The sequence below is a fragment of the Phocaeicola sp. genome (assembly GCF_057861905.1).
On the sequence record NZ_DBMACV010000026.1, the window covers coordinates 1 to 42,741 of the forward strand.

General features: G+C 40.9%; 35 protein-coding genes. 21 read left to right on the top strand and 14 right to left on the bottom strand.

The genetic code is table 11. The annotated features are described in order from the left end of the window. A partial coding sequence (locus ACZM60_RS06865; RefSeq protein WP_489521140.1) for a hypothetical protein occupies positions 1-187 on the bottom strand: 187 nt, incomplete at its 3' end. 315 nt (positions 188-502) lie between these two features. Here ACZM60_RS06865 and ACZM60_RS06870 point away from each other — a divergent pair. The 3 genes from ACZM60_RS06870 to ACZM60_RS06880 are packed head-to-tail and all read left to right on the top strand — an operon-like array spanning position 503 to position 3,571. Further along, positions 503-1,027 carry a nitroreductase family protein gene (locus ACZM60_RS06870; RefSeq protein ID WP_021970229.1) on the top strand — a complete coding sequence of 175 codons (525 nt, stop codon included), beginning with the start codon at positions 503-505 and terminating at the stop codon, positions 1,025-1,027. An 18-nt stretch (positions 1,028-1,045) separates the two neighbouring features. Further along, positions 1,046-1,840 (top strand): patatin-like phospholipase family protein, encoded by a 795-nt coding sequence (locus ACZM60_RS06875; protein ID WP_489521122.1) that lies wholly within the window; start codon positions 1,046-1,048, stop codon positions 1,838-1,840. 33 nt (positions 1,841-1,873) lie between these two features. After that, complete coding sequence (locus tag ACZM60_RS06880; protein ID WP_489521123.1) at positions 1,874-3,571, top strand: alpha-amylase family protein; 1,698 nt, start codon at positions 1,874-1,876, stop codon at positions 3,569-3,571. Positions 3,572-3,667: 96 nt separating this feature from the next. Here ACZM60_RS06880 and ACZM60_RS06885 read toward each other — a convergent pair whose 3' ends face one another. Together ACZM60_RS06885 and ACZM60_RS06890 are read right to left on the bottom strand one after the other, a co-directional pair. Next, the gene (locus ACZM60_RS06885; RefSeq protein ID WP_489521124.1) at positions 3,668-5,851 is read right to left on the bottom strand and encodes a tetratricopeptide repeat protein; all 2,184 of its coding nucleotides are present in this window, start codon (positions 5,849-5,851) and stop codon (positions 3,668-3,670) included. A gap of 61 nt (positions 5,852-5,912) precedes the next feature. Beyond that, a complete protein-coding gene (locus ACZM60_RS06890; RefSeq protein WP_021970225.1) occupies positions 5,913-6,827 on the bottom strand; it encodes an NAD(P)-dependent oxidoreductase in 915 nt (304 codons plus the stop codon). A 237-nt stretch (positions 6,828-7,064) separates the two neighbouring features. Here ACZM60_RS06890 and mfd point away from each other — a divergent pair, with 237 nt between their 5' ends. Next, positions 7,065-10,430, top strand: coding sequence for a transcription-repair coupling factor (gene mfd, locus ACZM60_RS06895; RefSeq protein ID WP_021970224.1), 3,366 nt, complete (start codon positions 7,065-7,067; stop codon positions 10,428-10,430). Between the two features lie 151 nt (positions 10,431-10,581). Next, positions 10,582-12,222 (top strand): ABC-F family ATP-binding cassette domain-containing protein, encoded by a 1,641-nt coding sequence (locus tag ACZM60_RS06900; protein WP_489521125.1) that lies wholly within the window; start codon positions 10,582-10,584, stop codon positions 12,220-12,222. Positions 12,223-12,339: 117 nt separating this feature from the next. On the opposite strand, the gene ACZM60_RS06905 is transcribed toward ACZM60_RS06900, so the two are convergent. From ACZM60_RS06905 to ACZM60_RS06915, 3 genes are read right to left on the bottom strand one after another with little or no spacing between them, the layout of a single operon-like run. Further along, positions 12,340-13,611, bottom strand: coding sequence for an MFS transporter (locus tag ACZM60_RS06905; RefSeq protein ID WP_021970222.1), 1,272 nt, complete (start codon positions 13,609-13,611; stop codon positions 12,340-12,342). Positions 13,612-13,621: 10 nt separating this feature from the next. Beyond that, complete coding sequence (locus ACZM60_RS06910; RefSeq protein WP_489521126.1) at positions 13,622-14,935, bottom strand: SpoIID/LytB domain-containing protein; 1,314 nt, start codon at positions 14,933-14,935, stop codon at positions 13,622-13,624. Positions 14,936-14,948: 13 nt separating this feature from the next. Then, positions 14,949-17,360: a DUF4922 domain-containing protein gene (locus tag ACZM60_RS06915; protein WP_489521127.1), complete on the bottom strand. Its 2,412-nt coding sequence runs from the start codon at positions 17,358-17,360 to the stop codon at positions 14,949-14,951. A gap of 132 nt (positions 17,361-17,492) precedes the next feature. On the opposite strand from ACZM60_RS06915, the gene rlmN reads away from it, so the two are divergent. From rlmN to ACZM60_RS06960, 9 genes are read left to right on the top strand one after another with little or no spacing between them, the layout of a single operon-like run. Beyond that, a complete protein-coding gene (rlmN, locus tag ACZM60_RS06920; protein ID WP_489521128.1) occupies positions 17,493-18,542 on the top strand; it encodes a dual-specificity RNA methyltransferase RlmN in 1,050 nt (349 codons plus the stop codon). A gap of 11 nt (positions 18,543-18,553) precedes the next feature. Further along, positions 18,554-19,624, top strand: coding sequence for a DUF4837 family protein (locus tag ACZM60_RS06925; protein WP_021970218.1), 1,071 nt, complete (start codon positions 18,554-18,556; stop codon positions 19,622-19,624). A gap of 7 nt (positions 19,625-19,631) precedes the next feature. Further along, positions 19,632-20,726, top strand: a complete 1,095-nt coding sequence (pdxA, locus tag ACZM60_RS06930; RefSeq protein ID WP_489521129.1) for a 4-hydroxythreonine-4-phosphate dehydrogenase PdxA — start codon at positions 19,632-19,634, stop codon at positions 20,724-20,726. Between the two features lie 6 nt (positions 20,727-20,732). Then, positions 20,733-21,443: a nucleotidyltransferase family protein gene (locus tag ACZM60_RS06935; RefSeq protein WP_489521130.1), complete on the top strand. Its 711-nt coding sequence runs from the start codon at positions 20,733-20,735 to the stop codon at positions 21,441-21,443. 10 nt (positions 21,444-21,453) lie between these two features. Continuing rightward, positions 21,454-22,320, top strand: a complete 867-nt coding sequence (locus ACZM60_RS06940) for an ATP-grasp domain-containing protein (protein ID WP_489521131.1) — start codon at positions 21,454-21,456, stop codon at positions 22,318-22,320. A gap of 1 nt (position 22,321) precedes the next feature. Further along, a complete protein-coding gene (locus ACZM60_RS06945; protein WP_489521132.1) occupies positions 22,322-23,272 on the top strand; it encodes a CDP-alcohol phosphatidyltransferase family protein in 951 nt (316 codons plus the stop codon). Next, entirely contained in the window at positions 23,269-24,291 is a 1,023-nt protein-coding gene (locus tag ACZM60_RS06950) for a lysylphosphatidylglycerol synthase transmembrane domain-containing protein (RefSeq protein ID WP_489521133.1), read from the top strand. The genes ACZM60_RS06945 and ACZM60_RS06950 overlap by 4 nt, the downstream gene beginning before the upstream one ends. Continuing rightward, positions 24,269-24,985, top strand: coding sequence for an HAD family hydrolase (locus tag ACZM60_RS06955; protein ID WP_489521134.1), 717 nt, complete (start codon positions 24,269-24,271; stop codon positions 24,983-24,985). The genes ACZM60_RS06950 and ACZM60_RS06955 overlap by 23 nt, the downstream gene beginning before the upstream one ends. A gap of 10 nt (positions 24,986-24,995) precedes the next feature. After that, positions 24,996-26,216 (top strand): sugar MFS transporter, encoded by a 1,221-nt coding sequence (locus tag ACZM60_RS06960; RefSeq protein ID WP_489521135.1) that lies wholly within the window; start codon positions 24,996-24,998, stop codon positions 26,214-26,216. 51 nt (positions 26,217-26,267) lie between these two features. On the opposite strand, the gene ACZM60_RS06965 is transcribed toward ACZM60_RS06960, so the two are convergent. Next, positions 26,268-27,164 (bottom strand): PfkB family carbohydrate kinase, encoded by an 897-nt coding sequence (locus tag ACZM60_RS06965; protein ID WP_340320047.1) that lies wholly within the window; start codon positions 27,162-27,164, stop codon positions 26,268-26,270. 249 nt (positions 27,165-27,413) lie between these two features. Here ACZM60_RS06965 and ACZM60_RS06970 point away from each other — a divergent pair, with 249 nt between their 5' ends. Then, positions 27,414-28,721: an inositol-3-phosphate synthase gene (locus ACZM60_RS06970; RefSeq protein WP_021970209.1), complete on the top strand. Its 1,308-nt coding sequence runs from the start codon at positions 27,414-27,416 to the stop codon at positions 28,719-28,721. A gap of 188 nt (positions 28,722-28,909) precedes the next feature. Here the strand turns inward: ACZM60_RS06970 and ACZM60_RS06975 are convergent, their stop codons facing one another. The 4 genes from ACZM60_RS06975 to ACZM60_RS06990 are packed head-to-tail and all read right to left on the bottom strand — an operon-like array spanning position 28,910 to position 31,513. Beyond that, positions 28,910-29,845 carry a phosphoinositol dihydroceramide synthase gene (locus ACZM60_RS06975; RefSeq protein WP_021970208.1) on the bottom strand — a complete coding sequence of 312 codons (936 nt, stop codon included), beginning with the start codon at positions 29,843-29,845 and terminating at the stop codon, positions 28,910-28,912. Positions 29,846-29,857: 12 nt separating this feature from the next. Further along, the gene (locus ACZM60_RS06980) at positions 29,858-30,541 is read right to left on the bottom strand and encodes a CDP-alcohol phosphatidyltransferase family protein (RefSeq protein ID WP_021970207.1); all 684 of its coding nucleotides are present in this window, start codon (positions 30,539-30,541) and stop codon (positions 29,858-29,860) included. Beyond that, a complete protein-coding gene (locus ACZM60_RS06985; protein ID WP_021970206.1) occupies positions 30,519-30,992 on the bottom strand; it encodes a GtrA family protein in 474 nt (157 codons plus the stop codon). Before ACZM60_RS06985 ends, ACZM60_RS06980 begins: the two co-directional genes overlap by 23 nt. 41 nt (positions 30,993-31,033) lie before the next feature. Next, a complete protein-coding gene (locus ACZM60_RS06990; RefSeq protein ID WP_021970205.1) occupies positions 31,034-31,513 on the bottom strand; it encodes a phosphatidylglycerophosphatase A family protein in 480 nt (159 codons plus the stop codon). Between the two features lie 227 nt (positions 31,514-31,740). Between ACZM60_RS06990 and ACZM60_RS06995 the strand changes: the two genes are divergently transcribed. The 5 genes from ACZM60_RS06995 (at position 31,741) to secG (ending at position 37,536) form a co-directional block, all read left to right on the top strand. After that, positions 31,741-34,374 carry a DUF5686 and carboxypeptidase-like regulatory domain-containing protein gene (locus ACZM60_RS06995; RefSeq protein WP_489521136.1) on the top strand — a complete coding sequence of 878 codons (2,634 nt, stop codon included), beginning with the start codon at positions 31,741-31,743 and terminating at the stop codon, positions 34,372-34,374. 66 nt (positions 34,375-34,440) lie between these two features. Beyond that, a complete protein-coding gene (locus ACZM60_RS07000) occupies positions 34,441-35,733 on the top strand; it encodes a sigma-54 interaction domain-containing protein (protein ID WP_489521137.1) in 1,293 nt (430 codons plus the stop codon). Next, a complete protein-coding gene (locus ACZM60_RS07005; RefSeq protein ID WP_021970202.1) occupies positions 35,720-36,247 on the top strand; it encodes an LptE family protein in 528 nt (175 codons plus the stop codon). Before ACZM60_RS07000 ends, ACZM60_RS07005 begins: the two co-directional genes overlap by 14 nt. An 11-nt stretch (positions 36,248-36,258) precedes the next feature. Continuing rightward, entirely contained in the window at positions 36,259-37,152 is an 894-nt protein-coding gene (locus ACZM60_RS07010; RefSeq protein WP_489521138.1) for a DUF8458 domain-containing protein, read from the top strand. 6 nt (positions 37,153-37,158) lie between these two features. Beyond that, positions 37,159-37,536, top strand: a complete 378-nt coding sequence (gene secG / locus ACZM60_RS07015) for a preprotein translocase subunit SecG (protein ID WP_021970200.1) — start codon at positions 37,159-37,161, stop codon at positions 37,534-37,536. Between the two features lie 349 nt (positions 37,537-37,885). Here the strand turns inward: secG and ACZM60_RS07020 are convergent, their stop codons facing one another. Continuing rightward, entirely contained in the window at positions 37,886-38,440 is a 555-nt protein-coding gene (locus ACZM60_RS07020; RefSeq protein ID WP_021970198.1) for an NADH peroxidase, read from the bottom strand. Positions 38,441-38,494: 54 nt separating this feature from the next. After that, a complete protein-coding gene (locus tag ACZM60_RS07025; RefSeq protein ID WP_021970197.1) occupies positions 38,495-38,914 on the bottom strand; it encodes a Fur family transcriptional regulator in 420 nt (139 codons plus the stop codon). A 161-nt stretch (positions 38,915-39,075) separates the two neighbouring features. Between ACZM60_RS07025 and ACZM60_RS07030 the strand changes: the two genes are divergently transcribed. Next, the gene (locus ACZM60_RS07030) at positions 39,076-41,010 is read left to right on the top strand and encodes an NAD(+) synthase (RefSeq protein WP_021970196.1); all 1,935 of its coding nucleotides are present in this window, start codon (positions 39,076-39,078) and stop codon (positions 41,008-41,010) included. 628 nt (positions 41,011-41,638) lie between these two features. On the opposite strand, the gene ACZM60_RS07035 is transcribed toward ACZM60_RS07030, so the two are convergent. Further along, on the bottom strand, positions 41,639-42,052 hold the full coding sequence (locus ACZM60_RS07035) for a hypothetical protein (RefSeq protein WP_489521139.1): 414 nt from the start codon (positions 42,050-42,052) through the stop codon (positions 41,639-41,641). Positions 42,053-42,741 lie beyond the last annotated feature (689 nt).

A 42,741-nucleotide genomic window follows, 5' to 3' on the forward strand; every position in this document is an offset into this window, starting at 1 on the left:
AAAGATACAAAATCTTTAGGTAATAACAAAGCCCCAGCTTGTGAAAGTCGGGGCTTTGTGCTAAAAAAGAAGGTGTGCTTTTTGACACACCTTCTTTTTTCGTATCAGGGTGCAGGTATCTGCCGGACTCGGCATGATTTGCCATGACGCTGTACATGTAACTATCCTTTTCGGCTTCTGTATGCATTTTCTCCGGCATGTAGAGAATGAGTCGTCTGCGTCTTTGGGGGAAACCTCTGCATGTCTGGATAATTTTTTGTACAAAAAATAAAATCTTTTGTACAAATTTTCAGAAAACGTCTCGACGTTTTTCCGGAGAGCCGCCGGATTTCTTTTCCATACATCCGCATATTAGTGTCAAAGCTTGTAATATCCTGCGAAACGTAAACAGATTATGACAGGAAATTCACGTTAAAAAAGTAATTATTTATCCGTCAATCGGAATAAAATCGTTATTTTTGAGTTCAACTTAATTTATCTTTACAATACAAATTACTGAGTTATGAAAACAGACTTTTTACAGATTATCAAGACACGGCGCAGTTGCCGCAAATATAAAGCAGAACAAATTACCGATGAAGAGCTGAAGGCTGTACTCGAAGCCGGTACGTATGCACCTACTTCACGAGGCATGCAGTCACCTTACATCGTAGCTGTACAGAATGAAGCTCAGCGCAAGCAATTGGCCGAAATGAATGCCCGCGTTATGGGCGTGACCTCCAATCCGTATTACGATGCTCCCACTTATGTGCTGGTGCTTGTTCCGGGCGATGCCAATAATCCCATACAAGACGGCAGTTGCGTACTTGAAAATATGATGCTTGCAGCCCATGCGCTGGGACTGGGCAGTTGCTGGATTCACCGTGAGCGCGAAATGTTCTCCACTCCCGAAGGAAAGGAACTGATGAAAGCATGGGGACTTCCCGAGGGGCTGGTTGGTATCGGAGCATTGGCTTTGGGATATCCGGAAGGAGAACCGGCACAGCCCAAACCACGTAAGCCCGATTACTACCGGATTATCAAATAAAAAAATAAACCTGAACCTATGACAGAAGGAAAATATCATATCGGATTCGCTTTGAGCGGAGGATTTATCCGGGGAATTGCCCATCTGGGCATGTTGCAGGCACTGTTCGAGCATAATATCCGTCCCGATATCCTGTCGGGTACCAGTGCGGGAGCTATCGTCAGTGTCTTCATAGCCGATGGCAGGCAGCCCTTCGAAATCATGGAGATGTTTTCCGACCGTTCGTTTACAGAGCTGGCAAAGGTCCGTCCGGGCAGAGAAAGTCTGTTCCAGATGGATTATTTTATCGATTTCATGAGGAGCAATCTGCGGACACGCAATCTGGAGAATCTGGAAATACCTGTCGTTGTGACGGCTACCGATTTCGATCATGGTTGTTCCGTTCACTTCACGCGTGGAGAGATAGCCCGTCGTGTGGCAGCTTCATGTTGCATACCCGTGCTGTTCGCTCCGGTCAAGATTGGAGGAGTTTATTATGTCGACGGAGGAGTATTTATGAATATTCCCGTTACCCCGATACGTGATTTATGCGACAAAGTGCTGGCACTGAACGTTTACAAGCTCGTTGCCGATGCATATAGCAAGAATCTGGCAGCCATAGCTCTCAGGGCGTACCACTTCATGTTTCAGGCAAATACGTTTACCGAGCTTGAAAAAGCAGATTTGATTATTGCCCCCGATGGTCTGGGAGAATACTCGAACTACGAACTGGAAAAGGCTGAAGAAATTTTCAATACGGGATATTTCGCAGCTTCGCAGGTGCTGGAGCAACTGGAAGAGGATGAAAAAGAGCGGTATTTTTCGTTCAGGTAAAAAAGAAGAATGTCAAAAAATACAATAATGACTATGGAACAAAATGAAAAAATGATTATTTATCAGGTTTTTACCCGTTTGTTCGGCAACAACGAAGTGAATAATGTATACAATGGAAGCTTGCAGGAGAACGGATGCGGTAAAATGGATGATTTTACAAACAAAGCATTACATGAAATAAAGAAACTGGGTGCTACACATATCTGGTATACAGGTGTGATTGCTCATGCTTCCCAAACAGACTATTCTGCATATAATATTCCCCGAAATCACCCTTCAGTGGTAAAAGGAAAGGCCGGTTCGCCTTATGCTATCCGCGATTATTATGATATCGATCCCGATTTGGCTGTCAATGTGAACCATCGCATGAAAGAATTCGAAGCACTGGTCAAACGTACGCACAGCAACGGGTTGAAGGTGATTATTGATTTCGTGCCCAATCACGTTGCCCGTCAGTATCACTCTATTGCCAAGCCTGCGGGCGTAAAGGATCTGGGCGAAGATGATGACAATACAAAGGCTTTTGATGTAAACAATAACTTTTACTACATACCGGGTACGCGTCTGGAAGGTGAAATAGACTTTTATAATGAAGAGGCGGGCACCTACGAAGAAATGCCTGCCAAGGCTACCGGAAATAACCGCTTCGATGCTTATCCGAACAAAACCGACTGGTATGAAACGGTGAAGCTGAATTACGGGGTAGACTATATGGGAAATACGGGAAATCATTTCTCACCGATTCCCGATACCTGGAACAAGATGAAGGATATCCTGCTCTTCTGGGCTTCCAAAGGTATAGACGGTTTCCGTTGCGACATGGCGGAAATGGTACCGTGCGAGTTCTGGGGCTGGGTCATTCCTCAGGTGAAAAAGCTGCATCCGGAGCTGATTTTCATTGCCGAAGTCTATAATCCGAACGAATATCGTAATTATATCTTCAACGGACATTTCGATTACCTGTATGATAAGGTGGGGCTGTACGATACCCTTCGTGCCGTAGTATGCGGATATGGTTCGGCCACTTCTATTACGGGATGCTGGCAGAGCGTGAACGATATCCAGTCGCACATGCTGAATTTCCTGGAGAACCACGACGAACAGCGTATCGCTTCCGATTTCTTTGCAGGCGACGCCCGTAAGGCACTGCCGGCATTGCTGGTTTCGGCTTGCATGAATACCAATCCGATGATGATTTACTTCGGACAGGAACTGGGCGAGGAAGGTATGGACAGCGAAGGATTCAGCGGACGCGACGGACGTACTACTATCTTCGATTACTGGAGTGTTGACAGCATCCGAAGATGGAATAACCACGGACGCTACAATCTTCACCTGCTGAATGACAAGGAGAAAGAGCTTCGCCGGTTTTATTACCATGTTCTGAACTTGTGTAATGAGGAAAAGGCCATCTCGCAAGGTGAATTCTTCGACTTGATGTATGCCAATCAGGGAAACTGGCTGATGAATGAACATCGTCAGTTTGCGTTCCTCCGCAAGCATGCCAACGAGGTATTGCTGATACTTGTCAATTTCGATGAGATGCCGATGCCGGTTTCGGTCAATGTTCCGCGTCATGCGTTTGAGTATTTGCAGATGCCGGAAAGCGAAACCGTACAGACAGCGGACTTGCTGACGGGAGAAAAAGGAACCATTTCCTTTACAAGCGAGAAGCCGGTAGCCGTTGAACTGCCGGGCTGGGGCGGAAAGATCCTGAAAATGACAATCTGACCTTCGCGCAGATGTGACAGAAACTGAATATAAAAAGACACTCCTTCAAATGCTTTTGCCTTGTGATGCAGAGAAAATCGAAGGAGTGTCTTTTTTTTATAGCATGTCTGGAACCAGATAGATATTCTCTTCTGGGATGCCTTGCTCCAGCAGTGCATTCTTATCTGCGAGATAGAGCTTCATAAATTCATCGTGTGTCTGGCAGTTGCTTTCCACATGGCGATAACATTCGAGAGCCTGTCGGATATTGTTTTGTGCCAGATAAACGTGTCCGGCATTTAGCCAGTCGGACGATTGCGACTCGTCGGAGTGCAGTAACTTGTCGAAGAAGCGAACAGCTTCATCACATTTCCCAGTCATAAAGTAGCACCATCCTATTGCTCTTTGTGCATTAGCCGGAGCTTTATCCAGGTATTCTACTTTAAAGAAATAGGTCAGTGCCTTATCGTACATACGGAGGTTGGCCAGACATTGTCCGATTTGCAGAAGCAGATTTAAGTTCTCCGGCTGCATTGTTTCAATTTTGTACAAGCATTCCAACGCTTCCTGATATTGCTGCTGCCGTTTATAGCATTGTGCCATTTGTTTTAATGTCCATATATGATCTGGTTTCAGCAGGTCGGCCTGTATGTAGGCTTGTAAAGCCTTAGAATATTCTTTCATTTTCTGGTAGCAGAATCCTGTTTTCCTCCAGATATCGTCGTCCATGTTTTCTCCGCACTGCAAAAGGTCTTTGTAAATTTCGCATGCCTCTTGAAAATATTCTTTCGAGAACAAGTAGTCGGCTATATGCTTCAGTGCTTCCGGTGTATGTGTCAGTGGTTTCAGCGCCTCACATTTCCAAAGGGCAAGTTCGTCGGTAAAGATGTCGTGCATCTCGTTGCGGTACATCCACAACTTAAAGAAACGATACAAGTCGTGTATATATTGGCGGCTGACGTTCTCGGATTTCTTTTCAGCCTTTATATAGTTGGAAAGTAAGTCTTGCCCTTCACCGATCATTTCATTCTGCATGGAAAACTCTGTTGCCAAGATTTCCAACTGGTCGGAAGGAACGCTTTGCAGGGTAAGACAGAATGAATATTTGTCCGAATTGCAGAACATGGTCGACTCCATGAGTGTACCTATGATAGATTTCTCACCCTCTATATTTTTCTGCTTAAATACTTGAGCTACATCCGGCTGCTGGCGGTCGAACGGATAAAACCAGTGTGCTGCCTGACGGAAGAAAGGATACGACTTGAGCTGCGAGAAGGCACTCATGTAAGTATCGGCTCCTTCCGACTGCAAGGCACCCAGTTCGTGCAGATATTCCTCCACCCGTTTGATTTCTTTTTCCCATTCCGGATTCTTATCTTCCATATCCTCCAGGTCGAAGATCTTCTGTCCCGGATGCATCATCTCCGGTGAAATTTTCATGTTCGGAATAATTTCTTCGCGCATTTTCTTGTCTATTTTTTCTGTTTCGCGCGAGAGGAGTAAGATAATCTGGATTTTGTTCAGCTCCTGAGCTACGGGAGTAGAATCGTTTAAGAGCGATAGAGCTTTCTTCAGCTCGGGATACAGTTGAAGTCGCTTCTCCTGATAATAGGTTGCCAAGGCGATACCTGTTAATGCACGCTGGGTAACGATTGCCTCGCTATGAGTCTGATAGGCTTTTATAAGGAACTGAAACTTGCGGCTGTCGAACAGTTGCAGTAAGCTTAATGTTACGGCACTAATCATGACTGCCACGTCGTTTGCTGGGACGAGCAATGACTCCAATATTGCATTGGCGCCTGCCAGATCTTCGTCCGTCCAGTGTGTCGATATCCATATTTTGTCGAACAATTCGGTTACATCTTTTTCATGACGTGCGTAAATGTCGTCTATCGATTTGCTGCGGCTCTTGTCGTCCATTATTGAAATTTGTGCCATTCCCAAGTCTTCGCTGAATGCTTCAAGGCTGAGGCAATAATCGCGGAAACTTTTCGATTCAAACTGTTTCATGACGCGATACTTTCCCTGTTGGTAGCCGCTTCCGGTGTGGTACTTGCGTATAAGTTCGGCACTATCGGCAAGTTCGTATGCTCTACGCAGCAGTTTATGATACAGTTTGTTCCTTTCCGGATCTTCCATACCCTGCGAGGCATATTGCAACATGTAGTTATAAGTCGTTTGGAGATTCTCTATTTCTGATGAGAGTTTCCAGTCATCGGCTTCATGTGCCAAGGCCGAGAGTTGTACGAGTGCTTCTTTCACCCGCTTTTTGTCTAAGTATTCGATGACATCGTTATACATAACAGTTAAAGGGTCTGATTAGAGAAATAATATTAAGTGTATGTTTATCAGTATTTACTGGTTATTTGTTGGCTGATTCCTGAAAATAGTAATCGATATTAGCCAAAGCCTTTTGTGAAAGTCTTTCTATACTTTGGATTGATTTTCCTGAGATATAAGGAGTATATAGAAGGTTTTTACACGATTTCAGGTCTTCGTACACGTTCCCCATTCCGGTGGCATCGCACAGATAATAATTGCCGTCTGAAGCATTAAGCCAGTCTTTCATAGCTGCAACATCGAATGTTGGTCCTACCGAAGTGTTTACTATGATTTTATGATTACCCAGTATGGAAAACTCTCTTTTTCCAAGCAGGTAATTGTTTCGGGGAATACATGTGCAGATGATTTCGTTCTTTTCCAACAGCTCATCAAGCGGCATATAGGTATATCCGGCATCATCGGCTTCTGGCTTTCTGTTGCGGCTGAAGTAGCTGACCTCTGCTCCAAAAAACTTTAAAGCATCGGCAACCATTCGTCCTGTTTTTCCCATACCGATGATTCCTGTTTTACATTTAGTCAGTTCTGTACTATCTTTGTGCCAGCGTATGCCTCCGAATCCATGCAGCAGGCGTACCAGTTCGCTTATCACATATTCTACAACTCCTTCATCACCATAGTCTTTTACTCCCAATACGGTGATACCTCTTTTCCGTGCTTCTATAACATCTACGTTACAACTTTCTGGATTATAGAGTGTGCAGCACATACCAATGTAGCGTATGTTGCGGCAGGCATCGAGTACATTTCTTCTGATTGGTGTACGAAATGAAACTAACAGACAGTCTGCATCTGCGATGCGTTCTATTACAATATTCTCATCTTGTGGAAAATCGTGATAGATCACGACTTCGTCGCCTAAATTTTGCAGTTGCTGTAGAGCTCTTTCGTTGAGCAATGTTTCATCTACTGCTACTATTTTTTTGAATTTGGCCATTCTTTCTTCTCGTTTTTTACTATTCGGAGGTTTTGCTTTTTGCAAAGTTATTCATTCTTTCTGTTTTTTTGCGGGTAAAATTGTTTATTTTGGAGTTCTAAAACTTATTTGTCCTTCTTCAAGCCTTGTTTATTTTGTTCTGTACAGAAATAATTTTATAATTTTGCAATGTTTATTTTATTGAGAGATCTTCTGTCCGTGAGATAAGAAGATAAGACTTTACTATTGACGAAAACAATGGAAATAACTGAACTTCAATCGCGTTATACTCGTCATCCTGCAGTGGAAGGGCTGGCGAAAACTTTACGAAACAATGATATACGTACTGTGTTTTTGGAGGGAACGCATGCTTCGTGTGCTTCTTTGTTTGCTTCCTGCTTTATCAAGTCGGTGCCGGGAGTATATCTTTTCATTTTAAATGATCAGGAAGAGGCCGGATATTTCTATCACGATATGGTACAAGTGAATGGAGACGAACAGATATTGTTCTTTCCTTCCTCTTATCGGCGCGCCATCAAGTACGGACAAAAGGATGCTGCCAACGAGATACTTCGAACCGAAGTGCTGAGCCGTCTGGAGAAAAACGAGCCGGTTGCAGTGGTAACTTATCCCGATGCTCTGGCAGAGAAAGTCGTTTCTCAAAAAGTGTTGAGTGATAAAACTTTGAAACTGAATGTCGGACAGCATATTGATACTGAGGAAATAACCAAGACGCTATCCGATTATGGTTTTGAACATGTAGACTATGTATACGAGCCGGGGCAGTTTGCTACACGTGGAAGTATAATCGATGTTTATTCTTTCGCTTCTGAATATCCTTACCGAATAGACTTTTTCGGTGATGAAATAGATAGTATACGAACTTTTGAGGTCGAAAGCCAGCTGTCGCGCGAGAAGAAAGATTCCGTGAGCATTGTTCCGGAACTGGCACAGGCTGTAGATGGTGATATTAGTTTCCTGAGCTTTATCCCACGTGAAACCGTTTTATGGGTAAAAGATCTGTTGTGGGTTCGTGAGCGCATTCAGACAGTACACGATGAGGCGCTTTCTCCGCAGGCACTGACCGCTTACGAAGGCGAACAGACCGACTTGATGAATCTGGAACGTAAGCTGATAGACGGATCGGAATTTACGACGGAATCACTGGATTTCCGGCGAATTGATTTCGGACATAAGGCGGTCGGGACACCTCAGGCAACACTGAAGTTCGAAACATCCGTCCAGCCTATTTTCCATAAGAACTTTGATTTGGTGGCAAGTACCTTTACGGATTACCTGCAGCGGGGATATACTTTATACATTTGTTCTGACAGTGTAAAACAGACCGACCGTCTGGTCGATATTTTCCGTGAACGAGGCGATAAAATTGATTTTACGGCTGTAGACCGCACCTTGCACGAGGGATTCATTGACCATACGTTGCATTGCTGTATTTTTACCGATCATCAGATATTCGACCGTTTCCATAAATATAATTTGCGCAGTGATAAGGCGAGAAGTGGAAAGGTTGCACTTTCACTGAAAGAACTGAATATGTTCGAGCCGGGCGACTATGTAGTACATATCGACCACGGTATCGGAAAGTTTGCCGGACTGGTACGTATTCCGAATGGAAATACTACGCAGGAAGTCATCAAACTGGTGTATCAGAATGATGATGTCGTGTTTGTTTCCATTCATTCTCTGCATAAAATTTCCAAATACAAGGGTAAGGAAGGCGAGCAGCCTCGTATCAGTAAGCTGGGTACGGGAGCATGGGAGAAAATAAAGGAACGTACTAAGACCAAGATTAAGGATATCGCCCGCGACCTGATAAAACTCTATTCGCAGCGTAAGCAGGAAAAAGGCTTCAAGTATAGTCCCGACAGCTTTTTGCAGCATGAGCTGGAGGCAAGCTTTATTTATGAAGATACTCCCGACCAGTTGAAGGCTACTCAAGAGGTAAAGGCAGATATGGAAAGCGATCGTCCGATGGACCGTCTGGTGTGTGGTGATGTCGGCTTTGGAAAGACGGAGGTTGCCATACGTGCTGCCTTCAAGGCTGTAGCCGACAATAAGCAGGTTGCTGTGCTTGTACCGACTACGGTACTGGCTTATCAGCACTATCAGACTTTCTGCAAGCGTCTGGAAGGAATGCCTTGCAAAGTGGAATATCTGAGTCGTGCCCGTACGGCGAAAGATACGTCCCGCATCCTGAAGGAACTGGAAGCAGGTACGATCAATATATTGATAGGCACACATAAGATTATCGGTAAGAGTGTGAAGTTTCACGACTTGGGCTTGCTGATTGTGGATGAGGAGCAGAAGTTCGGAGTGAGTGTGAAGGAGAAACTGCGTCAGATTAAGGTGAATGTAGATACCCTTACCATGACGGCTACACCGATTCCGCGTACACTTCAGTTCTCGTTGATGGGAGCTCGTGACTTATCGGTTATCCAGACTCCGCCACCCAACCGTTATCCGATTCAGACCGAGGTGCATACGTTTAACGAAGAAATCATTACCGAAGCGATTAACTTTGAAATGAGCCGTAACGGTCAGGTGTTCTTTGTGAATAACCGTATACAGAACTTGGCGGAACTGAAAGCAATGATCGTGCGTAACATTCCGGATTGCCGTGTTTGTATCGGTCATGGACAGATGCAACCCGAAGAGCTGGAAAAGATAATCTTCGGTTTCGTGAATTATGATTACGATGTGCTGCTTGCCACTACCATTATCGAGAGTGGAATTGATATCCCGAATGCCAATACGATTATTATCAATCAGGCACAGAATTTCGGTCTGAGTGATTTGCATCAGATGCGCGGACGTGTGGGACGAAGTAACAAAAAGGCTTTCTGTTATTTGCTGGCTCCTCCTTTATCGTCTTTGACTCCCGAAGCCAAGCGCCGTCTTCAGGCTATCGAAAATTTCAGCGATCTGGGAAGTGGTATACATATTGCCATGCAGGACCTGGATATTCGTGGTGCCGGTAATATGCTGGGAGCCGAACAGAGTGGCTTTATTGCCGACCTGGGTTATGAAACTTATCAGAAGATTCTGTCGGAAGCTGTGACGGAACTGAAGAATGATGAGTTTGCCGACCTTTATGCCGATGAGATTAAGGCTGGAGAGGAAAAGATCAGCGGCGAAGATTTCGTTGACGAATGTACCGTGGAAAGTGATCTGGAATTGTTGTTCCCCAACGAATATATTCCGAGCAGCAGTGAACGAATGTTGCTTTATCGTGAATTGGATAAATTGGAACTCGACCGGGATGTGGAGGCTTTCAAGGCTCGTTTGGTAGACCGCTTTGGCAAGATTCCGCCCGAAGGCGAAGAACTGATCCGTATTGTACCTCTCCGTCGTCTGGCAAAACGCCTTGGCGTAGAAAAGGCTGTGCTGAAGGGGGGTAAGATGATTCTTTATTTTGTGAGCAATCCGGATAGTCCGTATTATCAGAGTGCAGCTTTCGGTAAGATTATCGATTACATGGCAAAGTATCCGCGGGTATGCAACTTGCGTGAACAGAACGGACGACGCAGCATGACCGTAAAGGACATAAACGATGTGGATTCGGCAGTCCGTATCTTGCAGGAAATTGTGAGTCTGGGTTCTTGATAGGGAACGGGGTTCGCAAGGCATTTGTTTATTCGGATATCGGATAGAAGATGTTGTGTAAGGAGCAGGCGATGAAGATAAAACTGGCGGGAAGGCTTCTCTGCTTTTTTGAATTAAATGATGTAATTTATATACTAAGACGTAAAATTTTATGATTTCAGTAGATGGACTTACCGTCGAGTTTGGCGGAACCACCTTATTTAGTGACATTAGTTTTCAGATTAATGAAAGAGACCGTATTGCCCTGATGGGAAAGAATGGGGCTGGAAAATCGACTTTGTTGAAAATATTGGCCGGAGTACGCCAGCCAACACGTGGAAAAGTAACAGCACCCAAAGACTGTGTGGTTGCTTATCTGCCTCAGCATCTGATGACAGAAGACGGACGTACGGTGTTCGAGGAAGCATCGCAGGCTTTTGCTCACCTTTGTGAAATGGAGGAAGAAATAGAACGCATGAATAACGAACTGGCTACCCGTACCGACTACGAGAGTGATTCGTACATGGAACTGATAGAGAAAGTTGCAGCGATGAGCGAGAAGTTTTACGCCATCGATATGACTCATTTTGAAGAAGACGTGGAGAAAGCTTTGCTCGGACTTGGTTTTGTGCGTGAAGACTTCAACCGTCCTACCAGCGATTTCAGCGGAGGATGGCGCATGCGTATCGAGCTGGCCAAGTTACTGTTGCAGAATCCGGATGTGTTGTTGCTGGACGAGCCGACCAATCATCTGGACATTGAGTCTATCGGCTGGCTGGAAGAATTTCTGATTAATAGTGCCAAGGCAGTAGTCGTTATCAGTCACGACCGTAAGTTTGTCGACAATATTACTACACGTACCATCGAAGTGACAATGGGGCGTATCTACGATTATAAGGTAAACTATTCACAGTATCTTGTATTGCGTAAAGAACGTCGCGAACAACAGATGAAGCAATACGAGGAGCAGCAGAAGATGATTCAGAAAACGAAAGATTTTATCGAACGTTTCAAGGGAACATACAGTAAGACTCTTCAGGTACAAAGCCGTGTGAAGATGCTGGAGAAGCTGGAACTTATTGAGGTTGATGAAGAAGATACTTCTGCACTCCGGCTTAAATTTCCGCCTTCTCCCCGAAGCGGAAGTTATCCGGTCATTATGGAAGGAGTGGGCAAGACGTATGGTGACCACGTTGTTTTCCGTAATGCTAATCTCACGATAGAACGTGGCGATAAAGTAGCCTTTGTCGGGAAAAACGGAGAAGGTAAGTCTACATTGGTAAAATGTATCATGGGAGAGATAGAACATGAGGGAACATTGACACTGGGGCACAATGTGCAGATTGGTTACTTTGCACAAAATCAGGCTTCTTTGCTGGATGAAAATCTGACCGTCTTTCAGACAATCGATGATGTGGCAAAGGGGGAAATCCGAAACAAGATACGCGACCTGCTTGGAGCCTTTATGTTTGGCGGGCCGGAGGAGTCGATGGAGAAAGTAAAAGTGCTTTCGGGAGGAGAACGTACTCGTCTTGCAATGATCAAGTTGTTGCTCGAACCCGTAAATCTGCTGATTCTGGATGAGCCTACCAATCATCTTGACATGAAGACAAAAGATATTCTGAAGCAGGCACTGATGGATTTCGACGGAACACTGATTGTGGTATCGCACGATCGTGATTTCTTGGACGGGCTGGTTTCGAAGGTATACGAATTCGGCAATCAGCGTGTGAAAGAACATTTGTGTGGCATCTATGAGTTTCTTGAAGCTAAGAAAATGGAAAGTCTGCGAGAACTGGAAAGAAAGAATTGATGATTTTATAAATACGTGTATTATATTCATCACCATGAATAAGAAAAAACATCACCGGAAATTCAGCAATTCCTGGTGATGTTTTTTCTTATTTGTCAGCATGTTTTGGAAAACTGTTTATTCGGCTTGCTTTTTCCCAAATTCAGGGTCTATTTTCAATAGAGCAGTTACGCCGAAAGTAGCGGCACAACATACCATGATCCAGAGGAAGAAATGCTGATACCCCAGAAGCTCCTGCATCCATCCGGCTATCATGCCGGGAAGCATCATACCCAGTGCCATGAAAGCAGTACAGATAGCGTAGTGTGCTGTACTGTGGTTTCCCCGAGAAAAATAAATAAGATACAGCATGTATGCCGTGAAACCGAATCCGTAGCCGAACTGTTCGATGAAAATGCAGACATTGATCCACAGCAGGTTTGTTTCCGGAAAATAGCTTAGGAAAACATAAACCAGATCAGGAAGTGATATTGCCCACACCATGTACCATAGCCATTGCTTCAATCCATGTCGTGCCACAGCCATACCTCCCAGTATGCCTCCCAGTGTAAGTCCGATGATTCCGATAGTACCCTGGGTAAATCCTATTTGTTCGGTTGTCATGCCCAAGCCTCCTTTTGAAACCGGATCGAGCAGGAAAGGTATACTCATCTTTGCCAGTTGGGCTTCCGGCAGGCGGTATAGCAACATGAATAGAATGGCAATGCCTGCTTGATCCTTTCTGAAAAACGAACGGAATGTCAGCAGAAATTCTTTAAATAATCCCGATGCAGATGTCTTTGCCGCAGCCTTGTCGCTTGCCGGACGTGGCAGTATAAAGGAATGATAGAGCCATAAGGCAAGAAATATGCCGGCCAGAACAAGAAAGGTGATGCTCCATGCATAAGGAATATTTGCACTGGTCTTTTCCAAATATCCGGCAATCATGACCAGCAATCCTTGTCCGGCAATCGTTGCAATGCGATAGAAGGTGCTTCGTATACCGACAAATAAAGCTTGTTCGTGACTGTTCAGTCCCAGCATATAGAATCCGTCGGCAGCAATGTCGTGTGTTGCTGAGCTAAAGGCCATAAGCCAGAAGATAGCAAGCGTTGTCTGGAAGAAATGTTCGGTAGGAATAGTGAAAGCAATTCCCGCCAGTCCGGCTCCGATGAGCAACTGCATGAGTGTTATCCACCAGCGCTTGGTACGGAGTAAATCGACAAACGGACTCCATAACGGTTTGATAACCCATGGCAGGTTCAGCCAGCTTGTATAGAGAGCAACTTCGGCATTCGAGATGCCCATGCGCTTATACATGACAAGTGATAGAGTCATGACTGCTATGTAAGGTAATCCTTCGGCAAAATACAGCGTCGGGACCCACGACCAGGGGGATTGCTTTTTCATGATGGAAATATTAATACAGTTTTCTTATATCTGCTCCTTTATAATAATGAAGCAGGATTTCATTGTAGTTATAGCCTTGCTCACCCATTACAGCTGCTCCAATTTGACAGAGGCCTACACCATGTCCCCATCCGGCTCCAGTGAGCTCGAACCATGCAGGTACGCCATTGGCATCAGTTTCTCCTTTATCCACGATAAAGGCTGAGCTGAACAAATGAGTAGGAGATAGTGTGCGGCGTATTTCCAGCTCTTTTCCTATGATAAGTGTCTTTTCGGTACCAACTATTTTCAGCTTGCAAATGCGCCCCGATTTCCCTCGTTCTACAGGGATGAGATCGATTATTTTTCCATAGTCGTTCTTTGTGTTACTACGAATCAATTCGGAAAGTTCCTCTTGTGTGTAGCGGACTTTCCAGCGGTAGAAGTTGGTTGTTTCCTGATCGTAGTTGTTCAGAATCTGTGAGATAATCGCCTTGTCGTTCGTATAACAGAAGCTCTCAGGAGTGCTTCGTATCCACTTTTCTGCTTCACTTTCCAAAGTCAGATCGGGCAATACTCCTTCTTCCTTTGTATCACGTACCGCACTCAGGTATGGATAATTCTTATCTTCCCAGCAAGTGTTGAATACTTCGCTTACTCCTCCACAGCATTTGGAGAAGCGTGCATCGCAGATGCTGTTTTTATACATCAGTACCTGACCTTGTGTCGCTTTGACTGCTTCGACAACACTCTTGTTGGATGCTTTTGTTATGCCTTGGTAGCGCTGGCAGTGATCGTCGGCACATACGTCGAATATGGTATGGTCTTCGCGATCGTACCACCGGATATATTCAGTATCAGTCTTGATGAAAGAAAAGAATCCGTTGTCGTGTTTGCTCATCGCTTTACGCTTCTCTATCTGGGCAAGCAGCCAGCTTCTGGAAATGACGGCATGAGCCTTCAGAAACTCAGGAGAGGAGGTGGCATTCATCTCGGACGAAATGACGCTGATGAGGTAATCCTCGGCCGGCAGAATATTGATGGCTGTAATCTTTCCTTCGTCCACTACCAACTTGAGCGTACCGTTGAAGTGCAGAGTTTCCTGACGTTCCCAATGAAAATTGATGCCAATGGTTACATCATACAAGGAGAAAGAGGCCTCGTCTTCTACGGGTGTGAAGGTAAGCTCACGGTATACGTTGCCGTTCCACAAGATTCCTCCTTCATCAAAAGACACAACCTGATTGCCGGTAACAGTTTCACCTTTCACCAGGAAATGTGAATTGAGTGTAAAATGAATCTCTTGAGCATTGACAATGCCCACGCTTATTTCTGGTTCTTTCATGATGCGCTAAGTGTTAATTGCTGTATGATACTTCTTTATATATTTGTAAGATATCTTGTTCTGTTATTTTGTCAAAATCTTCCTTGCGGGGAGTAACCAATAAACCTGCCATGTCAAGTGCTCCGGGGCTGACAAGAATCTGTGCATTGCCGGATGCTGTATAGCAGGCCGGACGATGTTTCTCTCGTGGAAGGTATACTACGGTGAAACCGCGTACGGGGTCGTTCCACGCAAACAGATTATATCTGGGTTCATATTCTCCATCATGTATTGGAAGGGTATGCAGATATTCTTCTATCAGTTCCGGACTTGTTGTCATAGATTGGTCAGTAACAAAAGCCTGGATCGGGCAGATATAATTCGTTATCTGATAAGAACGACATCTACTTCCGTTAACCATGTTTTGCTCTTTTGTACAGACAGCTGTAGACATTAGTCTGTCCCATTGGCGAATCAAAGGAATATCATTTTGCAGTACAGCTTGAAAATGGAAATGGTCGGGGGCGGAAGCTCCACATTTTGCACCGTTGTAGAATACAGCATATCCGGGTTCAAAATGTGTTTCAAGCCAATTTACTAATCCACCGGGAAGCTGACGTTCTGTCTTGTCGGCAAGTATCTGGTCCTGATGCTTCAAACTGGAGATTGTAAGATGTCCATGAAGTATCGGATAAGGGTTTACGCGTAAGCTGAAAGGTTCGTTTAATGAAATAATGATTTCATCTTGTCCCTTAGGCTTGTTTTCGGAGCATAAGAAGCAAGGACGTGCTTCTATCGATGCCTTGTCGATTTTAGCACATGTAGAAACAGCCCGTGCCGGATTGAATTGTACGGTTATCGTATTACCATTCAAATGGAACGTACGCGTTTCTATTTTGTCAAGTGCTTCGTGGTTGGTTCGTGCTGTCTGCCATTTAGCTAATTGACTTTCAAAGAAAAGCTCACCGGGGTGTTTCTTCTTGTTCATGTCATGGCGCAGTTTCATTTCCAAGGTACGCAGACTATCTTTATAACTGTTGTTTAAGTTGACTTTCTCAATGCTTAGTGCTGCGTCGGAATTGCCTTCCCATCGGCGGCATAAGTACAATACATCGTAGATACGTCCGATATGGTAGCTACGTGAAAAGGCCAGTCCGAGTGCATAATCTTCTCCGTAACTGGTGTTCGGTACACGAATCTTTCGTAGGAGAGGAGTGTAGAATGCACGGGGAGCTCCCAGCCCATTGATGCGTAAAGCATTATTATGCCCATTTTCGTCTGTCCATTCTTTATGGTCGATAACTCCAGGAGGAAGAGTTTGTAAGGCAAAATCTGTCATGCGATAAGAACCGATGACCATGGCGCATTGTTCTTTATAGAATTTATCGACAATGGTTTGCAGCGTATCCGGACTGCTATATAGATCATCGCTATCTAACTGTATGGCAAAACGGCCGCATTGTGCGTGGTTTATACCTAAATTCCAGCATCCGCCTATTCCCAAATCAGTCCGCTCAGGTATCAGATGAATGACTTTGGAATTATTTTTATAATGCTCGATAATTTCACTTGTTCCGTCGGTAGAGTGATTATCGATAATAATCAGGTTAAAAGGAAAACGGGTTTTCTGTTCCAGTACGGAACGAATTGCATCGTCGATAGTACGAGCGCGGTTACGTACCGGTATAATGACCGAAGCTTCGTAAAGAAAATTTCCTTCACTTACATCTATGGTACATCGGGTTGGTGCAAGATAAGTTCCACTTTTCTTTAGGTGCCGGGTGAAAACCACTTCCCGCTCTATTTGTACTTGACGGTTGCGCGGGTCTACGTAGTCAAATTGTTTTTCACCAGATTTGCGTAAATCTATTTCGGCTTCGGTATAGAGATACTCCCGTATATGAGTCAGCTCACCATACCGTGATAAGGCCAGGCGTAAGGCATACAGTGCAGAATAATGATATTCATCTTCGGATGTTATTTCATCGACAGCTTTTTTCAATGCCTCGGAACGAAACATAAGTAAAGAACCGAAGTCAAAATCATCACGTACGCTTCCCAACTGGTAGTCGATGACCGGATGAGGCTTTCTCTCTCCTTTTATTATTTTGTAATGATCGGCATATACCATACAGCATTGGGGCACTGAAAGATAATCGCACATGCGTTCGATTGCCATATAACCCAGTTCGAAATTATGTACTTGTGTGTAGATTAACGTGTATGGTGTATTGGCGTACTGAGCTATTTGCTTATATCTTTCGGTCGAATCGGTTGGTGATGCAGGTAGAAGGTGGCATCTTTCCGGCAGTTTGATGTTCGTATCAGACTGTGCTGATAGTAAGAATATCTGGTCTATGCTGGGGCATGCCAGCAATTCGCCTATTGTTTTATCAAATTGATTTTCACTTCCGTAAGGAAGAAAACATGTGACTGTTTTATTCATATTTAATACATTTATAAGGACAAAGATAGGCAATATATCTTATTTTTTGCCTAACTTTGTGCGCTAATTGTATAGAATGGAATATTCTTTTGTACAGATTATTTGTTCAACTTGTGCAAAAACGGTGAAATAATGACAGATTTAAAAACTCCCTTATTGGGAAAGACTTTAAGTGAGCTGCAATGTATCGTGCGCGATTTGGGTATGCCTGCCTTTACGGCAAAGCAAATCGCCGGATGGCTATATGATAAAAAGGTGTTTTCGATAGACGAGATGACCAACTTGTCATTGAAGAACCGTGAACGTTTGAAAGAAAATTATGAAGTAGGGGCAACTCCACCTGTTCACGAGATGCGTTCGGTGGATGGAACCGTAAAATATTTGTTTTGTGCTCCCGAGGGGGATTATATCGAATCCGTGTATATTCCTGATGATGATCGTGCTACATTGTGTGTTTCATCGCAGGTGGGCTGTAAGATGAATTGTAAATTTTGTATGACAGGTAAACAGGGATATACTAATAGCCTGACCCCAGCGCAGATATTGAATCAGGTATATTCTGTACCAGAACGTGATACTTTGACAAATATTGTGTTCATGGGAATGGGAGAACCTTTTGATAATTTGGATGCAGTGTTACGTTCGTTGGAGATTCTTACGGCTGATTATGGCTATGCATGGAGTCCGAAACGAATTACCGTATCGACGGTAGGATTGCGGAAAGGTCTGGAACGTTTCCTGGAAGAAAGTGATTGCCATTTGGCCGTCAGCTTGCATTCACCGTTCCCGTCGCAGCGTGGAGAACTGATGCCGGCGGAGAAGGCTTTTTCCATTACCGAAATCGTTGATATACTTAAACGTTATGATTTTAGTAAGCAACGTCGTTTGTCTTTTGAATATATTGTGTTCAAGGGAGTGAACGATAGTATGATATATGCCAAAGAGTTGATAAAGTTGCTGCGTGGGTTAGATTGCCGTATCAATCTTATACGTTTTCATGCTATTCCGAATGTTGATTTGGAAGGTACGGATATGGATGCTATGATTGCATTCCGCGACTATCTGACACAGCACGGCGTATTTGCAACTATTCGTGCTTCACGTGGTGAAGATATTTTTGCTGCATGTGGAATGTTGTCTACAGCAAAACAGCAAGCAGAAAAAAAGAAAGATACTAACTAAATAAAGAAATTATGAAGCGTTTAGCCTTTTATCTGAGTCTGGCACTTGTTGTGCTGGCATTAGCTTCTTGTAAGGGAGATGGAAAAAGTCTTATAACTCCAGCTTCCAGTGGCCGCCCTTATGAAGTATTGGTAGTAGCCGATGATAATTGTTGGATGAGTCCCGATAGTGCACTCTATCATGTACTGGATACAGATGTGCCTGGATTGCCCCAGCCGGAGCGTTCATTTCGTATATCACGGGTTCGTACTGCTTATTATGACCGTACGATGCGTTTGTTCCGTAATATTATTCTTGTAGATATTAATCCGAAAGCCTATACTCAGGTAAAGTTTAAATATTCACGTGATGTTTATTCTTCTCCTCAGATGATTATGACAATTCAGGCTCCTAATCAAAAAGAATTTGATGATTATGTTTCCCGTAATGGTAATTTGATCATTGATTTCTTTACACGGGCAGAAATGAACCGTGAGATTAAAATGTTGGAGAAAAAACATAATCAAGTTGTTTCAGCAAAAGTTGGAAGTCTTTTTGATTGTGATATTTGGATGCCGATTGAAATGGAATCCTATAAGGAAGGAAAAGACTTTTTCTGGTCATCTACCAATTTGAATGATTTGAACTTTGTGATGTATACTTTCCCGTTCAAGGATAAGGATACGTTTACAAAGGCATATTTTATTCATAAGCGTGATTCTGTAATGAAAATAAATATACCGGGTGAACGTGAAGGTATGTACATGGAAACAGCTGATTCTTCTTTAGTCGATGTGAGAAATATTGCTGTAAAAGGTGATTATGCATTTGAAGTTCGCGGATTATGGGAAATGAAAAATGACGCTATGGGTGGTCCGTTTGTTGCACACATGCGGGTTGACCGTGCGAACGCTCGTGTAATAGTAGTTGAAGGCTTTGTTTATAATCCGGGCCGACTAAAACGTGATCAGATTCGCCGATTGAATGCAGCTCTGTATACTTTGAGATTGCCTTCCGAAAAAACGGTATCGGAAATACCTGTGGATGGCGCACTGACAGAAGAGAAAGTAGATCATAAAGCAGAACAAACTAGCAATAAATAAGAAAACTATGGAAGAACGTAAGATAAAGGTGGGTATCACCCATGGAGATATAAATGGAATTGGCTATGAAGTTATATTGAAAGCCTTTTCCGACCCTGCGATGCTGGATTTGTGTACACCGGTTATTTATGGCTCGCCTAAAGTAGCTGCTTATCACCGGAAGGCAATGGATATACAGACTAATTTCAGTATCATTAATTCTGCTTCAGAGGCTCAGGATGGACGTGTAAATATTATCAACTGTACGGAAGAAGAACTGAAGGTAGAACTGACAAAACCGACACAAGAGGCTGGGCGTGCGGCATTGGCTGCTTTGGAAATGTCGTTGAAAGAATATCGTGAAGGATTGTTTGATGTGTTGGTTACAGCTCCAATCAATAAACATACAATACAGTCGGAAACATTTCATTTCCCTGGTCATACCGAGTATATCGAAGAACGTGTAGGAGAAGGCCAGAAAGCTTTGATGATTTTGCTGAAAGATGATTTCCGGGTGGCTTTGGTTACCGGACATGTTCCTGTCAGTGAAATAGCAAAAGACTTGACACAAGAACTAATAATGGAAAAGATGGCTATTTTCCATCACTCTTTGAAACAGGATTTTGGTATTGACAATCCTCGTATTGCTGTTTTCTCTCTGAATCCTCATGCGGGTGATAACGGGCTGATTGGTAGTGAGGAACAGACAATCATTATTCCGGCAATGGAGGAGATGATAAAAAAAGGAGTGCAGTGTTTCGGCCCATATCCGGCAGATGGTTTTATGGGTTCTGGCAATTATCGCCATTTTGATGGTATCCTGGCGATGTACCATGATCAAGGACTGGCTCCGTTTAAGGCTTTGGCTATGGATGAAGGTGTGAATTTTACAGCAGGACTGCCTATTGTTCGCACTTCTCCAGCTCATGGTACTGCATATGATATTGCAGGTCAAGGTATCGCGTCGGAAGATTCTTTCCGTCAGGCAATATATGTGGCATTGGACGTTTTTCGGAATCGTTGTATTGAAAGAGAAATTAGTGCCCATCCGTTGCGCAAACAATATTACGAGAAACGTGATGATAGTGACAAGTTAAAGCTTGATACGATAGAGGAAGAATAACTATTTATGAAGTTTGCTATAATATCTGCCGGGGAAGGTTCCAGACTTTCTCAGGAAGGAGTTCAGTTGCCCAAGCCATTGGTGCAACTGAACGGAGAAGCTATGATAGATCGTTTGATTCGCATCTTTGCTAAAAATGGGGCAAGCCAGGTGGTCATTATAATTAATAATGAAGTACAGGCTACGAAAGAACATTTGGTAAAGCTTAAGGAGAGTATGGCTCTACCTTTGGAAGTCGTAGTGAAGACGACTCCAAGTTCAATGCATAGCTTTTATGAAATTAGTCCTTACCTGAAGGATGATAAGTTTTGTCTGACAACGGTTGATACAGTTTTTCGAGAAGAAGAGTTTACTCATTTTATTGATGCTTTTAGAGCATCGGAAAATGATGGCATGATGGCGGTGACAGATTATATAGATGACGAGAAGCCATTATATATATCTACTGATAGGAAGTTGAATATTACAGGATTTTACGATGCAATGACTCCTGACTGCCAATATATATCTGGCGGTATTTATTGTTTGAGTCCGAAAGCAATTAATGTTTTGCAGTCATGTATTGAAAAGGGTATTTCACGCATGCGTAATTTTCAGCGTCAATTGGTTGCCGAAGGTATGAAACTTACGGCTTATCCATTTTCAAAAATATTGGATGTAGATCATGCAAGTGACATAATAAAAGCGGAGGCTTTTTTAAATAATCAAGAAGACTAAAAATGTAACAATGTGTTTGGTTCACGAAAAAATAAAGGTAATAGGAATAAGTAGAGGTAATGAGTATTCGCCAAATCATGTAGATAATGATGCTGCTATATTTAAAATAGTAGCCCAAAAATTAGAAGAAAAGGGTATCGATGTAGAGATATGGACTGAGAAAGAGTTTGTTTCGCAGCAGATAAAAGCTAATTTTATATTTGGTATGGCACGCGATCGTGCTACGATAGAGTATTTAAAGCAATTGGAAGATAATGGTAGTGTAGTTGTAAACTCTGCTTATGGAATTGCCAATTGCATGCGAAAGTCGATGACAGAACTGTTGATAAAGAATGGCTTTGCCCATCCTAAAAGTTTTATTATCTCTACCGATGGTGAATTCGCTCCAGATATTTTCCCTTGCTGGATAAAACGTGGAGATTCACATGCAATGGTGAAGGAGGATGTAGTATATGTAGAATGTAGAGAAAAGGCAGAACAGGTACTGGCAGACTTTCGTTTACGAGGAATTCCTGAAGCTGTGGTTAATGAACATTTAGTAGGTGATTTAGTCAAGTTTTATGGTGTACAGGGAACTGATTTCTTTTTTTCTTTTTATCCTACAGAAGAATCTCATAGTAAGTTGGGCTTAGAAACCGTGAATGGTGGAACACATGGTTACCCATTTGATAAAGATTTGCTATATCGATGTAGTTCAGCATTTGCAGAAATACTGGACGTACCTATTTATGGAGGTGATTGTATCGTTTCATCTACTGGAGAAATCAGAATCATAGATTTTAATGATTGGCCAAGTTTTGCTCGCTGCCGAGAGGAAGCTGGTATTAAAATAGCAGAATGTATTTATAATAAGGTAATGGCTAAACTGGAGGAATAAGATGGAAATAGATAAGAAGGGATTTGAGGCTTCTTTTAAATCGATGGATACAGAAGAAACTCTGGATATTTATTTTAATCGTCCGATAGGCTATTTATGGGCCTTATTTTTTAAACGTTTAGGAGTACATCCCAATGTTGTAACAATATTGTCTATATTTTTAGGTGTGGGGGCTGGGATAATGTTTTATTATCCGGATCTGAAACATACCTTGATCGGGATTTTTTTGTTAATATGGGCCAATCACTATGATAGTTGTGACGGACAGTTGGCCCGTCTTACTGGTAAAAAAACACGTTGGGGGCGCATGCTGGATGGCTTTGCTGGTGATATTTGGTTCTTTTCCATTTATTTGGCGATTTGTTTACGGCTGATGAATCAGCCACTTCCTTTAGGTATTGGAGTTGAATGTGGCTGGACCTGGAGCTGGATTATCTGGATATTGGCTTTGATATCTGGGACAGTTTGCCATAGCAAGCAATGTACTTTGGCTGATTATTACCGTAATATTCATTTGTTTTTTCTGAAGGGGAGAGGTGGCAGTGAGCTGGATAACTTTAAACAGCAGCGTGCCATTTTTTATAGTTTGCCTTGGAAAGGGAATTTCTGGTGGAAAGCATTCCTTTATTTTTACGGGAACTATACTCGTCAGCAAGAACGGTTGACTCCTTCTTTTCAGCGTTTTTATGCTTGGGTATTGCGGACTTATGGAGATAATATTCCCCGTGATTTATGTGAGGAGTTCCGTAAATTAAGCTTGCCTTTGATGAAATATGCTAATATCTTGACATTTAATACACGAGCCATAGCTTTGTACATCAGTTTGCTGATAGGTGAACCTTATTTTTATTTCATATTCGAGATTGTTGTAATGACTTCTTTGTTCTTGTATATGCGTCATCGTCATGAGGCTATTTGTTCTTATCTTTATCAGAAATACGCTAAGCAATGAAAGAAAAATTTCGAAATATATTTTGGCTCTTCGGACTCTTTGCAATCGTCGTAATGCTCTGTACATTCGATATGGATTATCAGGAGCTGTGGCAAAATTTGCAAAAAGCAGGATATTGGCTTCCCGCAGTTGTATTGTTGTGGGTGTTTATCTATTTTTTGAATACATGTTCATGGTATGCTATTATTCGTGATGGAAAGCATGCTTCTGTTCCATTTTGGAAAGTTTATAAGTATACAGTTTCTGGCTTTGCTTTAAATTATGCGACTCCAGTAGGCTTGATGGGGGGAGAGCCTTATCGTATTATGGAACTGACACCTTATGTTGGAGCAAGTAAGGCAACTTCTTCTGTCATTTTATATGTTATGATGCATATCTTCTCTCATTTTTGTTTTTGGTTGTGTTCTGTTATATTGTATCTTATAATGGAGCCTGTCAATATGGCGATGGGAGTTTTGTTGGGCGTTGTTGGTATTTGTTGCTTCGTGGCAATTTATTTCTTTATGAAAGGGTACAAAAATGGTATGGCCGTACGTACTTTGAAATTATTGGGGCATGTCCCTTTTATAAAAAAATGGGCACAACATTTTGTGGAAGAGAAGAGGGAAACTCTGGAACGTGTTGACAGACAAATAGCAGAGTTGCATGGGCAGCGTAAATCGACATTTTATTTAGCATTAGGATTAGAGTTTATGGCTCGCATTGTAGGTTGTGTAGAGATATTTTTTATCTTAAATATTCTTACTACAGATGTTAGTTTTGTTTCGTGTATTCTGATAATGGCGTTTACTTCACTTTTTGCGAACTTGTTTTTTTTCTCTCCTATGCAACTTGGAGCTCGTGAGGGAGGATTTGCTTTGGCTACTGGTGGATTAGCTATATCAAGCGCATTTGGCGTGTATACGGGGCTTATTACTCGTGTGCGTGAATTAATATGGATTGTAATAGGTGTACTATTGATGAAATTAGGCAATGGTACAGATAATATAAAAATTGATGAAAAAATTAACAGACATTAAAGGTATTATTTTTGATTACGGAGGGACACTTGATACGAACTCTCGTCATTGGGCAGAAGTCTTATGGGAAAAATATGAAGAATGTCATATTCCTGTAAGTAAGGCTGACTTTCGTGAGGCTTATGTGCATGGCGAACGTACGTTGGCGTGTGTTCCGTTAGTAAAGCCGACATACAATTTTCATGATGTGTTGCGTATTAAAGCAAAAATTCAATTAGAATTTTTAGTGGAGCATGGAAAATTAGATCAAGCTAATGTCATGAATTATGCTGAAGAGGTAGCCGACAGATGTTATAGATATGTATTGGATGTCCTGATAAAAACACGTCCTGTTGTGCAAAAACTTACAGAAAAGTATAAGTTGGTGCTGGTCTCAAATTTTTATGGTAATATACAGAGTGTTTTGAAAGATTTTTGTTTGTACGACTTCTTCTCAGAAATTATAGAATCTTCTGCAGTAGGGGTGCGTAAACCTGATCCGGCTATTTATCGTTTAGGCGTGGAGGCTATGGGATTCTCTCCAGAGAGTGTGCTGGTTGTTGGTGATTCTTTTTCGAAGGATATCATTCCAGCCAAAGCTATCGGTTGTAAGGTTGCTTGGTTGAAAGGTGAAGGGTGGGGAAATGAAGAGATAGATGAATCCTTGCCCGATATAATAATTACAGATTTGATTTGTTTGCTTCATTATTTATAAGAAATTATTTATGACAGAAAAACGTATTCCTTTGGTAGAGAAACAATATCGCCTACCTTTTATATTATTGACTTCCCTTTTCTTTTTATGGGGATTTGCACATGCTATATTGGATGTTTTGAATAAACATTTTCAGGAAATACTGGATATTACTAAGACTCATTCGGCAATGGTACAGGTTACCATGTATATGGGTTATTTTATTATGGCTATACCTGCTGGACTTTTTATTAATCGTTTCGGCTATCGTAAAGGAGTTGTGTTGGGATTGCTTCTTTATGGAGTAGGAGCTTTATTGTTTATTCCTGGTCAGCATTTTGCTTCATTCAATGCATTTTTGTTTGCTCTGTTTGTCATAGGGTGCGGACTTACTTTTTTGGAAACGGCTGCTAATCCGTATGTGACAGAATTAGGTGCAAAGGAAACTGCTGCTAGTCGTTTGAATTTTGCACAGTCATTTAATGGTATGGGATGTATATGTGCGCCTTTATTTGTCGGATTATTGTTGTTCTCCAACGATGATCAACAAAGTGCTTCAAACAGTAATGTCGCTTTACCATATGTTTGTATGGGTATACTGGTTTTAATAGTAGCTGCTATTTTTATGAAAGTGAAGCTCCCGGAAATCCAACATGGTGTAGAAGTTGACGAAGAAGGCAGAAGTGTAGGCTTATGGTCACATAAACTTTTTATATTTGGCTTGTTTGCCTTATTTGCTTATGAGATTGGTGAAATATCTATCAATAGCTTTTTCATTAATTATGTAGTGGAACAAAAGTGGATGAATGCCCGTTATGCTTCTTTGGTCTTGTCTTTTGGCGGGTTAGGTTTATTCATGACGGGACGTTTTGTTGGCAGTTGGATTATGCAACGTGTAAGTGCGGAACGGATGTTGTTTTATTGTGCAACAGGAACTGTTATCACTACTACTATTGTGTTGTTAGACTTTGGAATTTGTTCACTTATAGCATTATTATGTGGATATGCTTTTGAGGCAATAATGTTTCCTACAATTTTTGCTTTATCACTGAAAGGATTAGGTAATCATACCAAACGTGCATCTTCGTTTTTGATGATGTCGCCAGTGGGAGGAGTTGTAGGTCCATTGTTGATGGGGTATGTAGCCGATACTACTACGATGGTGTATGCTTTTGCTGTGCCATGGGTTGCTTATGCCGTCGTTTGGTTGTATGCTCGCAAAATGTTGTCTGTATCTATTTGCAAAAGATAAAAAGAGAAGAAGCCGGAGAATTTCTCCGGCTTCTTCTTTATAATCTAACTGTTACAGCTTAACCGTTTTCAACCTGTTGCTTCTTATGATATTCCAAGCTTCTTCTTCAGTTCCGCTGAAAGGTCCTGATTTCTCTAATTTAATAGTAGACAGAGCAGCAGCAAAGCATCCGGCTTCTTCGTATGATGCATCTTTATTTCGCATATAAAGGTATCCCAACATGTAAGTATCTCCACACCCAGTTGCATCAACTACTTCTTTAGGAGGATAAGCTGGTATTTGATAGAAATCTCCTCCTGCATAAATGAGAGAACCTTCGCTACCTAATGTAAGTAACACTTCTTTTACGCCCCATTTGGATAATTGAAGAGCCGCAGCCTGGTAATCTGATAATCCTGTCAGAACTTTAGCTTCATGTTCATTTACTTTCAGAATATGAATATGTTTTAAAGCTTCTTCCTTTTCATTCCAGTCTACGGGATATACATTCTCACCTCTTACTTCACGTAAATAACCTTGCGCATCAACAGACAAGATCCCTTTTTTCGATAAAAATTTAATAACTTCTAATGAAAAATCATCTGATAAGAGACTACCCAAATGAAAAAAACGTGCTTCAGTTTGTTGTAACTTCTCAATGGTAAAAGGATCAGCCTTTGCTAATACCCGCTGAGTACGATTATTTTGATTTTCTCCATATGAGTTTTCAAAATACACTGTTTTCCGGCTGGGGATTACCTCTACATTTATTCCCTTTTGACTTAGTTCATCAACAGCTGTATACTCACTGGGAGCAAGTGAGGTGACAAGTTTATAATTTTTCCAATCATTCAGATGATAAATACCATGGGAGAAATAATAAGAAGTACCTCCCGGCATATAAGTTGTTTGTTTAGGAGTTATGATTTTATCCAATGTTATATGCCCGATGCAACAAATATCATTCATTATTAATAACTTTTTCATTATAAAAACGGGTGCAAAGATAGTGCTTTTTAATTTTAGAAAGGAGCCATATTCCTTTTTTTATCTGTCAGGAACCTTTATTTTATTGTCATTTTATACGAAATATTGTTCAATTTCTCCAAGTGCAGCATAAAAAAGAGGTAGTTTTTGCTTATTGTTTAAAACAAAAGTATAACTTTACAGCACGTAATATTACTTTGTTATTTGACAAACTAGAAAAACAAATTAGAAATGGAAAAAATGAATGTACAACCGGCTACCGGAAAACTCGGTGTGCTGTGTGTAGGTTTGGGAGCAGTAGCAACAACATTTATGACAGGTGTCTTGATGGTTCGTAAAGGATTGGCAAAGCCTGTCGGTTCAATGACTCAATACGATAAAATCCGTGTCGGACGTGGAGCCAATAAGAAATATCTTCATTATAATGAGATTGTACCAATCGCAAACTTAAATGATATCGTGTTTGGTGCATGGGATGTATATCCGGCAAATGCTTATGAGTCTGCAATGAACTGTGAAGTTTTAAAAGAAAAGGATATTAATCCTGTAAAAGATGAATTGGAAAAGATTGTTCCAATGAAGGCTGCGTTCGACCATAACTATGCAAAACGTCTGGATGGAAACAACGTAAAGGATTGTGCAACACGTTGGGATATGGTAGAAGAGTTGCGTAAAGATATCCGTAACTTTAAGGAAAAGAATGGCTGTAGCCGTATTGTAGTATTGTGGGCTGCTTCTACTGAAATTTATGTACCTGTATGTGAAGAAGTACATGGAACATTGGCTGCGTTGGAGCAGGCTATGAAAAATGACGATCGTGAGCATGTTGCTCCTTCTATGTGCTATGCATATGCAGCTTTGTCTGAAGGTGCTCCTTTTATTATGGGTGCTCCGAATACTACAGTTGATATTCCTGCTATGTGGGAAATGGCTGAAAAAACTAAGATGCCTATTGCCGGAAAGGACTTTAAGACAGGACAAACATTGGTTAAATCTGGATTTGCTCCGATTATCGGTACTCGTTGTTTAGGTTTGTCTGGATGGTTCTCAACCAATATCTTGGGTAACCGTGACGGACTGGTTTTGGATGAACCTGCAAACTTCCATACAAAAGAAGTCAGCAAATTGTCTACATTGGAATCTATTCTTGTCCCTGAAAAACAACCAGACTTGTATACCGATTATTATCATAAGGTACGTATTAACTATTATCCTCCTCGTAATGATAATAAGGAAGGGTGGGATAATATTGATATCTTTGGTTGGATGGGTTATCCAATGCAGATTAAAATTAATTTCTTGTGTCGTGATTCTATTTTGGCAGCACCATTATGTCTTGACTTAGTATTGTTGAGCGATTTGGCTGCACGTGCCGGACGTTATGGTATCCAGCGTTTCTTGAGTTTCTTCTTAAAGAGCCCGATGCACGATTATACAAAGAATGAAGTTCCTGTTAATCACTTGTTCCAGCAGTATGTAATGTTGAAGAATGCGCTTCGTGAGATGGGTGGTTATGAGGCAGATGAAGAAATCGATTGATTGACTTATAGTAGAAAATTTTTCATGAAATAAGGAAAGAGGCTGTTCCAACAAAAAGGAACGGCCTCTTTTTTATTAGATTAGATAATAAAAAATTCCTCTATATTGAGGTTAGGAATAGAGGAACTTCCTTAATAAGAATCAGTAGATGTTTAAAGTTCTAAGAACTTTATCTTGAAATACTTTTTTTATTCAATGTATTTTGTATAGCGTTGTACAAAATTGCGGAAATTGGGTATGCGCATTAAAATATATTCGAAACAACATATACCTAATAAGGCACATAAGATACCGAGTGTTACGTCGATTATATAATGGTGCCCGGAATATACAGCTGTGAACCAGATACCTATCATGATAAACGCAAATAAAGCTCGTAGCCAGTTACTGCATCGTGCCCGGAAAGAATAAAATAATGCTACAACCATATATGCCGAATGTAGCGATGGTACGGCTGCAAAAACATTAGCATTTCTTCCATATAACCCTTGGAAGACTGTAAGGCCCGTCATTGCATCAAATCGTCCTAAACCGGCAACATCGCCTGGAGTATTTAAAATCGGTTCAAAACCATAATTCATAACGTACCAAGGTGGAGCGGCAGGATGTATGTAGTATCCTGTGAATCCTATTAAATTGACAAACAGAAATACAAGTGCAAAGTGCAGATATGTTTTGCGCTGTCGATTAAAATAGAGTCCTAAACCAAATAAAATGGGTACAGGAACCCAACAAAGATAGAAAATTCCTGCCATAAAATCCATTACTTGACAGTGGTGGATATGGAAGAACTCGTTGGGAGTAAGAATTCCTTCGGCTGTGGCAATACCAAAAATGCTTTTCTCTGTTTCGTATAATCCTCGTACGTCAATTGGATTGACTTCGTAATTAGGTACAATTCTCATCCAGTCATAAGAAATTCCAAATATCGCAAAAGGGAGAAGAGCTACAACCAGCTTCCGCGTAGCTCGGCTAATTAAGAATAATACTGCAATAAAGCACCCCAGTCCTATGTGTTCGGGGCGAATGCCAATGAAGGCTGCAGTTACACTTATCCATGCTATAAGAGAAACGGCTAATATCACTATTTCCCTTGTAGAAGGCTTGTCAGTCATTATTTTCATATATGAATAATGTTATTTTTTGATGAGTTGTCTGCGACTGTATTCAATACGTGCGAAAGCTGTAATGTTGGCAAATATAGCAATGAAGCCCATTGGTATAATTAGAATAAGCATTGGGTCGAAAGATAAATGAGTACTTTGTGTTGCCACGATACCACATACCAGCAGACCTAAGCTTGTTAAAACGACCCGTTCTGGACGTTGCATAAATCCTATTTTACATTCCAGTCCAAGTCCCTCAGCACGAGCGCGTACGTAACTTACCATCAATGAACCAATAAGGGCTGCAAAGGTGATAATAGCTCCTATAGGATAATCATGTCCGATTAGACAAAAGCAGATACCACCTAAAGTAACTAACTCACTGTAACGGTCGAGCACGGAATCATACATGGCTCCGAATGTTGAAGCCATTCCTCCAATACGAGCAACCTGGCCGTCCATCATGTCGAATAAGGATGAACATAAGATGACTCCTCCTGCCCATCCTATTAACTTGTAATAGTCGGCTTCTTGATTTATACCTGCATAAATCAGAAGACAAGCTCCTGCCAGGTTTCCTAAAAATCCGATTGTTGTTACGATATTGGGAGTAATCCCAATTTTAATCATTCCATGAACCAAAGGATTGATAATTTTGTAAATTAATTGCTGGAGTGAATCGCGCAATTTCTTAGCTTGTTTTTTTATTTCCATGTTGGTGTGTGATTTGTTTTATTTTATTTTTTAATTTTTCATTAATATGTGCGTCTTTAAAAACAAATGTTTTATGTAAATTGTAATTCCATAAAATAGCAACTATTATTGATACGCTTATTTTAGCGACGATAAATGCGGTGGATTGGCTTACTGAAATGAAACTATTCTGCAATGTCAGAAATTCTGTCAGCAAATAAGTCCCCCATAAGTTCAGCCCAATACTGCCTATCCATACCAGGATATATTTTATCAAGACAGGTATGGGACTACAATCTTCAGTCTGGAAAGTCCATTTGTAATTAATGGCACAGTTTGTCAGACCTCCGCTGATAGAACCAATCAAAGTAGCATATACATAATATATATGTGCACATTGATTTAATAAGATACTGATCAGGAAGTCGACAAATGTAGCAATTTGTGCAGAAAGCTGAGCCCGGATGAACATAAACAGCCCTCCTTTTTTGCAGAGAGATATGAGTATATTTTTCACGCGCACAAAAATCGGTATATAAGAATTACTATTCCTCCATATATCCCAGAAAGGATATCATCCGCCATGATACCATATCCAGAAGGAAGTTTCTCTGCTTGCTTGATGCCTAAAGGCTTAACTATATCGAAAAAACGAAATAATAAGAATGCTGCAAACATATATCCTATATAGTTGCCGTCTGGTACAGCAAGTAAGGCAATCCATGTTCCCACCATCTCATCTATTACTACACGGGACGGATCTTTTCCCCAGTATTTTTCGGAAACTCCCGATGACCAGATTCCTAAAAAGGTAAATATGCAAACTAATAAAAGAGTGCATTGTAATGTTATGTAATAATCATTAAATAAAGATGCATATCCCCACCAGATAAGTGTAGCAAGTAGTGCACCTGCTGTACCTGGTGCTATAGGACTATATCCAGAACCGAAGCCGCTTGCTATCAGATTATGGAATAATGGCATTTTAGACATGTTTGCTAATTTTGATAATTATACGATTCTATTTTAAATTTGAGTTTACAAAATTACGCTTTTTATCTGAATTGACTTTCCTAAAAATCTAAATTAATTATAGTTAATACTGCATAAAAGACGGTCTATTTGTCGTTTTTATGTCTATTCGATTTGCCTAAAACAATAAAGAGCAGTAATTTCGCCTCTGTTTTGTATGAATATAGAAAAAGCGTATTAAGATTTTTATGGTAAAACGATTACTCCTTATAATGACATTGTGCGTTTGGGCTGTAGGTCTGTGTGCTCAGATTCATGGAGTTGTTATTGATTCCGATACGGGAGATCCAATTCCTTATTTAAATGTTTATTATGATGGAAAAGGTGTAGGTACAATCACAGATGTTGATGGAAATTATTCTATTGCTTATCATCCAGGATGGACAAAATTGACATTTTCAATGGTCGGATATGCTACACAGGTAGTAACAGTTTCTTCAAAGACTTCCGAATTGAATATTAGCATGAAAGCCGACTTGGTCCTTGATGAAGTTGTAGTAAAGCCTAAGCGTGAAAAGTACTCACGCAAGAATAATCCGGCTGTAGAACTGATGAAGAAGGTTATTGCTTCAAAAGAAAAAACAAATCTCGAGCAAAAGGACTACTATCATTACAATAAATATCAGAAGATTACTTTTGCAATGAATAATATTACCACTGATTCATTGCGAGAGTCATGGCTGTTTAAAAAATATCCTTTTTTCCGTGATCAGGTGGAACCGTGTGACGTGACAGGAAAGAACATATTGCCGCTTTCTGTTGACGAAACTGTATCTGAAAAAATATATAGAAAAGACCCGCATTCGGAAAAGACTATTATTCAGGGAATAAATTCTACAGGAGTCAATGAGCTTTTTAATACAGGAGATATGTTGACAACTGTATTGAAGGATGTTTTTCAGGATATTGATATTTATGAAGATCGTTTCCGTTTCTTACAGTACCCGTTCGATAGCCCCGTTTCGGATGCCGGTATCCGGTTTTATAAATTTTATATCATGGATACGGTATATGTAGAACGTGATAAATGTTTCCATTTATCTTTTGTTCCTAATAACTCTCAAGATTTTGGGTTTACAGGACATCTGTATATATTGGCAGACTCAACTTATCGTGTAAAGGAGTGTAAGTTGAATTTGCCTAAGAAAACTGATATCAACTTTGTCGATAACATGATTATTGACCAAAAGTTTGGTGAATTGCCTACCGGTGAATGGACTTTACTGGAAGATGATATGTTGTGCGAACTTTCTTATTTGAAAAAAGTATTGGGGTCTTATCTGGTACGTCGTACGACTCGTTATTTTGATTTCGCTTTTGATCCTTTGCCCGATAAATTATTTAAAAAGAAGGGTGATGAAATTAAAGACGTCAATGCGATGATGCGTGATGATCAGTATTGGAGTCAGTACAGGCAGGAAGACTTGACGAAGTCAGAGAGCCGAATGGAAAGTTTTGTCGATGATTTGACAAAGATAAAAGGCTTTAAATATATCATGTTTGTCTTGAAAGCCTTTATTGAGAACTTTGTGGAAACCAGTACGCCAGATAGTAAGGTGGATATCGGACCGATTAATACCATGATTACTTCAAACTATATTGATGGTCTTCGCTTGCGTGCTTCGGCTCAGACTACAGCAAATTTGAATCCGCATTTGTTCCTGAAAGGATATTATGCTTATGGTTTCAAAGATCAGAAATCAAAATATATGGGTGAAGTGGAATATTCATTCGATAAAAAAGGATATTTGCCACGTGAGTTTCCTAAACACTCAGTAACTTTTACCTATCAGTATGATAACATGTTACCTTCTGATAAGTTTATCAATACAGATAAGGATAATGTGTTTACATCGTTGAAGGTTTGTACAGTAGACCAGTATAATTATGAGCGTAAGGCTACTATTAAATATGAGCGTGAACGTGAGTTTGGCTTTAAGACAACAGCGATGGTACGTTACGCCAATTATGAGCCTTGTGGTGAATTGTTTTATCGTACGATGGCTGGTGAAAGTGCTTTGCAGGCTCAGATAGCCGATCAGCAGCTTCAGGGACAGAAATGGGTGCGTTCTCCATTTAATACGCATGACATTACAGTGGCTGAAGCATCTCTGGCTTTCCGCTACGCGCCGGGGGAAACTTTTGTAAATACTAAGCAGCGGCGTTTGCCTATTAATTTGGATGCTCCGGTGTTTACGCTGCAGCATACTTTGGCTTTGAAGGGAGTATTGGGAGGTGACTATACCTATAATGTGACAGAAGCAAGTGTTTATAAACGCTTCTGGTTTAGCTCATGGGGAAACGTTGATGCTCGTTTAAAAGGGGGGATTCAATGGAATAAAGTACCTTTCCCATTGTTGATTATGCCTGCTGCCAATCTTTCTTATATCATTGAAGATGAGACATTCAATTTGATAAATAACATGGAGTTCCTGAATGACCGTTATGCTTCTTTGGATGTTTCCTGGAATATGCAGGGTAAGTTGTTCAATCGTATTCCTTTGCTTAAAAAATTGAAATGGCGTGAATTTATCGGCGTAAAATGTTTGTGGGGAACCCTGACAGATAAAAACAATCCATTTCTGGAATGTAATAAGAACGATGATGTTCTGATGATGTTCCCTGGACATTATGATGAAACAGGTCGATATAATTATTCTAGTAATGTTATGGATCCTAAAAAACCGTACGTAGAAATTTCGGCAGGAATACATAATATCTTTAAGCTTTTGCATATTGAGTATGTACGTCGTTTGAATTATAATAATCTCCCGACGGCTAATAAATGGGGTATTCGTTTTATGATTCGTACCGTATTTTAATTTTCCTGTCAAAATTACCCGATATGCTAAACTTTTTGTAATTTTGTCATATATTGACTACGAGATATGATAAAATCGGAGATACAAAATATAAAGCTGCGATTTGGTATTATAGGTAATGCCGAAGGCTTGAATCGGGCAATTGATATTGCGATGCAGGTGGCTCCAACAGACTTGTCTGTTTTGGTGACAGGAGAAAGTGGAGTAGGTAAAGAAAGTTTTCCTCAGATTATCCATCAGTTCAGTCGCCGTAAACATGGACCTTATATAGCGGTGAACTGTGGTGCGATACCTGAAGGTACAATCGATTCAGAACTTTTCGGGCACGAGAAGGGAGCATTTACTGGAGCCATCAGCGACCGCAATGGATATTTTGCGGAAGCTAATGGAGGAACGATCTTCTTGGATGAAGTGGGAGAGCTTCCTTTATCAACTCAGGCTCGTCTGTTGCGTGTGCTGGAATCTGGGGAATATATAAAGGTGGGTTCGTCAAAGGTACAAAAGACAGATGTTCGTATTGTAGCAGCCACCAATGTAAACTTCACGGATGCTATAGCAGAAGGACGCTTTCGTGAAGACTTGTATTACCGTTTAAATACAGTGCCTATCAAGGTTCCTCCTTTGCGTGAACGTCCGGATGACATTGCTTTGTTATTTCGGAAGTTTGCTTCTGACTTTGCGGAGAAGTATCACATGCCGGCTATTCAGTTAACAGACGAAGCAAAGCGTATGCTTGTTTCTTATTCATGGCCGGGAAACATTCGCCAGCTGAAGAATATAACGGAGCAGATTTCTATTATTGAAACTAATCGAGATATTACTGCAGATATTTTACAAGGGTATTTGCCTGCTCAAGCAGCTTCCCGTTTCCCTACTTTATTTGGTGGAAAGAATACGTCTAACGGTAAAGGATTTGAAAGTGAACGTGAAATACTTTATCAGGTATTGTTCGATATGCGGCGGGATGTTACTGAATTAAAGAAGTTGGTACATGATATTATGGCCGAACGTGGTGGAACTCAAATGAATCATCCCTCCGAAACCTCCGTTCATTATTTACAGAATCCGGTAGGAGTTGTGCAAGATCCTCCGGTTGTAATGACTTCTGTGCCTATGGTCAATACTTCTGTACCGGCCGTTAATCATATCTCTCCGGTAAAAGTTTCACCCGAGGAAGTTCCTGAAGTACAAGACACAGAGGAATATGTAGAAGAAAATCTTTCGCTGGATGAAGTAGAAAAGGAAATGATTCGGAAGGCATTGGAACGTCATCATGGAAAGCGTAAAAATGCAGCAAATGATTTAAAAATCTCAGAGCGGACACTCTATCGTAAAATAAAAGAATATGGGCTTGATTAAAAAGTATTATAGACTGGTTTCTGTATTGTCGGTGGCTGTTTGTATATTGGCAGCATGTACCGTATCGTATAAATTCAATGGTGCCTCAATCAACTATGATAAGGTAAAAACCATTTCTTTCGAGAATTTTCCTAATCGCTCGGCGGCATTTGTATGGGGCCCCATGGAATCGATGTTTAATACAGCCTTGCAAGATATCTATATGCAGCAAACCCGTTTAAAGCATGTAAGGCAGGGAGGGGATTTGGAATTATCAGGTGAGATAACCAATTATGATGCTTACAATAAAGGTGTTGGCTCGGATGGTTATTCTACAATGGCAGAATTGAGAATGACGGTCAATGTGCGTTTTGTGAATAATACCAATCATGCAGAAGATTTCGAACAGCAGTTCTCTGCAAGTCGTGAGTATAATGCCAGTCAGCAGTTGGCCTCTGTTCAGGAAGATTTAGTTAATCAGATGATTGATGAGATTGTAGAACAAATATTTAATGCTACTGTAGCGAACTGGTAATTTATTTTAAGATGATTCAGCAACGTTTACATGAATGGATACTGCATCCAGAGTACTTGAATAAAGATAGCTTGTTCGAACTGAGAGGGCTGGTAGCTCGCTATCCTTATTTCCAGACCGCCCGTTTGCTTTATCTTAAAAATTTGTTTCTGCTGCAGGATGCCAGCTTTAAGGAGGAATTGAGGAAAAGTGCATTGTATATAGCTGATTTGAGTGTACTTTTCTATTATATTGAAGGAGAACGCTTGGTTATCAAGAAGCATTCTTCGGAAAAAACATTAGCGGAAGAAAATCAGTCATCCGATCGTACCTTGGATTTAATAGACCGCTTTTTATCCGATTTATCGGAAGAACCTGCCATGGATTTGCCTTTACCTTCGGAGGTAAGTGTTGATTATACTTCTATTTTATTGCAGGAACCCGATGATACTTCTACAAAACCGGTAATGCTGAAAGGGCAGGAATTGATTGATAATTTCATTGAAAAATCAGAAATATCAACTACGGGTGTTGTGAAGCAGAGTGATACTTTATTGCAGGAGGCTGGAAGGGATTTGGATGATGATGATAAGAATACAGCTTTAGAGGAAGTGAAATTGCCGGAGGTTGATTCTACAGAAAAGACCTCCTTGACTGATGATTCCTCAGTATCGGATCAGGAAGAAGTAGGCACAACGGAAGCGGATTCGTTAGAACCCGAAGAAGGGCCTGAAAAGCTTGACGATGAATTGGATGAAAGTTATTTTACCGAAACACTGGCAAAAATTTACGTAAAACAGCAAAGATATGATAAAGCTCTCGAAATTATTAAAAAATTAAATTTGAAATATCCAAAAAAAAATGCTTACTTTGCAGACCAAATAAGATTTTTAGAAAAATTGATTATTAACGCTAAATCAAAATAAAAGAAAATGTATTTATTATTTGTTGGATTAATCGTACTTGCAGCTGTGTTAATGTGCTTTGTCGTATTGATACAGAATTCTAAAGGAGGAGGACTTTCTTCTAGTTTTGCTGCCTCAAATCAGATTATGGGTGTTCGCAAAACAACAGATTTCATTGAGAAACTGACTTGGGGACTGGCTATTTTTATGGTTGTAGTAAGCGTTGCGACTGCTTATGTTATTCCTAGTGCCAATGAAGGTTCATCTGTTATAATGGATCAAGCTGTGAAAGAACAGAAAACAAATCCGTTGAATGCTCCTGCAGGATTTGCAGCTCCTCAGTCGGATGCTGCGACAGATCAGCCTGCTGCTGCTCCTGCTGCCAAAGATTCTGCTGCTAATTAATAAAAAATATATTGCAGAATGAAGCGATTCCCGAGAACGGAGTCGCTTTTTTTATTGTCGGAAGTGGAGAATATTATCGATCAAGGCTCTGAAATGAATGTGAGATTCAGGGATAGAATCTGTAACGCTTATCAGATTCCTGATACCATTCTGTATTGGCAACTTGGAAGTTGTATTGTTGAGGGAAAGAAGCGGTAGTCAAGTATATTAGTCGTTTCTGTATTATAAATTACGTATCAGGGAATATGAAATATTGGATTCGTTGGAATGGAAAGGTGCATTAAAAAAGAAAGGAGATCACTCCTTTTGACAGAATGACCTCCTCTCCGATAAATTATGGTAGGAAATATTATTTCTTGAAATATCTGTTGTACAGACCTTCGAAACCTTTACCATGACGAGCTTCATCTTTAGCCATTTCATGAACAGTATCGTGAATTGCATCCAGATTCAGCTGTTTTGCACGAGTAGCGATACGTTTCTTGTCTTCACAAGCGCCGCATTCAGCGTTCATACGTTTTTCCAAGTTAGTTTTTGTATCCCATACGCAATCACCCAGCAATTCTGCAAATTTTGCAGCGTGTTCTGCTTCTTCCCATGCGTAGCGTTTGAAAGCTTCAGCTACTTCAGGATAGCCTTCACGGTCTGCCTGACGGCTCATAGCCAAATACATACCAACTTCTGTGCATTCGCCCATGAAATGGTTGTTCAGGTCTTTAATCATTTCGTCATCGCAACCTTTGGCTACGCCGATAACATGTTCGTCAACGAATTGCAGACCACCTTCTGCTGATTCTTCCAGTTCTTTGAATTTAGAAGCAGGAGCTTTACACATAGGGCATTTTTCAGGAGCTGTTTCACCTTCATAGATGTAACCACATACAGTACAGATAAATTTTTTCATAAGTCAAAAAAAATTTTAGTTATTAGTAATATTTCATTTAGCCTTGTATGGCTATTAATTTCCGTTTTCTTTTCCTAAACATTCCGGACAGACACCTTTATAGTAGTGGTGAATTTCTTCTATCTGGAATCCGTTTTTATTCAGCGATTCGATGTCTTCACTTTCAGATTTCATCGGGATATCATATATTTTTCCGCATGTCTTGCACTGAAAATGTGCGTGCATCGACGTGTCGCCGTCGAAACAGGCATTACGTTCATCGATGGTTAACATGCGCGCTGCTCCATGCTCGATGAATAACTTCAGTGTATTATACACTGTCGTTTTCGAAAGTGTAGGTATATCTTTACATAGCGCAAGATATATCTCATCGATACACGGATGAGTATGATGCTTCAGCAAGTAGTCCATAATTGCAATGCGTTGTACGGACGGCTTAATATTATAGCTAAGCAGATATTCGTATACGTTCATGTTATTTTTTATATTTTGTAATTGTTACAATTTTAATTCTTTGGCAAAGATATAAAGATTTTCTTAAATACCAAAGCAAAGTTAGTTTTTTTATTTTTCGCCTTTCGGTCCGTAAATAATTTCTATCTTTGCAGATATACATTATTTATATAACAACTTATATGAAATATGGTTTTGTAAAAGTGGCGGCTGCTATACCTTTGGTGAAGGTTGCCGACTGCCAGTTCAATGCACAGCAGGCAAGTAGATTGATAATTGATGCCGAATCGAAAGGAGTGCAGGTTATAATTTTCCCGGAATTGAATCTTACGGGATATTCATGTGGCGATTTGTTTGGACAGTCTTTATTGCTTGAACAGGCAGAAATGGCTTTGATGCAAGTCATGAATGAGACTCGTCAGTTAGATATTATATCGATAGTAGGGATGCCTGTCGTTGTTAATTCGACATTGATGAACTGTGCTGTGGCTTTTCAACGTGGTAAGATATTGGGAGTTGTTCCTAAAACATATTTGCCGAACTATAAGGAATTTTATGAACAACGCTGGTTTGCACCTTCTACGGCTCATCCGGATGATGTGATGGTACGTTTGTGTGGTCAGCAGGTGCCGGTCAGTGCTAATTTGATATTTGAATCGGCTGAGTTATGTTTTGGCATAGAAATATGCGAAGATGTCTGGGCTACTATACCTCCCAGTTCTAAATTGGCTCTTCAGGGGGCAGATGTAATTTTCAATATGTCGGCCGATACTGAAAATATTTGTAAGCATCAGTATTTGCGCTCACTCATTGCCCAGCAGTCGGCACGTTGCTTGTCGGGATATGTGTTTGCTTCATCTGGTTTTGGTGAGTCTACAACCGACGTCGTATTTGCGGGAAATGCTTTTATCTATGAGAATGGTACATTACTGGCTGCTTCCGAAAGATTTTCTTTCGAAGAACAGTTGGTCATCAGCGAAATTGACGTGGAACGTTTGCGGAGTGAACGAATGCTGAATACTACATTCTCTGCCAGCGTACGGGCTTACAAGGATTGTCCGGTGAAGCGTATTCCTGTGGAACTTGCCCAGACAGGGGATGAATGTACCTTGACTCGTCCGGTCGAACCGCATCCGTTTGTCCCGGAAGGCGGTAAGCTGTTAGATGAACGTTGCGAGGAAATTTTCTCCATTCAGGTGGCTGGTTTGGCAAAACGGCTTGTACATACCGGATGCAAGACGGTAGTGGTCGGTATTTCCGGGGGACTGGATTCTACACTGGCACTATTGGTGTGTGTGAAGACCTTCGATAAGTTGGGGCTTTCCCGCAGTGGTATTGTAGGTATCACTATGCCTGGTTTTGGAACAACTGATCGTACCTATCATAATGCTTTGGATTTGATGCATTCTTTGCAGGTTACGGTAAAGGAAATCAGTATACGTGATGCATGTATTCAGCATTTTAAGGATATAGATCACGATATGAGTGTGCATGATGTGACATATGAGAATGGCCAGGCGCGGGAGCGTACTCAAATTTTGATGGATTATGCCAATAAAGTGGGAGGGCTGGTCATTGGTACGGGAGATCTTTCCGAACTGGCACTGGGCTGGGCTACATACAATGGTGACCATATGTCTATGTATGGAGTCAATTCAAGCATTCCGAAAACTCTAGTTCGTTATCTGGTTACTTGGGTAGCGGAAACAGGAGTTGATGAAGAATCGCGTGCTACACTTCTTGATATTATTGATACACCTATTAGTCCTGAGTTGATTCCTGCTGACGAAAATGGTAATATCAAGCAGAAAACGGAGGATTTGGTAGGGCCTTACGAATTGCATGATTTCTTCCTGTTTCATTTCTTGCGCTTTGGTTCTCGCCCTGCGAAGATTTTTTATTTGGCGGAAATTGCCTTTCGTGGAGTATACGACAGAGATACAATAAAGAAATGGCTTACGAATTTCTGCCGTCGCTTTTTCAATCAGCAGTTCAAGCGTTCTTGTCTGCCCGATGGTCCTAAGGTTGGTTCCGTATCTTTAAGTCCTCGTGGTGACTGGCGCATGCCGAGTGATGCAAGTTCGGCTTTGTGGCTGCAAGAATGTGAACAGTTATAACTTACAATAAGCGTATCGTATAATAGGCCTCTGGCGGATAAACGTCGGAGGCTTTTTATTTTTGTTGTTATTGATCAGCAGAATAGCCTTAGCGATTGGTGTCTTTTGCATATTGGGGGAAGTAGGAGCTGTAGATGTCTATTGCTGTCTGTTATTTATTAGTGAAGTTTTTAGCAGGGTAAGTCCGGTAGGAGGGAGGAGCAATGCTCGTTCGGTATAATCTGATAGTTGTATTTTCGATAGTATTTTTGTTTACAGGGTGCGTAATGCTTATTTATGAAATGATGGATAGTTCATGTAAATGAAACTCAGCCTATATGTGCGTTTACATTTTTGGAGGTATTTTTATCAATAAGTCGGACTAAGTTGTTTGCTGGAAAATATGTATATGCTATTAATCGGGGAGCTACATTGTAGACACTTTTGATAACGAATAAGATAATTCTCGGATAATCTGCAAAATAAAATTTATAAATTTATGTGAGAGTGAAATATTTTTGCGTGAGTTTGAATCGGTCAACTGGTGAGAAGAATGTGGAACTGAATACTATCGTTCTATTCTTTTTCATATTCTTCTATTTCAGGAGAAAAATCATCTTTTATATTCTTTTTAAAGGCTTTGTTGCTTTTAAGATTTATAATTATTATCCAGTTTTATAAATTCACTTGCTTTTTCAGGAAAAGGTTCTTTTTCCTTTCGGATTTTCTCCCGCTGTTTTGGTCTTGTTTTGTACAAAAAAAATTGTTTTTGCACAAAACTCAAAAACTTTTGTACAGAATCCGTAAGACTTTTGGGTATGTTTTTCTTGGATATTGCTGTCGTTGTTTTTTCCGGATACTGCTGTTGTTTTTCTTGCATGTTGCTGTAGTTCTCTTCGGATGCTGCCGTCGTTTTCTCCGGACATTGCTGTTGTTTTCTCCGTATGTTGTTGCCGTTTCCCTCGGCTTCTGCCGTTTTTGTTTCATGCTTTTGTACAAAAACTTTTGGAATTTGTACAAAACACAATATTTTTTGTACAAAAAGCGGAGAGAATTTCAACATGTCTTTTCAGTTTTTTCCGGATATATTTTATCCGGACCTCGAACTTTTTTGCTTTTTTCCTTGACTATTGCCAATAGAAAGAGCTGTTTCTGAATATCTGACTGCCCTCAAATGGCAGGATTTATCCTTGTCAGCCGTATGTTTTTCATGCCTTTTTCGGGCGGCTTGATAGATTTTTGGGTTTCTTCCTGCTTCTTTTCCTGCATTTTTCTGTTGTCTGCCGACAAAAAAAGCTCTGTTGTTCTTTCATCCGGATCATCCGTTTTCGAGATTTTTTCGCTTCATCGGGATATTTTTTTGTCCAGTGCTGAGAAATTTTTTCATCCCATTCCCGTTTTTTCAGTGCTTTTCCTGAATTCTTTTCGAAGGAAAAGCCTGTTTTTTTCGGCTTCCGCTTCCCGTTTCCGGGCATTTTTCCCTTACCTTTCGAATCATTTTCAAGTTTTTTCCGTACAGTGTGGGAAATTTTTTTCTCCGTATCCATAATTTTTCCACTTTTCTCAGGACTTTCCGGAGGGAATTTATCAGCTATTCCGGCATTTTGGGGTTTCCGGAGCATTCTTTTCTGCCTGTTTTGTACAGGTGCCCGCCGTGTTTTTTCCCCGTCATCCCGATTTTTATCCGGAATCTTTTGCGTTTTACGGATGCTGCTTGCTGTTTTTTTATCAGCCATTCCGGTATTTTTCGGT

What these genes read in the sequence shown, in the direction of transcription:
- ACZM60_RS06870 (WP_021970229.1), top strand. Translation starts at nt 503, where the DNA reads ATGAAAACAGACTTTTTACAGATTATCAAGACACGGCGCAGTTGCCGC.
- ACZM60_RS06875 (WP_489521122.1), top strand. Translation starts at nt 1,046, where the DNA reads ATGACAGAAGGAAAATATCATATCGGATTCGCTTTGAGCGGAGGATTT.
- ACZM60_RS06880 (WP_489521123.1), top strand. Translation starts at nt 1,874, where the DNA reads ATGGAACAAAATGAAAAAATGATTATTTATCAGGTTTTTACCCGTTTG.
- ACZM60_RS06885 (WP_489521124.1), bottom strand. Translation starts at nt 5,851, where the DNA reads ATGTATAACGATGTCATCGAATACTTAGACAAAAAGCGGGTGAAAGAA.
- ACZM60_RS06890 (WP_021970225.1), bottom strand. Translation starts at nt 6,827, where the DNA reads ATGGCCAAATTCAAAAAAATAGTAGCAGTAGATGAAACATTGCTCAAC.
- mfd (WP_021970224.1), top strand. Translation starts at nt 7,065, where the DNA reads ATGGAAATAACTGAACTTCAATCGCGTTATACTCGTCATCCTGCAGTG.
- ACZM60_RS06900 (WP_489521125.1), top strand. Translation starts at nt 10,582, where the DNA reads ATGATTTCAGTAGATGGACTTACCGTCGAGTTTGGCGGAACCACCTTA.
- ACZM60_RS06905 (WP_021970222.1), bottom strand. Translation starts at nt 13,611, where the DNA reads ATGAAAAAGCAATCCCCCTGGTCGTGGGTCCCGACGCTGTATTTTGCC.
- ACZM60_RS06910 (WP_489521126.1), bottom strand. Translation starts at nt 14,935, where the DNA reads ATGAAAGAACCAGAAATAAGCGTGGGCATTGTCAATGCTCAAGAGATT.
- ACZM60_RS06915 (WP_489521127.1), bottom strand. Translation starts at nt 17,360, where the DNA reads ATGAATAAAACAGTCACATGTTTTCTTCCTTACGGAAGTGAAAATCAA.
- rlmN (WP_489521128.1), top strand. Translation starts at nt 17,493, where the DNA reads ATGACAGATTTAAAAACTCCCTTATTGGGAAAGACTTTAAGTGAGCTG.
- ACZM60_RS06925 (WP_021970218.1), top strand. Translation starts at nt 18,554, where the DNA reads ATGAAGCGTTTAGCCTTTTATCTGAGTCTGGCACTTGTTGTGCTGGCA.
- pdxA (WP_489521129.1), top strand. Translation starts at nt 19,632, where the DNA reads ATGGAAGAACGTAAGATAAAGGTGGGTATCACCCATGGAGATATAAAT.
- ACZM60_RS06935 (WP_489521130.1), top strand. Translation starts at nt 20,733, where the DNA reads ATGAAGTTTGCTATAATATCTGCCGGGGAAGGTTCCAGACTTTCTCAG.
- ACZM60_RS06940 (WP_489521131.1), top strand. Translation starts at nt 21,454, where the DNA reads ATGTGTTTGGTTCACGAAAAAATAAAGGTAATAGGAATAAGTAGAGGT.
- ACZM60_RS06945 (WP_489521132.1), top strand. Translation starts at nt 22,322, where the DNA reads ATGGAAATAGATAAGAAGGGATTTGAGGCTTCTTTTAAATCGATGGAT.
- ACZM60_RS06950 (WP_489521133.1), top strand. Translation starts at nt 23,269, where the DNA reads ATGAAAGAAAAATTTCGAAATATATTTTGGCTCTTCGGACTCTTTGCA.
- ACZM60_RS06955 (WP_489521134.1), top strand. Translation starts at nt 24,269, where the DNA reads ATGAAAAAATTAACAGACATTAAAGGTATTATTTTTGATTACGGAGGG.
- ACZM60_RS06960 (WP_489521135.1), top strand. Translation starts at nt 24,996, where the DNA reads ATGACAGAAAAACGTATTCCTTTGGTAGAGAAACAATATCGCCTACCT.
- ACZM60_RS06965 (WP_340320047.1), bottom strand. Translation starts at nt 27,164, where the DNA reads ATGAATGATATTTGTTGCATCGGGCATATAACATTGGATAAAATCATA.
- ACZM60_RS06970 (WP_021970209.1), top strand. Translation starts at nt 27,414, where the DNA reads ATGGAAAAAATGAATGTACAACCGGCTACCGGAAAACTCGGTGTGCTG.
- ACZM60_RS06975 (WP_021970208.1), bottom strand. Translation starts at nt 29,845, where the DNA reads ATGAAAATAATGACTGACAAGCCTTCTACAAGGGAAATAGTGATATTA.
- ACZM60_RS06980 (WP_021970207.1), bottom strand. Translation starts at nt 30,541, where the DNA reads ATGGAAATAAAAAAACAAGCTAAGAAATTGCGCGATTCACTCCAGCAA.
- ACZM60_RS06985 (WP_021970206.1), bottom strand. Translation starts at nt 30,992, where the DNA reads ATGTTCATCCGGGCTCAGCTTTCTGCACAAATTGCTACATTTGTCGAC.
- ACZM60_RS06990 (WP_021970205.1), bottom strand. Translation starts at nt 31,513, where the DNA reads ATGTCTAAAATGCCATTATTCCATAATCTGATAGCAAGCGGCTTCGGT.
- ACZM60_RS06995 (WP_489521136.1), top strand. Translation starts at nt 31,741, where the DNA reads ATGGTAAAACGATTACTCCTTATAATGACATTGTGCGTTTGGGCTGTA.
- ACZM60_RS07000 (WP_489521137.1), top strand. Translation starts at nt 34,441, where the DNA reads ATGATAAAATCGGAGATACAAAATATAAAGCTGCGATTTGGTATTATA.
- ACZM60_RS07005 (WP_021970202.1), top strand. Translation starts at nt 35,720, where the DNA reads ATGGGCTTGATTAAAAAGTATTATAGACTGGTTTCTGTATTGTCGGTG.
- ACZM60_RS07010 (WP_489521138.1), top strand. Translation starts at nt 36,259, where the DNA reads ATGATTCAGCAACGTTTACATGAATGGATACTGCATCCAGAGTACTTG.
- secG (WP_021970200.1), top strand. Translation starts at nt 37,159, where the DNA reads ATGTATTTATTATTTGTTGGATTAATCGTACTTGCAGCTGTGTTAATG.
- ACZM60_RS07020 (WP_021970198.1), bottom strand. Translation starts at nt 38,440, where the DNA reads ATGAAAAAATTTATCTGTACTGTATGTGGTTACATCTATGAAGGTGAA.
- ACZM60_RS07025 (WP_021970197.1), bottom strand. Translation starts at nt 38,914, where the DNA reads ATGAACGTATACGAATATCTGCTTAGCTATAATATTAAGCCGTCCGTA.
- ACZM60_RS07030 (WP_021970196.1), top strand. Translation starts at nt 39,076, where the DNA reads ATGAAATATGGTTTTGTAAAAGTGGCGGCTGCTATACCTTTGGTGAAG.
- ACZM60_RS07035 (WP_489521139.1), bottom strand. Translation starts at nt 42,052, where the DNA reads ATGTTGAAATTCTCTCCGCTTTTTGTACAAAAAATATTGTGTTTTGTA.